This window comes from Deltaproteobacteria bacterium (genome assembly GCA_016208165.1).
Taxonomy (GTDB): domain Bacteria; phylum Desulfobacterota; class Desulfarculia; order JACQYL01; family JACQYL01; genus JACQYL01.
The window spans coordinates 1-57671 of sequence record JACQYL010000029.1 but is presented as its reverse complement, the minus strand read 5'-3'; the positions used below and the strand labels follow the sequence as shown (position 1 = coordinate 57671).

Genomic DNA, 57671 nt, shown 5'->3' with positions numbered 1-57671 from the left:
AAGCAATGGTTGCCACGTGCCGGCCCTGATAGCGGGCGGCGTCCAACTCATTCTCGCTCGGCATCCTCTCACCGGATCCCCCGGCAATGGTGGAAGCGCCGTACGGAGACCCTCCCGTAATTTCATCCATGCGCATCTGCCCCTGGAACGTATAGGGCAGCCCGACAATGATGAATCCCTGGTGCAGCAGGGTGATATGAAAGGATAGAATGGTGGATTCCTGACCTCCGTGCTGCGTATTGCTGCTGGTAAATACGCTTCCGACCTTTCCAACAAGCGCGCCTTTTGCCCAGAGCTGCCCCGTGGCGTCCAGGAATTGTCGCATCTGCCCGCACATATTGCCGAACCGGGTCGGCGTTCCGAATAGGATGGCGTCCGCTTCGGCCAGTTCCTGCACCGTGCAAATCGGCACGTGGGACATCGATTTCTGGGCCTCGACGGCTCCCATTTTTTCGAGCACTTCGGGCGGCAGCGTTTCGGGCGCCCGTTTCAGCACGACCTCGGCGCCCTCGACTTGCCGAGCGCCCTCTGCAATGGCTTGCGCCATTTTGTATACGTGTCCGTACATCGAATAGAAAACAATTAGCACCTTCATGATGGAATCCTCCTTTTACCTGCTTAACGTCGGTCTACACGTGTCGATTTACCCCTCATCGGCGTCTCTTCGTTGCCGGCATGTGCGAAAAGCGGCGCCTTTTGAAAACCGAAGGTTCCTCTCGAACAAACATCCGCGCCCCCGATGATGGGTCTGTCCTCAAAGATTCTACGGAGATACGCTTTACTCCGCCCGCCGCTCCGCGTGAAAACCGATCTTTTTCAGAAGCCGAACCAGCTCCGTTCGTTCTTCCGGCGTTAATATATCTGCGATCCTATCCAGATCTTCCCGGTGTTTCTCGTAAGCCTCATCGATCATTCCGCGACCCGCCGGGGTCAAGCCCACCACGTAGCGCCGGCCGTCCATGGGATCCTGCTTGCGCCGGACAAGTCCTTTACTTTCCAATCGATTGACAGCCGCGGTCATGGATCCGCTGCTGAGCAGCACCTTTTCCCCGATCCGGTTCACAGCCAAGGGCCCTTTATGCAGCAATGCTTCCATTATGGCGAAGTCCGACAAACCGAGCCCCGTCTCGGCGATGCTCTTCAAGTCCGCCTTTTCCATGGCCTTCGCCGCTTTCCAAAGCACCAATCGTATGCGAGGTCCTGTTTCCATGGTCTTAATCTAAAGCGTATTACCTTGATGTCAAGATAGTTGAGCATGGGAAAGTCTGCGGCGAAGAGGGGTGGTTGGCTGGGAGATCTTGGGGGACCGGTGGTCCCCCAGATCTCGCCTGCGGCGTTGGGCCGTCCCGCCGCGCGTTCCGGCCCATCGCGAGAGCGTTGAAGGAACTGATTCAGTGCATCCCGCCGGAAGGGCGATCGCGCAGGGAGTTTGGGAAGGGGTTCGGGGAAACCCCTCCTACGTCTGCTCATGAATAAAGGTATTGTGCCTGGTGCGCGGATGGTGGTAAGTGATACGGGCTTTTCCCCGGTTCAAAATGACCGGGAAACGTGTATTACGTCACAAGAGGAGTGGACACATGGACGGCGAGACGTTTAGAGACGCCCTCAAGGATTCTTTCCGGAAAAGAGGGCGGAAAAGGGCCATCGTTCGTTTGCGGGACGGCGAAATCGAGACGGTTCTCTCGTACGCTGAACTGCTCCGGGAGATGGAACAGATGGCCGGTGCGCTTCGGGAGTGGGGCGTTGGAAAAGGAGACCGGGTGGTTTTCTTTATGCCCAAATGTCTATTTTTCGTGGTGGCGCACCTGGCTCTCCAGGATTTGGGGGCCATTTCCGTGCCGTTGAATCCTGGATTCAAGAAGTCCGAGATGGCCTATCTGTTGGCCGATGCGGATCCAAAACTAGTGATAGTGGGGCCCGAACAGCAGGATCTGGTCCGGGAAATCGCTCCCCGCTTGAACAGGGTCGTAGTGGACACGGAGATTCCCTATACGGAGCTGGATTTTTTTCGGAGCCGGCGGGACAGCGTTTCTCCCATCGATCTCCGGCTCGCGGACCCGGCTCTGATCATCTACACGTCCGGAACCACGGGAAACCCCAAAGGCGCGGTCCTCACTCAAGGGAATCTCGTGCATGACGCCAGGAACATCGTCCAAGTATGGGAAATCGTGGAGTCGGACGTGTTGTGCCATGCCCTCCCTCTGTTCCACGTGCACGGCCTGTGTTTTGCCCTCCACACGGCGTTGATGGCTGGATCCACTGTCCTACTGATGGACCGGTTTGCACCGAAGACCGTCATCGGGACGTTGAAAAAGAGGGAAGGGCGCGAGGTGTGCACGGTGTACATGGCCGTGCCGGCCATGTACAGCGTACTGATGGATTTCGTACGGGACGATGCGCCTGACTTTAGTCATATCAGGCTGTGGGCGTCCGGATCCGCGCCGCTGCTGGTCAAGGATTTTGAAAGAATAAAGAAAACGCTGGGTCGGGAACCGGTGGAACGGGAAGGCATGTCCGAAACAGGGATGAATTTCTCGAATCCACTGCACGGCGCGCGGAAACCCGGCTCCATAGGACGGCCTTTGCCCGATCTCGAAGTCCGTATTGTGGATCCTAACAGTTTCAAAGACATGGGAACGGGCGAGACCGGGGAAATCTGGCTCAAAGGACCCTGTATCATTTCCGAATATTGGAGAAAGCCCGAAGAAACGTCCAAAACGTTCGAACAGGGTTGGTTCAGAACCGGCGACTTGGGTCACATGGACGAAGAGGGCTATTATTATCTGACGGACCGCATCAAGCACATCATTATTTCAGGCGGTGAGAACGTGTCTCCAAAAGAAGTCGAAACCGTCATCAACCGGGCGCCGGGGGTAATGGAGTCTTCCGTTGCCGGCGTGCCGGACGAAAAATGGGGGGAGAAGGTGGTGGCCGCCGTGGTGCTCAAACCCGGCTCGGACACGGACGAGAACACCATTTTCGAATACTGCAAGGAGCATCTACACAATTGGAAATGCCCCAAGGACATTCGATTCATCGATAAACTTCCCAAGAACACCATGGGAAAGGTGTTGAAGGATCAGGTCCGGCAACTCTTCGAGGCCTGAACGGATGTGATTTGGATCTGCTGAGGGGAACTTTTTAAAGTTTCCCACAGTAGGACAATACTATTCCATGCCTTGGAGCATACTTGCGTACGTCTCGGCCGACATGAGGTCTTCCAGGTCCTCCGGTTCTTCGATCTTGACTTTGATCATCCATCCCTCTTCGTAGGGGCTCGAGTTCACCAGCCGAGGATTTTCATCGAGGGCTTGGTTGATGGCCGTCACTTCACCTGACAGCGGGATAATCAGGTCTACGGCCGCCTTGCTCGACTCAACGGCTCCGTACTCTTCTCCCTTTTCGAAGCCTTCGCCCTCTTCGGGCAGGTCCACGAAGGTCAAGTCGCCAAGCTGCTTTTGTGCGTAGTCGGTTATGCCGATGACGGCGACGTCGCCCTTGATCCTTACCCAGGCATGGTCTTCGCTGTATCGAACGTCGTCCGGAAACGAAAGTTCACTCATATCTCCCATGATGCGCCTCCTCATATGATGAAAATGATCCGCCGGATGAACGATCGCGGCTTTCGCCGGTCGGCCGTGTGATCCGGGATGAAGCCACCATAAGGCACGCCGATGTTGATGTCAATCACGATAGTCTGCTTCAGTATACACAGAATATACTTGACAAATACCGGAGCGTTCATAGGTATACTCGGAGCTTAAACGGACAGGCCGATTCACGCGTGATGACAGGGTGAAGGAACCGCTGGGACTTCGAAGAGGCTGAGAAGGGGGTCGGACATGACAGCTCTTGCCGGAAAAGACGGAAGGCGAAGCGGAGGCCGGTCAGGGCATGAAGTAGAGCCTCTTTGTCCCCAGTTTGAGCGTGTCCATCATTCGATCCCGAGCGCGATGGACATGATGGCGGGAGCGTTCCACGAGTTTATTCAAGTCCCGGGCCCTCAGGGCATCGAGTATTTCGTGATGCTCTTTTGCGCCACTGATGCATGCATTGATGTCGTGGCAGGTCCAACTGACCACGGTCAGCTTTTCGTAACAATTGCGAAGTGCATAGGTGATGAAGGGATTGTTGGTGCACGTCTGGACGCAGTGGATATGGAAATCGAGGGCCTTGACCAGGGCGTCCGCGGGGCGGCCGTCTTCTATGATCGTTTCAACTTCTTGCAAAATGGCGGCCAGCTCCCCTATATGTCTGTCCGTCACGTTTTCGATAATGCGAGCCGCTGCCGCGACCTCGATCATCTCACGGAACTCGTACAGATCCTGAATGTCTTTCAGGCTGAATTGCTTTAAATAGAATCCTCTGGTGCCCTCGTACCGGGTTATGAGTCCGTCCTTTTCCAGCATGATCAAGGCTTCCCGGACCGGGGTCCGGCTGATATCCAGTTCCTTGGCCAGTTCGATTTCGCTCAGCTTCTGCCTCGGATCAAGTTCGTTTCGAATGATCTTGTCCTTGGTAAGCTGGTAGGCTCGGGAAGCGGTCGGACCTTCTGCTTTTCCCATTTACAATTTGCCTTTATCTTCCAGGTGAATGAGCGGACTAAAAAATATAGTATGGCCGACGCATCGGCATTCGATAAGTATACCGAGAATGCGCGAGATAAACCACTCGCTGTTCCAGCCACCGTGACTCAATCCAAGCAGTCCATCAAAAAGGGTTGGCGCTTGAAAAGAAACCAGGCAGCGGCCCGGCATTCCCGGACCGCTCGGTCCGGAGGCTCTCCGAGACCCGGTACCCGTTGCAGTATAGAAACGGATGAAGCGGGAGCTTCTTCGGGGATCTTCATGCAATTCGGGGAAGGGAACGGAAAGAGCCTCTGGGATTACACAGGAATTTTTGGTCGAAATGTCGAGTTCTTACATAATGGAGGAGACGAGTCTGGTTTTTTGACTTGACAGGATATTCGTTTTTCCCTATTTCAGTATACAATCTGTATACGAATTCCACGTTCAAATAAAACCCGTCGTTTTTCGTGTTCCTTTGCAGTGGTTTTGTAAGTTGGCGCACGTCCCACAACAATCTGGATAGCTCGAAAAGGTAATATCATCGAAAAGGTCTAACAGGAAAGGAGGTACACGACGTTTCAGGGCAGTTTATTCGCTTTAAGGGCCTTTTGAGTGTCAGGGCCTCGGTCCAGGCTACACCGTGCCGCCATCGGTCGGCACACCTGGAAATTCAGCTTCTTCCTTCGGCCTGTTGGAAGAAGCGAAAAGCAAACTTGCTGCTAACTTGACTAGAGAACGGAGGGCAACATGGCGACCATACACGATCCGATCAACATCGGGAAGTTAAAGCTTCCCAACCGCTTAGTACTGGCACCTACCGTAAAGAACCACGCCGGCGAAGATGGCTACATAAACGACCGGGTAATCAATGGGTTTGCAGAAGAGGCTCGAGGAGGTTGGGGACTTCTACAGTGCAGCGCCTCCTTTATCCACCCGGAAGGCTGCATCTTCCGAAACGAGATCGGAATCCATGACGACAGATGCATCAACGGCCTCGAGCGGCTGGCCTACGCCATCCACCGCGAAGGGACCCTCTGCTCGATCCAACTCATCCATGGCGGCGCCATCTGTAATTCAGCGATCACAGGCCTTCCCGTGGTGGGACCCAGTGAGAAGGGCGGCATATTCGGTCCTGTGAGAGGTCTTCCCACGGATGAAGTGGAGGAGAGGGCGCAATATTATGCGGACGCCGCGGTAAGGGCCAAAGAGGCGGGATTCGACGCGGTCAATATTCACAGTTGTCAGGGAACCCTCATTCAGCAGTTTATGTCTCCCTACACTAATCTGAGGGATGACAAATGGGGTAAGGACCCCGGTCTGTTCCCGGAAACCATTGCTAAGAAAGTGCGCGCGGCGGTGGGACCCGATTTTCCTGTCATATGGCGTCTGGCGGCCCACGAGTTTCTGGGCGACTGGCTCGGGGAGCCCGGCTATACCGAAGAGTGGGGCAAAACCATGGCCAAGCGTCTGGACCCGTACGTGGACTGCTTTGACGTCACCGGCGGACGCATCGGTTTTACCTCCATGTTTTCCTTCCCGCCGGTTTACGCCGAGCGGGGCACCCGCGTTCACCTGGCCACGGATATCAAGTCCGTTACCAAGAAACCCGTCATGGGCGTAGCCAAGATCATGGACGACAAACTGGCCAAGGAAATCGTGGCGAGCGGCCGCGCCGACCTGGTCCATGTCTGCCGTCCGGCCATAGCCGACCCGCACATGGCCAAGAAGATTCTCGAGGGGCGTCCCGAGGATATCCGCAAATGCATCTCGTGCAACTGGTGCCTCGAGACCCTGTTCAGACAATTGACCGTTCTCTGCGCCGTCAACCCCAATTACAGCCGTGAAAAGGAATACGAGCTCAAACCGGCGGTTAAGCCCAAGAAAGTCATGGTTATCGGCGGCGGCGTAGCCGGCATGGAATCGGCCATTACACTGGCTCAGCGCGGCCACAAGGTGGATCTGTATGAAGCGAGCGACGAACTGGGCGGACTGGTTCAGTTTGTGGCGTCTTCCCATCCGAGGTTGAACACGCGCGACCTTAGAAACATTGTGGACTATCACGTGGTGCAAGTGGAAAAGACGAAAGGGCTGACCGTGCACCTCGAGACCGAAGTGACGCAGGCTCTGGTGGACAAGGAGAAACCGGACGCCATTCTCGTAGCGGTGGGCTCGGAAGAATACATACCCGACATTCCCGGAATCAAATCCGCCAAGGTGGTGACCAACGAGGACTATCTCCGTAAGGAGGGATCCGTCCCCATGGGCTCGAAGGTGGTGGTCATCGGCGGAAACTACGGAGCGGAGACAGCCGTTTCCCTGGCCCGGGAGGGCAAGGACGTCACCATGGTGGAGGAGAGCGACAAGATCGTTCGACCCATCTACATACAGGATCTGTACTCCCGTACGTTCATGCTCGAGAGACTCTTGACTGATGCCAAGGTGAAGGTGTTGAAGAAAACCAAGGTCCTCGAGATTACCGATGCCGGGGTGGTTGTCGAGAATGGCGGCGGCAAACAGACGTTGCCGTGCGACAAGGTGCTTCTGGCCTACAACCGCAAGCCCAAATCGGCATTGTTTGAAAAACTGAAAGGCAAAGCCCCGGAAGTGTACGCTGCCGGTGATTGCGTCAAACCCTATGACATCTACCATGCCATCGACGACGGTGCGTATTACGGACGCAAGATTTAACTTTCGTTTCGGCCACAGCTCAAGAACGAATCCGTGGTAGTCACCGTTTCTTGCACCATTTTCACTGCCGTCTTAACTAGCTGCCACCCGGCCGAACCGGGCGGCAGCCAGGTCTAACAGGCCGAATGGAAAGCGCGCCGGCGCTTTTCATTCGGCTCTGCGGGGGGGTCCGTGCGTCGAGGGCGCCGAGTGATGTGGTGACGCAGGGGCGTTTGGGCGCTCGAAATGCACCGGCCGTCAGACCTTGAACACGAATGAGACGCCGAGAGCGCACTCAGGAGCTTCGAGCGTGCGCGAAGCCGTCGGTTTATCGATATGCCGTCAACCGTTCATCATGGAACCGATTGAATTATGACTCCGTCCGAGCCGAAGAAAGTCTTACGGATCGATCTGGATCGGGAGCGATCCGAAACCCTGGAGATCCCGACCGGGGTGTTGTTGGAATGTCCTTCCGGGGCCGCGCTGGCCACCCGTTTGTTAACCGATCACCTGCCCTCGGGGACCGATCCACTGGCGCCGGAAAGTGTTATCGTATTCGCTGCGGGGCTTCTGGCGGGCCTGCCGTATCCCGGATCGACCCGGTTCGCCGTTGCGGCCAAGTCCCCTCTGACGGGATGTTGGGCCGGGGGAACCATGGGCGGCGAGTTTGCCTGGTCCCTGTGCCGATCCGAATGGTCGGCCGTGGTGCTTCGGGGCCGCGCTCGAGACGGGTGCTATGTGTTGTTGGACGAGGGCCGTGTGTACTTCCGTCCGGCCAAGCCGTTTTTGGGCATGTCTCTGGTACGGACGAGGGAAGCGCTTCGGCGTACGTGGGGTGAGGACATCGCCGTCCTCGGTGTGGGACCGGCCGGCGAGGCGGGGGTACGGTTCGCCTCGGTGAGCGACGGCTCCCCGGAACGGGGAGTCCGGGGCGGCCTTGGAGCCGTATTCGGTTCGAAAAATTTGAAGGCTCTGGTGATCCGCCCGGACAGACCGGTAAGAATCGAGCAACCGGAAGCGTTTCTTAAGGCTGCGGCTCCCTTGATCCGTTCCCTGAGCGAGGCCGGCGATCATCCGGCCGTGAACATGGGGACTCCCTTGGCTTTGAGAAACCTGAACCAGGTCAACGCCTTACCGAGTCACAACTTCCGGAACGCCGGCTTCGAGGAGAGCTGGTTTGATGCCGTGGAGGGCCTTGCTGTCAAGAAGAGGGCCTGTATTGGATGCCCTCTGTCTTGTGGGAACCTGTTTTTTCCGGAAGAAGATTACGGGAAGTCCGGGGAAGCGGTCGATCTGCCGTTGTTCCCCGAACACCTGTGGGCCCTGGGTCCCCTGTTGGATATCAAGGAAACAGAGGAAACCCTCAAAACGCTCGGGATTTGCCGCGATATGGGGCTGGACCCCGTCTCCATGGGTATCGTGGCGGCCTGGGCGGCCGAGTGCCTGGAAAACGGGATCGATCTGGGAGTGGATCTTGGCGCCGAGGCGGGATTCGGCGGGGGTCCGTGGCTCGCGTCCCTGCCCGCGGAACTGATTTCCGGATCCGAGCTTGGTGACCTGCTGGGCATGGGGGTATTTAGTGCGGCCAAGAAACTGGGGCCCGAGGCGTTGAAGTTCGCCGTGCATTTTGGGGGCCAGGAGCTTTCGTACGCGGACCCCAGGAGGGCCTTCCGGCCTCTCTCCTATCTCGGCCCCGCCGTGGATCCGACTACGGTGGACGCCGGTCCCGAACGAACGTTAAAAGACGAGGAATGGGCGTCGGAGATGATCCGGCTGGAAGACCGCTGGGCCCTGCTCGAAACCGTGGGCGTTTGTCCCCGGGTGTTTGCCGCCCAGCCGGATCCTCTGGAAAAGCTGGCCGCCATGTGCCGACTCGTGATCGGCGACGCGGCGTCGGACGAGTGTTTGCCGGGTTGGGGCCGACGGTGCGTCGAAGGAATCAAGTCGTTTGATTGGAGGGAAGGATCGAGGCCCTCCGGGCTTACCTTGGCCGAGCGTTTTTTTTCGGAGGACCTGGCGGGAAACGGGGAGACCTATGCGGTTCTCGATCGAACGCATTGGAAGAACCGCATGGAAACCTATTTCACGGCGCGCGGATGGACTTCGGAGGGCATGCCGCCGGAAGGAAGACGATGAGCGGACGACCCTTTCCGGAGAGCGGCCGTATAGTATAAATTGGAGATGTCAAGGTAATGAAGGTGAGAGAACATGAGCCTGAATGATGGAAAAGGTCTCAGAATCGGTGTGTTTCTGTGTCATTGCGGCGCCAACATCGCGGGAGTGCTGGACATGACGGAACTGAGCGAGTACGCCTCGAGGCTGCCGGGAGTGGTGAAGGTGGCGGCCAACCTCTACACCTGTTCCGATCCGGGACAGCAGGAGATCGTGAACATCATCAGGGAAAACGAACTCGATCGCGTGGTGGTGGCCGGCTGTTCGCCCAAGCTTCATGAGGAGACGTTCCGGAGATGCGTGATCCAGGCGGGGCTGAATCCCTTTCTTATGGAAATGATCAATGTTCGCGAGCATGTGACCTGGGTTCATACCCACGAACCCGCCGCCGCCCAGGAGAAGGCCAAGGATATGCTGGCCACGGCCGTGGTGCGGGCCGGGCTGCTCGAGCCTCTCGAGTACATCCGGGTCCCGGTGACCAAGCGGGCCTTGGTGGTGGGAGGCTGCATTGCCGGCATCGAGGCGGCTCTGGATCTGGCGGAAGCAGGGGTGCAAACCATCCTGGTGGAACGGGAACCGAGCATCGGGGGCCGGATGGCCCAGCTCTGCAAGACGTTCCCGACCATGGACTGCCCCATTTGAATATTGGCCCCCAAGATGGTGGACGCGGCGCGTCACCCCAACATCGAGTTGATGACCTATTGCGAAGTCAAGAAGTGCGAAGGCTACGTGGGCAATTTCCGCGTGACCGTCGAACACAAGCCGAGGTACGTCCGGGAGACCTGCAACGCCTGCCGGGATTGTCTCGAGGTGTGCCCGATCAATGTACCCAACGAGTTCGATTTCGGCCTGAGCTATCGACACGCCATCTATCAGCCCTTTGCCCAGGCCGTTCCGAGCACCTTCGTCGTGGATCCAAAATCCTGCATTCACTGCTATAAGTGCGTGGATGTCTGCGATCGCCGGTCCGTAGATTTCTCCCAGGCGGTCCGGGAAGAAGTGATCGAGGCGGGCGCCGTCATTTTATCCACCGGCTTCGACGTGTTCGATCCGTCGGCCCTTTCGGAGTACGGTTACGGCCGCCACGACGATGTAATCACGGGTATGGATCTCGAGCGTTTGCTGGATCCGGGCGGCCCGACCAAGGGGAGTCTTATACGGCCTTCGGATTTCAAGAAACCGGACCGCGTCGGTTTCATTCAGTGCGCGGGCTCGAGAGACAAGAAGTACAACGCCTACTGCTCGGGTTACTGCTGCATGGCCAGCCTGAAGACGGCCATCCATATCCGGGAGAAGTATCCGGACGTGGAAGTGGCGATCTTCTACCTGGACATTCGGACTCCCTACAAAGGGTACGAGGAATTCTTCGCGCGGGCCCGGAGGGCGGGAGTGATCTTCATCCAGGGAAAACCGTCCGAAGTGGCGCCTCCGAGCCGGGGTAAACATCTTATAGTCTATGCAGAGGATCGGGACCAGGGCCGACCCGTGGAATGGGAGACCGACCTCGTGGTTCTGGCGACCGGAGCGGTGCCTTCCGCGGGCACGGACAAGCTGAGCTCCATCATGTCCGCAAGCCGTGACGAGACGGGATTTTTCCGGGAATATCATCCAAAACTGAGGCCCGTGGACGCTCCCACGGAAGGGGTGTTTTTCGCCGGGGCCTCGTGCGGGTCCAAGGATATTCCCTATAGCGTGGCCCAAGGCAGCGCCGCCGCGGCTCGCGCCTCCCGAGTGCTCATGAAGGAGAGCCTGGTGATCGAACCCATCGTGGCCCGGGCCGACGCAACCCTCTGCCGAAACGTGGCGAAGAAGTGCGGTGTTTGCGCGACGCGTTGCCCGTTCGGCGCCATCAGCGTGGAGGCCGGCGAAGCCGCCGTGGTCCACCCGGCCAAATGCATGGGGTGCGGGACCTGCGTGGCCGAATGCCCGACGGGAGCCATCACTCAGGCTCATTTCCATGATCTTCAGATCCACGCTCAGATCCAGTCTCATCTAAGGAAGAACCCCGAGGACAAGATCCTGTCGTTCATGTGCTGGTGGTGCAGTTATCCCGGGGCGGATAACGCGGGAGTCAATCACCTGCAGTACCCGGCTTCTTCCCGGGGCATCCGGGTGATGTGCGCCGGTAGGATCAAGCGGGATTTCGTGCTCGAGGCCTTTCGGCGGGGAGCGGGCATGGTGCTGGTGTCGGGGTGCCATCCCCAGGACTGCCACTATTTGACCGGCCAGCACTACGCCGAGAAACGGATGACCGCCGTGCCCGGCCGCCTGGAAAAACTGGGCATTTCCCCGGAGCGGTTCCGCGTGGAATGGATCTCCGCGGCCGAGGGGGAGAAGTACGCTCGGGTGATCACCGAGATGCACCGGACCCTAAAGGACCTGGGAAAAGACCGCATCCGGAAAGAAAACGAAGCGGCCTTGCCGGAACTCGATAAACGCCTGGCCCACGTTCCGGATCTGATCCTTTCGCATTTGGAATAGAGGACATTCGTGGAAAACCTGATAGAAGAGTTAAAGGCATTCGACTTGCCCGTGAGGGCGCGGGCCTGTTACCAGTGCGGCGCCTGCACGGGCGGCTGTCCGGTGGGCAGGTTCCGGTGGGACTTCAATCCACGGCGATTCATCGAGATGATCGTCCGGGGGCGCCTGGAGGAACTGGTGAAGAACCCCGGCCTATGGCTGTGTTCGCATTGCCTGACCTGCCTCGAGCGTTGTCCCCAGCAGATCGAGGTGTCCGAGATTATCATGCACGTGAAGAACGCCTCGGCGAGAAGGGGGTATGCGCCCGAGAACGATGTGAAAATGGCGGACCAGATCATGACTCGGGGCTGGAGCGAGGAACCGATCAAGCGGATGCTGAAGAAGCGAAGCAATCTGGGTCTCCCCGAGCCGGCTCCCGGCATCGGTGCGGAAGACCTCGCGGCCCTGGCTTCGATCCTTTGCTGGACGGCGAAGATGGAGACCTTCAAGAGAAGGGAAGAGGAGGTCCGGGAAGCGGACCCCGAAACCGAAGGAAACCCGGCGGAGTAGAGAACCTTGACCGAAAACAACGAATATCGTTTTTTCCCGGGATGCCTGATCCGGGCCCGGCTCCCGCATGTCGAGAAGTCGGCTCGGCTCGTCCTGAATAGACTGGGTGTGGGGCTCTCGGAAGTGGAAGGAGCCTCTTGCTGTCCGAATCCGGTCTATTTCCGGGATCTGGATCACGAAGCCTGGCTGATGCTGGCGGCGCGCAATCTCGCCATCGCCGGCAAACCGATGATGACGCTCTGCTCGGGCTGTTACAGCACGTTCCGTGAGGCCGAGCATGCGCTGGACGAGAGCCCCATGCTCCGGCGGAAGATTGGAGAGCACCTCGATCGTCTGGGACTGAAACTGCCCTCCGGGTCCCGGGCGGAGCATTTCGCCCGGTTCCTGTACGAGAAGGTCGGTCCGGCGAAGCTGGAAGAGCGGGTCGTCCGGTCCCTGAAGGGGCTGAAGGTCGTCTTTCACCCGGGCTGCCACCTTGTTCGCCCGTCACGGATTCACGAATTCGATGACCCGGACAACCCGACCAAACTCGAGGAATTGGTTTGGGCCCTGGGTGCGGAAGTCCTGGACTACCCCCGAAAGATGCTCTGTTGCGGCTTTACGGTCATGGGCGTGGATCGCGATCTGTCTCTGCGCATGGGATTCGAGAAACTGAAAATCATGAAAGAATCCGGGGCCCAGGCAGTGGTGCTGGTGTGTCCTTCGTGCATGGTGCAGCTCGACAGGAACCAGCGGCTGATCGAACAGGAATTCGACACGAAACTGTCTCTTCCCGTGTTCTATCTGACCGAACTCATCGGGCTGGCCTTTGGCGAATCGTCGGACAGCCTGGGGCTAGGTCTTCACCTGGTGGATGTAGAACCGCTGGTCCGGGAGTTGTTGGGACTGGAAGAGGATCGGGATGTGGATGTTTCCCCGTCCAGGGAGTGAGGTTCATGAGGCTAGGGAAAACCAAAAAGTCTAAAACCGTTGACGGGAACCTGCTTCTGCACCGCCGGATGATCGGCCTCGAGCAGGAGCTCTATCTGGATCGTCGGAAATGTTGCGGCTGCGGGGACTGTGAAAACCTCTGCCCCGCGGAGGCGGTGTCTTCGACGGAGCCGGTGGTGGACAACGGGACCGTCCGGAAGCGTGTGATCGTGGACGTGGATCCGGAGGAGTGCACGTTCTGCGGCGCATGCGCCGTCGTTTGCCCGGCTAAGGCGATTGCTTGGCGTGAAAACGAACGGACGGTTCCCAATGTTATTACTAAAGCCATCCTTCCGGCTTTGGACGAAGCCATCGAAGTCCGGGCGGAGGACTGCCGGATCGAGTGCGGGCTGGCTTGCGAGTCCTCGTGCCCGGTTGACGCCATCGAGGTCGAGACCGAGACCGGCGAGGACAAAGAGCGCATCGCCGAAGTGAGGATCGACCGGGAACAGTGCCTCTATTGCGGAAAATGCGAGCCCGCCTGTCCCTTCGATCTGATTGCGGTCCGGAGTGCGAGGTCCGGCGTGGTTTCGTTCAGGCCGGAACACTGTCTCCCGTCCTGCAGGGCCTGCACGGAGGTATGCCCCACCGGGGCCCTTTATGTGCAGGATGATCGGGTACGACTGGAAGAAGCACACTGCATCTACTGCCGGGCCTGCGCCGTCGTCTGTCCCGCAACCGAGGCCCTCGAGGTGAGGCGGGAACGGATTCGGGGTCTGCCGCTTTCTTCCGAATTGTGGGCGGACTACCAGGGCAAGCTCGTTTCCGCCGCCGCGAGGATTCGCTTGATCCGGGAAAACGCCGCCCGAAAGAGAGAACGGGCGTTTCGAACCCGCATCGATTGACCGTAAGGAGCCGTCATGCCTGAAAAAACGATGCTGCAATGCGACCGGAACCTGTGTAACGGCTGCCGCCTGTGCGAGATGGCCTGTTCGGCGGTAAAAGCGGGTGTCTTCGACCCGCGGGTATCGCGAATCAAGGTTCTCGAGGCGGGCAAAGGGATGGCCAAGGCCTACACCTGCGTGAGTTGCGAGGGGGATCCGGCGTGTGTGATGGCGTGCCCGCAGCGCGGGCTCTCCCGGGACCCCGCAACCCGGGCCATTCAGGTGCCGAAGGAACAGTGCAATCAGTGCGGCCGGTGCGTGGAAGCCTGCCCTTACGGGGCCATTGTGTTGATCTCGGAAGAGGAGCCGGCGGTGGTGTGCGACTTGTGCCCGGATCGGGATGAACCGGCCTGCGTGACGTTCTGTCCCACGGGGGCTCTCAAGGTTACCACCGCGCTCCCCATACCGAGAAAGGTCGCCAAACGGCAGATCAATATCAGCCTTGGATGCAACAACTGCGGACAATGCGTCACGACCTGCTCGTCCCAGATTCTAAAGGTGATCGACGGCTGGCTGGTTCCCACGGAACCGGCCAAGTGCCAGGTATGCGAGCATTGCGCCACCAATTGCCCCCTGCAGGCCATTCGCATCAATCGACGCAGCAAAGTCCTTTTTTGATGAGCGGCTCGGGTTATCTGCCGGCGGTAATACAGATTCTGAGGTGCTAACCGAGTTGAGCGGAAGGAGATTAGGATGGAGCCCTGGAAACCATGGGATGAGCTGTTGGCCGAACTCGAGGCCAAGGAGAACAAGGCGAAACTGGGCGGCGGCCCTGAAAAACAGGAGGCCCAGAAAGCCAAGGGAAAGCTTCTCTGCCGGGAACGGATCGACGCCCTGGTGGATCCCGGCACCTTCAGAGAGATCAATATGCTGGCCGAAACCCAGACCTTTGAATTCGACATGCAGGACAAGAAGATCCTGGGAGACGGTGTGGTTACGGGTATGGCGAAGATCAACGGCCGAAACGTCTTCGTATACTCCCAGGATGTAACGGTTTTCGGCGGCTCGGCCGGACGGGCCCATGGAGAAAAAATCAACCTGATGTTGCGTATGGCCCGCAGGGCGGGGGCGCCGGTCATCGGGCTGTACGAGTCGGCGGGGGGCCGTATCCAGGACGGCATGCAAAATGAGTCCGGCTATGGGCAGATGTTTTTCGAAAATACCCAATGCTCGGGCGTTGTGCCGCAGATTGCAGCCATCATGGGCGCCTGCACCGGTGGAGGGGTTTATTCACCCGCTATCATGGACTTTATCGTCCAGGTCAAGGGAACGGCGCAAATGTTTATTACCGGCCCGGCGGTCATCAAAGAAGTCACGGGCGAAGAAATTTCCTTCGAAGGTTTAGGCGGGTATGCGGTTCACACAGGTAAATCCGGAGTGGCTCACTTTGCAGCCGAAAACGACCTTGAATGTTGCGAGTTGATCCGGAGACTGCTGTCCTATCTGCCCCAGAACAACCGTGAGGTACCTCCCGCAAAAGAGTTGGAAGACGATCCGGAACGAACCAACGATATTCTGACGGAGATCGTTCCCGCCGAACCGCGGAAGACCTACGATATGGGTCGTGTGATTCGCGAACTCATGGACATGGACACTTTCTTGGAGGTCCACGCCTCTTTTGCGAAGAGCATGATCGTGGGATTCGGCCGGCTGAGCGGCAAGGTCGCAGGCGTGGTGGCCAATCAGCCCAAGTACCTGGGGGGCACCATCGACATCGATGCCGCGGACAAGGCGGCGCGGTTCATCCGGTTTTGTGACTGCTTTAATATCCCGCTGATCGTGCTGGCTGACGTGCCCGGCTACCTTCCGGGTTCCGATCAGGAGCGGCGGGGCATCATCAGACACGGGGCAAAGATGCTCTATTCGTTTTCCGAGGCCACCGTACCCAAAATCACCATTGTTTTGAGAAAATACTACGGCGGCGCCATACCGGCCATGTGCTGCCACGAGACGGGGGCGGACATCCTTCTGGCCTGGCCCACGGCCGAATTTGCCATGCTCGGTTCCCAAGCGGCCGTACCGATCCTTTACAGAAAAGAAATCGCGGAGGCCGACGACCAGGAGAAGGTCCGGCAAGAGAAAATCGTCGAGTATAAAGAGACCATATTGTCGCCTTATTACTCAGCATCCAAGCAATACATAGATGGGGTGATCCATCCCAAGGACACGAGACGATGGCTGATCTGGGCGTTGGGGGTCTTCAAGGACAAGAAACCGGAAGGCGCGATATGGCGAAAGCACGGTAATATACCGCTTTAGCCGGCTTTCGTGGAAAGTCCTACTCCGAATCGTTTGGAGAAAGTATTTCAAAACAGTGCTGACCGGAATCGAACAGCGATCCGGTTAACCGGAAGAATGCACGGCAGCGCACTAATCAGTTGAGGAGTTCGAAATGGCGGGACCGCTTACGGGCGTGAAAGTGTTGAGTTTTGGACGCGTCTTGGCAGGACCGTACGCGGCCATGTTAATGGCGGATCTTGGCGCCGAGGTCTTTAAGATCGAGGACCGGGAGAAGGGTGATATGGCCCGAAACAATGGTCCCTTCATCAAAGACGTCAGTTCCTATTTCCTCAGTGTCAACAGAGGCAAAAAGAGCGTTGGCTTGAACATGCGTCACGATAAGGCTCAGAAATTGCTCCTGAAGCTGATTGGTACAATCGATATCCTGGTGGAGAACTTTCGTCCGGGCGTCATGAAAAAGATGGGGCTTGACTATGATTCGCTCAAAGAGCTGAACCCCGGCTTGGTCTATGTTTCCATTTCAGGCTTTGGGCAGTACGGCCCCTATGCTCAGAAACCGGCCTTTGATATGATCGCCCAAGGCATGGGCGGCACGGTGAGTATCACGGGGGAAGCCGACAGGCCGCCCGTTCGCGTAGGCTATTCCATTGGAGATATCGGAGCGGCCCTCTATGCTGTGACCGCTGCCATGGCTGCCTTGTACGAGCGCGAAAAAACCGGACTGGGCCAACAGGTGGACGTGGCCATGCTAGACTGTCAGGTGGCTCTGTGCGAGAATGCCTGCGCGCGCTACTTCGCTACCGGGGAGGTCCCTCGTCCACTTGGGAGCCGGCATCCTATTGTTACACCTTTCCAAGTCTTTCCAACGAAGACCGATGACATGGTCGTCATCACGTTTCGGGATGAGGAGTGGAGAAATCTGTGTCGCGTGATCGGACGGGAAGAATGGATCGAAGACGAACGGTTTAACACGTCGGCGAATAGGACGGAGCATCACGCCGAGCTGGAACCTCTGCTCGTAGAGATCTTCAAGCAGAAGACCCGGGACGAATGGCTGAATCTGCTCGAGCAGCAAGGGATTGTGGTGAGTCCGGTGAACAATATTCAGCAGGCTGTCTCGGATCCGCACGTCCTTGAGAGGGAAATGATATTAGCCGTGGACCATAGCCGCCTCGGGAAAGTGAACGTGGTGGGTACGCCGATGAAATTCTCGCGTACTCCCTGTCGGATCGAAAAGGCGTCGCCGGACCTGGGCGAGCATACAGCCGAATTCCTCGAGGAATGGCTCGGTTTGTCACCGGAAGAGATTGATAGTCTGAGGGTGGAAAAGGTAATCTAAAAAAAGCCCTCCGTGGAAAAAAAGTTTTCGTCGTAACAGACGCTCGGACAACCTTAGGAAGAGCTGTAAAGCAGCCCCGAGGCATTAAAAGGAGACGCGAATATGGCTGTGGAAAAGATATTCATTCTTCCGAGCGGTTTTCTGGACATCGACCGATCCATTTTCCTCTCCAACACGGACATGGGCCGAGTGATCAAGGCCCCGGTGTATACCATTCTTCTCATGGATACTGAAGGGCCGATCCTCATTGACGCAGGTCTGAACACAGACGGTCTCACTGAGCCGGAAAAGACCTGGGGGCCGCGAGCCAAGATCATCAAACCGCACTTGACGCAGGAGGACGATGTTCGTCTCAGGTTGAAGGCGTTGGGTTTATCGGTCTCGGACATCAGGATGGTGATTCTGACGCACATGCACTGGGATCATACCGGCGCCTTGCGCTTTTTCAAGCACTGCCCCATTATTGTACAAAAGGAAGAGTATCGGTTTGCCTTCAACCCGGATCCGTTCATTTCGGCGCCGTACATGGCCAATCACTTCAAGCACCCTCTGGACTTTCAGCTTCTGGAGGGAGACGGGTTTGTAACATCCGATGTTTCGGTCATCAGGACTCCGGGACACACACCCGGACACCAGTCGGTTTTGGTGAAGACGGCGGATGGAAGATTCTGCATTTTTCCCGGTGACGCCATGCCCCTTGTGGAGAATCTGGAACGGAAGATACCGCTCAGCAATGCTTATAGCGCCAAGCAGTGTGTGGAAAGCCTCTATCGCCTGGAACATCTGGCTCGCTTGCTCGATGCCGACATCATTCCTTCCCACGATATGGCGGCTTACGAGGCGCTAAACAAGAGTCCCGAGGCTCTGTAGGGGGCGAAACCCGGCCGTAGCAGGCCCGCAAACGAACTAAGGAGGCTTATACCATGGCTTTGATGACGGCTGAACAATACGAAGAGAGCTTGCGAGCTCTGAACCTGAAGGTCTACATGTTCGGGAAAAAGCTTGAGAACGTGGTGGATGATCCCATCATCCGTCCTTCCATGAACGCAGTTGCCGTCACGTATGAGTTGGCTCATCAACCGGAATACGAAAACCTCATGACGGCTCGATCCCACCTCACGGGTGAAAAGATCAATCGTTTTACTCATATACACCAGAGCGTGGACGATCTTGTCAAGAAGAGCAAGATGGGGCGTTTGCTGGGCAGACTGACGGGTTGCTGCTTTCAGAGATGCGTGGGTATGGATGCCCTGAACGCCCTTTCCATTGTTACCTACAATACGGACCGGAAGCACGGGACCACGTACTACGATCGCTTTCTGGATTACCTCCGCCATGTTCAGGAAAGAGACCTGATCTGCGACGGGGCCATGACGGATCCAAAGGGGCACAGAGGGACCCCTCCTCACAAGCAGCCCGACCCGGATCATTTCGTTCACGTGGTGGAAGAGCAATCCGACGGCATCATCGTCCGGGGAGCCAAGGCGCATCAGACCGGAGCGGTCAACTCTCACGAAATCATCGTGATGCCGACCCTGGCCATGCGAGAGGAAGACAGGGACTATGCCGTGAGTTTCGCATTGCCCAGCGATACAAAAGGAATCACCTATATTGTGGGTCGCCAATCCTGTGATACCCGAAAACTGGAAGGCGGCTGCATGGACCGGGGAAATGTCCTTTACGGGGGACATGAAGCACTGGTTGTCTTCGAAGATGTGTTTGTCCCCTGGGACAGAGTGTTCATGTACAAAGAGCATGAGATGGCAGTGCAGCTGGTGGAGAGTTTTGCCGGCTACCATCGCCAGAGTTACGCATGCAAAGTCGGAGTCGGAGACGTTCTAATCGGCGCGGCCCAGTTGGTGGCCGAATATAATGGAGTGGCCGGGGCCAGCCATGTAAAGGACAAGCTCATCGAGATGAATCATCTCAATGAAACACTCTATTGCGGCTGCATCGCCTGCGCTTCGGAAGGATACCAGGAACCCAGCGGAACGTATTCGGTGGACACGCTGCTGGCCAATGTGCACAAACAGAACGTGACGAGGTTTCCCTACGAGATTTCAAGACTGGCGCAGGATCTCGCGGGCGGACTCATGGTCACCTGTCCATCGGAACAGGATTTGAACTCGCCGGAAGTGGGCCATCTGGTGACCAAATACCTGCAGGCCGATCCTAATGTTTCCATGAAGGACCGGATGCACGTGCTCCGGCTCATCGAAAATTTGACTCTAGGCGCCGCCGCTGTTGGATACCTGACCGAGTCCATGCATGGAGCAGGTTCTCCTCAGGCCCAGCGGGTCATGATCGCGAGACGAGTGGATATGCAGGAAAAGATCAAAGCGGCGAAAAGACTCTGCGGCATTACGGAATAGGACTCATTCGGGGAAAAACGGCTCAATGCCGGCGGCTCTCGTCGGACGACTCGTCCGTATCCGCTTCGGCCGCTTCTGAATAGGTAGGTTGCACGAACGAAACCGCCCCTGTCTCCGGGACAGGGGCGGTTTGCGGGTACGGGGAAAGGTGTTTTTCCACCTTCGGTTCGAGGGCCGGTAACACAGATACCTAAGCCAATTCTGCGCGTTATCAGCCGGGTACCCCGGCGCCGGCGGGCTTCACCAACCACGATTTGTTTTCAACGGTCAGAGTCAGCCCGAAAAGCTCCTTGCTCGCTTGTCGTATGAACCGGTCAAATTCGTCGGTCAAGTCCAGGTAATTGACAAATACGTATTTCAGGGCTTCGTCAGGCTCTTGAGCCTCGACTTCCCATGTGCCGTTCTTTGTCCAAATTCCTTTGGATGCATCCAATTTTCGCTGTTCTACTGTCCACTTAGCCATGTTACTCCTTTCGTTCAGACTGCTTTACCGTCGCCGCTCGGCCCGGTTGCCTGTCAGAAGGCTCCGCGGAACCCCATATCCCAGGGAATTCAGAAGACCTTCCACCTGCCCGTTCTCAGGACCGGCCGGGCTTCAGGGTTGATAGGTGATTTCAGTCTCTGCGATCGGCGCGGCGCCTTGGAAAACCATGATTCCAAACAACGGATGCATTATCCATTTTCAATGATGATATGTAAACCGTTACGTGTAATAGGAATTTCACTCAAGCCAAGAACTGAGTTGACGATACTAGCTTGAAGGTGGCAACGTAAAACGATCACTTGTTGTCGGCGAACGGAGAACACAGGAAGACGGATGATGCGCGTCCAAAACCCGAATCCCAAAATGTCTGAACCCGAGTACTTGCGGCGGCTTTACAAGTATCATTATCAAGGAGCCTGGCTCCGATCGGGCGCAAGTTTATTCATGTGGCTGTTCGCCTTGACGGCTTACGGGTTGCATCTTATCGGACCGAACAACTTCTTCGGTATCAGTGCTACCGTCGTTTACCTCATCCTGATCAATCCGCCCGTTTTGTGGTTGTTGAGGCGCATTTCGAATCGACGGCTTGCGGATGGTTTCTCTCTTTTCGTCAATCTATTGGATGTCATCGGGTACACGGCTGTCATCTACTTCCTGGGAGGCATCAGGGCCTTGTACTTGACACCCCTGTACGCTGTCCTCACAGCGTATTTGGGTGCAATCGGCCCTTGGAGATTACCGTTTATCGTAGCTTCGTTTTGTGGAATTGCCCTGGCCGGCTCGGTGGCATTGGAGCATTTCGGATTCCTTCCCAGTCAGGACCCCCTCCAAAGTATGCCCCTGCCCGGACTGAATCAGGCCGCCATAGTAATCACGGTGATCTGTTATCTTCAGGTGGCGGCTTTTGTCTCGGCGTATACCGGGCGTCTCTTGAAAAGAAGTGAGCGGGATCTACGCAAAAAGAATATCGAGCTTGAAGAGAAGACAAACCATTTGCAGTACGTTGAGAAAGAATTGCTCATCGCCCAGCAAGCGATGGAAAAGCGAGTTATAGAAAGAACCAGCGACCTTAGAAATGCGAATAAGCAGCTGAATGATGAAATATCTGTGCGCAGGCGCGCCGAAGAGGCGCTGCGGGAGAGCGAGGAGCGTTATAGGCAGCTTTCCGACGGAATCACGGATGTCTTTTTCGCATTGGATCGTGGGCTGAACTGCGTTTTCTGGAATAAGTCTTCCGAGAATCTTACCGGGATTCCTGCGGCCGAGGCTATCGGAACCTCTTTCTATGAACTGTTTGCAGGCATCAAGGGGTCAATGATTGAACAACTATGTATCAACGTTTTAAGTACCGGTGAGGCGAACAGTTCGGAGTCTGAAATCGAGATTAAGTCCACACGCTATTTTCTTGATGTAAATGTCTATCCAACCCCCAGTGGAATCGTTGTACTTGCAAAAGATATTACTTATCGGAAACTGGTGGAGGAGGAGAAGCAAACACTTCAATACAGACTCAATGCCGTCAAGAGAGTGGACGCCATTGCTACCTTGGCGGGTGGAATAGCTCACCAGTTCAACAATAAAATATCTGCCATAACCGGCTACTTGGATCTGGCAAGCATAAACTATGAGGATCGGGACAAAGTAGCGAGGTATTTTAAATCAATGAGGGAATCCGCCCGAAGCATGACCCAGCTTACCGAACAGCTTCTGGCTTACGCCCGGGGAGGAAAATATCGGGTCAAAGAGGTAGTAATGAGTGACTTCATTCGAGACACGCTGCCCGTACTTCTGGATTCGCTCAAGGATTCAATGGAGGTGGAGACAAAGCTGCCGCCCGATGTGCGGAGTGTCGAAGCAGACGTGACTCAGCTGCAAATGGTGCTGTCCGCCATATTGAACAACGCATCTGAAGCGCTTGAAGGGAAGGGTAGAATTCGGATCTCGTGCGCAAACGAAGCCATCAGCCAGGATCGGATAAACGGTTTTCAGGTGGTACCCGGACGTTACGTATGCGTGAGCATCGAGGATAACGGAAAAGGAATGGATGAAGTTACAAAGCAGCGGATCTTCGAACCTTTCTTCACAACCAAGTCCACCGGTCGAGGTCTGGGTATGGCGGCCGTATATGGCATTGTGAAGAACCACGGAGGTTGGATCACGGTTGCATCTGAAATGGGAAAAGGCACCATAGTCAGGCTTTACTTCCCCGCCCTTGAACCTCATGCGGTCGAGGAAGAAAACGAAAAGCCCGATACTCCGGAACTGGGTGGGACCATTCTGGTTATTGAAGACGAAGAAATGGTTATGAACGTAACCTCGGAAATGCTGGAGGCTATGGGCTATCGCGTGTTGAGAGCAAAGACAGGCAAAGAGGCTTTAGAAATCGCCAAAACGTTTGATAGAGAAATTGATCTTGCTATTCTGGATGTCGTATTGCCGGACATGGGGGGTAAGGCGCTGTATCTGCTGCTTGTCGAAGCGCGCCCAAATCTGAAAGTAATCGTTTGCAGCGGCTATTCGGTTGACGGGCCGGCGCGTGAGATCCTGAACGCAGGGGCTGAAGGTTTTCTGCAGAAGCCTTTGACAATTTCTCAACTGTCGAGGAAACTCAAAGAAATTCTTTCCGTCGTGCCCTTGAGATGAAGCCCACACGCTACATCAGAAGCGAGGAAAACCAATGAAGAGGACGAGCATTCTGAATTTGGCCGTTCTCCTTGCCGTTTTGTGGCTGACGGCCGCTTCGGCATGGAGCGATAAGGGCATTCGCGTTATCAAGGACAATACGGGACGGCAAGTGGGCAGTTATCATCAAAGTTACGCTCTGCTGATCGGAGTTTCCAATTATACGGCCGGGTGGCCAAATCTGGAAAACATACCTGATGAGTTGGAAGGAGTCGAATCCGCCCTTAAAGGACAGGGTTTCAACGTTGAGAAAGTCCTCAACCCGGGAGCCGACGAAATGAAACGGGCTTTCGAGGAATTCATCAATCGTTACGGTCTGTATGAGGATAATCGGTTACTCTTCTTCTTTTCGGGGCATGGGCATTCACGCAAAGAAGGAAAAGAAGGCTATATCGTCCCTGCCGACGCCCCTGATCCCAGATTCGACGACATTGGATTCGTTCAAAAGGCCATCAGCATGAGGCAAATCGTAACTTGGGCCCGGCGTATTGAATCCAGGCACGCCCTGTTTCTTTTCGACAGCTGTTTCTCTGGAACGGTTTTCAAAGTTCGCGCCCTACCGGAACAGCCTCCTCACATTTCGGATCTTACCGCGCGGCCCGTTCGTCAATTCATCACAGCCGGGAGCGCAGGGGAAACCGTACCCGCCAGGAGCGTGTTCGTGCCTTCCTTTGTCCGGGCCATTGACGGAGAAGCGGACTTTGACCGTGACGGCTACGTGACGGGCACGGAACTGGGCATGTTTCTTCATCGAAAGGTGCTTTCCTACGATGCGCGGCAGACGCCTCAATATGGAAAAATCAAGGATCCGGATCTGGATGAAGGAGATTTCGTATTCCACAAGACCATCGCAACGCTCACTCCGCTCGGGGGAAAGGGAGGGCTGACCGTGGACTCCAATGTGGACAACGCTCAGGTCTTTTTGGACGGCATCGAAGTAGGGGTCACGCCATTTTCAGATGTCCCGGTCTCTGTGGGCGAACACGAGGTTACGGTCCGAAAAGAAGGGTACAATCTCTTTTCCAGAAGAGTTTCTTTTCAAGCGGGCCGAACCGTTTCCCTTTACGTAGACCTTGAAAAAGAACGAGTCGACAACGCCCGGCTTAATGTGTCCACACAGCCCGATGGCGCCCGGGTGAAGCTCGTTAACATCAAGCCCGGGTTTGTTCAAGGAATGGAGCTCAAACCGGGTAGCTATCGTCTCGAGGTATCCGCCGAGGGATGGGAACCATATGATAGCTGGATAAATCTGTTGCCGGGCGAGGACAAAAACATCGAGGTCCGACTTTCCCCTGCCAAGGCCGAATGGCCGCACTTTACCACGGGTAATGTCTCACAAAGGGTAGGGGAGAAGGCGTGGAATTGGACGGTATTTATTCAGGGGGAGGATCGTGATTTGGCTGTGGTTCAATGTGTGGAGTACACGCTCCATCCGACCTTTCCTAACCCCGTCAGAAAGGTATGCGACAGGGGTCAAGGGCCGCACGCCTTCCCTTTGTCCACGTCAGGGTGGGGAACGTTTGAGATCAAAATCCGGGTTCAGCTCGTGGACGGGCGAAGTATGCAATTGACGCACCGGTTGAAGTTCTATTAGAACGATGTATCAAATCCCCACGGGCAACGCATTCTTGCGCTTCCGGGGGGCTTTGGACTTCCTCTTTTGGAATAGGGTTGAGCGCCGGGGTCTTGGCGAACGGGGCGAAACGTACCGGACGCCCTTTTAGAATTAGCCAACTGTTTCCCGGAATTCACGCGATAGGGTATTTACATTCCCAAACCCTCCGGGTTAGAGTACGGTCCGCTTAGATTAACCTTGTGCGAATCGGCGCATGAAAACGTCGCTGCCGTTTTCAACCACGATACATACCATGTGCGCACATTGAAACTAAACAAAGGAGGTTCCCCGTGGCCATAGTAACTATTTCACGCGGCTCTTATAGCAAAGGCAAGGAAATTGCCGAGAAGGTGGCCAAAGAGTTGGGCTATGAATGCGTGTCTCGTGATATTCTACTCGAGGCGTCCGAACAGTTCAACATTCCGGAAATAAAACTCGTGCGTGCGCTCCACGACGCTCCCTCCGTGCTAGGCCGGTTTACTTTTGGCAAAGAAAAATATGTGGCTTTTATAGAAGAGGCTTTCCTGCAACATATGCAAAAGGACAACATTGTCTACCACGGACTGGCCGGCCATTTTTTCCTGAAGAACGTAGGCCACGCGTTGAAAGTCCGTATTCTTGCCGATTTGGAAGACCGGATTCGGCTCGAAATGGAGCGAGAGAAGATCTCCGAAGACGAGGCACGGCATGTGCTCAAGAAAGATGATCACGAACGGCATAAATGGGCCATGGCTTTATATGGCGTTGATACGACGGATCCATTCCAATACGATCTGGTGCTTCATATCGGGAAAATGACGGTGTCCGACGCAGTGGACATCGTCTGCCACACCGCGAGGCTGCCTCATTTCCAGACCACGGACGAGTCCCGAAGGATTCTTGCCAACATCGTGCTGGCCTCTCGGGCAAAAGTGGAGATCGTGAAGGAATGGCCCCCAGTAAGCGTTTGCGCAGAGAACGGTGTCCTATTTGTGGACACCAAATGCAGGATGCAGCAGGAAGGAGAAGTCGTTGCAAGGATCGAGGAGGCGGCAAGACGTGTGCCCGGCGTGAAAGAGGTGCGCGTTTCGACCCACCCGATTGTTTAGCCTGTCCCGAGGCGAAGGAGTCGGAAGGGATCCTTTGAATTCTCTCGGTCTCAGGAGGCTTACTCAAACTCGATTTCCGGGGGAAGCGCACAGAGCGAAAAGTGCAATAAACAGAGGCCGGGGCATTCATCATCGCGAAGTACCCCGGCCTCTATGGATGGACTTACATTAAATCCTGAGGATCGCCCGGTCCGAATAACATCAGGCACGAATCAGCAGCCGATGAGCCGTGCCACTTCTTCCCTATGGTAGGCGGGGTCCCCCAAGGCCACCTCATTGGCCTTGGCCCGTTTGAGGTAGATGTGCATATCATGCTCCCATGTGAAGCCCGTTCCACCAAGCACCTGGATGGCCCCCGCCGAAACGTTCCTGAACGTTTCCGAGCAATACGTTTTCGCAACGGAAGCGGCGAGTTCAGCCTCCTCGGAGCTTCCATGGTCCTGGGCCCAAGCGGCCCAGTATAACACGGATCGCGAGCCCTCGACTTCGAGAAGCATCTGGGCGCACCGGTGCTTGATCGCCTGGTAGCTTCCTATGGGCTGGTCGAACTGGTGACGTATCTTCGCGTACTCGACGGCCATCTCCATGGCCCGCTGAGCGCCGCCCACACTTTCCGCACACAAACCTACCTGAGCCCTCTGCAACACCCTGCGTAAAGGCGCCCATCCCCGGTGAACCTCACCCAGCACGGCTTGTCGTGGCAGGCGGACCTTGTCAAAATGCACCTCGCAAAGCTTTCGACCTTGGTCCATGGTCTTCAGAAGATTCACCGAAACGCCCGGTGTCTCCCGATTCAAAAGGAAGAGAGAGATCCCTTCGGCAGGATCGTTGCCGGGCATGGTCCGGGCCGCGCAGATGATGAAATCGGCTCCGTGGGCATCCGGCACGAACCCCTTGACGCCATTCAGAATATACCCATCACCGTCGGCCCGGGCTTCCATTTGAACATATCCGGGTACCGCCCCTCCGGCCGGCTCGTGCAGGGCCAGGGTCCCCCGGATGTCACCCGAAGCTATTCGGGACAGAAATGCCTGCTTTTGGTGGTCGCTCCCGGTCTCCAACAGCGTCTCCGCAGCCAGGAGGACTGTCGAGAAGAAAGGTCCCGGCAACGCCGTACGGCCCATCTCTATGAGCACAACGCAGAGGTCCAGAAGATCCAGGCCCATGCCATCGTAGGATTCCGGGATCCTCAGCATCATCCATCCCATTTCCGCCATTTTGGACCATAACTCGTCCGTACATCCATGTTCATCCTCGAGGAGCAGCCTCACCTTGTCCATGGGGCACTCGTTGTCCAGGAACCGACGGGCTTGCCTTGCGATTTCAATCTGGTCTTCATTGAAGCTCAGGTCCATTCCTTTACCTCCCTTCACGCCGGACGGCTCTTGAGACATCTTTGGGCAGACCCAGTACGCGTTCTCCTATGATATTCCTCAGAATCTCCGAGGTGCCGGCCTCGATGGTGTTGCCCTTGCTTCTCAGAAACAGGTGCTGCCAGAATCCGTTGTCGATGGCCGACGGCGAATCCTTCATGATCTGATGATAAGGACCCTGTATCTGCATGGCCGTCTCGCCCATCTTTTGGTGCAGCTCGCTCCACAGGAGTTTACCGATGGAGCCCTCGGGGCCCGGAATCTCGTTCTTGATCAACTTGGATACGTTCCGATACCCGTTGTACTTGAGAACCATGAGTTCGATGTAGCACTGGGCCATCTGCTGCCGGTATATGGGGTTCTCCAGAACAGCCTGTCCGTTCCGCTTCACCTGCCCGGCCATGTTCAGCATCCTCCTAAGCTCATCGGAATACAGAGCCGCCATGCTGATATCTCCGATGACGCGTTCGAACATCAGGGTGGTGATGGCTATCTGCCACCCCTGTCCCTCAACCCCTACGCGCATTGCCTCGGGCACTCGCACGTCTTCCAGGAAAACCTCGTTGAACTCGGGCTCGCCCGTTATTTGTCGGATGGGCCGCACTTCAATTCCGGGGAGCTTCATGTCCATCAGAAAATAGCTCAACCCTTTGTGCTTGGCCGTGTTGGGATCGGTTCGGGCCAAGAGAATACAGTAGTCCGCGATGTGAGCAAAACTGGTCCAGGTCTTTTGTCCGTTGATGATATATTCGTTGCCACGCTTCTCGGCGCGGGTAGACACGTTCGCCACGTCCGATCCCGCGTTGGGCTCACTGAATCCCTGACACCAGATGTGACTGCCGTCCAGAATCCTGGGCAAAAAAGATCGCTTATGTTCCTCGGTTCCGCAGATGTGAATCGTGGGGCTGGCCATACCATGCCCGATAATCCCAACACTACCGAAATCCCTGTATATGGGAGCGAGCAGTTCCAGGACAATGATCTCCTCCATGAGGCTTCCGCCCCTTCCCCCATATTCTTTGGGATACCGTATCCCTGCATAGCCGCCCTGGAAAAGCGCCTTCTGAAAACGGCTGTATTCCTGAACGCGCTTTTCCCAGGTATCCGGCAGCCGATACTCACCGGAGCGGTAGCCTTCGGGCAGGTTTTGCTCCAGCCAGCAGAGCAGGTCACTCTTGAATGCTTCTTCCTTCGGGCTGAGTCTGAAATCCATCCGTTCCTCCTTTATGTGGACAGGTCCTGGGGAACACCCACGGTGCTTATCTGGGCAGCTTTTGGTTGAATATCGGTTCCTTCCTTTCGTGAAAAGACCGGCTTCCGGTTGAAATCCCCGGACGAGACCGAAAAAGCGAGTTGACCTGGAGATACTACCCTACCACCGTTGGATTTCCAAGACTCATCTGAGTTCGGGCACCGGTTATTGCCGGTGTTTCGGCCACAAGCCTCGAGCGCACCTGTCCGTGATGGAATGCCGCATAACTGAACTCCAAGCAGAAATCCGGCGTCATGGTTCGATCGTGTTCTTGACAAGCGGACCTTTTTCGCAAAGAACTATCTCTTGAAACTGACCTTTTTCTAAATGGATCGCACAAATATAGAAGTTCGTTTTTTCGAGGGAGGAACTAATGAAGCTGTTCGAGCCGATTCGTATCGGGTCGATGACCCTGAAAAACCGCGTCGCTTTCGGCCCCACCCACATGGGCTATTGCACGGACAAAGGAGAGGTAACGGATCAACTCCTCTGCCACTATAGCGCACGGGCCAGAGGCGGGGTCGGCCTGGTTATCGTGGAGGGCGCCGGATTCACGGGAAAGTACGCATTCAGTATGCGCCGCGGGCTGGCCTGCATGGGCGATCCGTACCGCAAAGGATTGAAGGAGCTTGCCGAAGTAATTCATTTTGCGGGCGCCAAAGCCGTGGTTCAAATTGTGCTTGGACAAGGGGCTCAGGCTCTCTTCAGGCATCCAAGGAGAGACCTCGTCGGCCCTTCGGCGGTTCCCGCGCGTATCGACCAACGGAATCTGCCCAAACCGTTGAAAATGATCGGAGAGGTTCAGGGCGAACCCCCGAGACCGTTGACCACGGACGAGATCGAGGAGCTGATCCGGGGCGCAATAACCGCGGCCAGGACACTGAAAGAGGCGGGTTTTGACGGGGTTGAACTCCACGGCGCCCACGGATACCTGGTGGCCGAATTCATTTCCCCTCTGTTCAATCAGCGGCAAGACGCCTATGGCGGGACTTTCGATAAACGTCTGGCCCTTCCGCTCCGCTTGATCGAAGGCGTACGCGAAACAGTGGGCGAGAAATTCGTCATCGGATTCCGAATAAGCGGGAGCGAGCATGTGGAGGGAGGCCTCGAAATCGAGGACTCCGTGCGGGCGGCGCGCCGGTTCGAGGAGGCGGGTCTGGACTATTTGCATGTGTCGTCCGGATGCTACCAGGCGCTCAGATGGACCTTTCCGGAAAGCGAAGGCCTCATGCTGGCGGAGGCCAAGGCGTTCAAACAGGGACTCGGCATTCCGGTCATCTGCCCCAACATCCACGATCCTCGAACGGCGGAGAAAGCCATCCGGCAAGGCGCAATGGACGTGGCTTCTCTTTGCAGAGCTCTCCTCGTGGATCCCGATTGGCCCATCAAGGCGCTGGAAGAACGTTTCGACGAAATTCGACGCTGCGTGTTCTGCTTCACGTGCGCCAAATCCATCATGATCGAAGGAACCGGCGTCCGATGTTCGCAAAATCCGGAACTTGGCTGGGAACGGTTTCTGCCGAAGACGTACCCAATCCCTCCACACAGGTCAGGCACGAAGGAGGGTTCCTCCGTTGGCTAGAGATGCCCCGGGTCGTCCGGGTATCCGGCACTGTTTCCGAGTGCGCATCGGATCATGGATGCGAGGGGAGGGGGCGGAAAAGGCATCAGGGGAGATACTGCGACCGGTTGCGACAGGCGTTCCGCCAAAGACGGCGTGTTCATGGCTGAAACGGAAAAAGCTGCTGAGGGATACTTTTTCAAGTTTCCTCAGTAAATCAAACAGGGGGCATTCTGACGGGCGTTGCCGACTAGATGACTTTCCTTTCCTTTTCACCCCAATAGGGGGCTCTCAACTCCCTTTTCAATATTTTCCCGTAGTTGTTTTTCGGCAGGGCGTCAACAAAATCCACGGACTTGGGCTTCTTGTAGCCGGCGATGTTTTGCTTGCAGAAGTCGATCAACTCCTTCTCCGTGGCTTGTCTTCCCGGAACCAGAGACACAATGGCTTTGATGGCTTCCCCCCATCTGGCGTCAGGAACGCCTATGACGGCAACTTCTCTCACAGCGGGATGTTGTATGAGCGCCTCTTCGATTTCTCTCGGGTAGATGTTTTCGCCTCCGCTGATGATCATGTCCTTGGAACGGTCCATGATGAATAGATAGCCCTGTTCGTCGAGGTACCCCATATCGCCGGTGTGCAGCCAGCCGCTTCTCAAAGTGTCGGCCGAGGCTTCCGGATTGCGCCAGTAACCTTTCATGACCAGATCGGAGCGGGTTACGATCTCACCCATCTTGCCGGGAGGCAGGGGACGGTCCTCTGAATCGAAGATGGCGACTTCCACATCCGTACGCGGGATACCGGCTGATGCAAGTCGGGCCTTCTGCTGCGGAGCGCCCTCCATGACGTGGTCCCAATGAGGCAGATAGGTGATGGTCATGGGAGATTCCGCCTGACCGTAAAGTTGAACCAGACAGGGTCCCAGCTTTCGCATGGCTTCCATCAGGTCTTCCACGAGCATGGGGGCGCCGCCGTAGTTCAGGGCCCTCATTGAACTGAGATCATACCGGCTTAGGGTCGGGTGATCCAGCAGGAGGCGAATCATGGTGGGAGCCGCGAACATGTTGGTCACCCCATGCTCCTGTATGGTCTTGAAAACGAGTTCGGGCTCGAAGGATTTGGAATCCAGTATGATGTTCGCCGCGGCTTTGCCGATATTGGGCAGGGAGTAACAGCCGCTTCCGTGGGAAAGGGGCGCTGCGTGAAGAATGACGTCCTTGGGACCAAATCCGGGGCAAATGTCCGCATAGAAGTTCATGGACATGGCCAAGAGGTTTCGATGCGTGAGCATAGCGCCTTTGGGCAACCCCGTGGTGCCGGATGTATAGAATATCCACGCTACGTGATCCGGTTCCACATTCACGTCTTCAAACGCATCGGATGCCTTCGAGAGCAGGGTCTCGTAGTCCATCAACTCCCCGCCGGCTTTCGACAACGTGATCAGGTGTCGGGCCTGGGGTATCTGATCGCGGATCTCCAGCAAGGGTTCGTCGAACTCGGGTGAGGTGAGCACGGCTTTGGCTTCCGAGTGATGGATAATAAAAGCGAACTCCTTGGGATGCAGCCTGAAATTGATGGGAACCGCACCGAGTCCGGCTTTGTAACAGGCGAACATGGACTCGAGCATTTCAGGGTAGTTGTACATGAGAATGGCCGCGTTGTCCCCCGGCTTCAGCCCTAAGCCTTGGAGGGCATTTGCGAGCCGGTTCACCCTCTGATTGAACGCTCTGTAGGTTAGTCTTTTTGAACCGCGGGCCACGGCCAAATTCTCAGGGAACGCCCGGGCGGATTTGGTCAACAGCGTACCAACGTTCATATAACACCTCGATCGTGGCTATATTCTTATTACGTCTACCCACAGGGTAGCCGAGAGTAAGCCTCTTGGAACAGGTTCCCGCTGGTTCTCTCCCCAAATGGTTGGAGTGCGTTTCGGTGTCCAGTGCCCAAAACAGTTGCGGTTCAACGCAGTTCACAAGCTTTCGGTATGTAGCGATTTAGGAAGCAAGCGTCTTATGACATCGAAAGGCTCTTGAAAGAGAGACGGATCTTTCCGCCCGTGACCGATGTGATCACACATATGCGGCAGTCCCGATGGCTCTTGGACCAACCACGAGACATCCTTTACCTAAGCTGCTTTTATCCTTTTAAGAGTTGCATGGTCTGAGGCAGCCAATAACTGAGAACGGGAAACAGGAACAAAATCGCCGTGCTGACCAGCTCGAATATTACGAACCAGAGACACCCCTTGAATATGTCGGTCAACGGCACGTCCCTCACCACACCGGCCAGGACATATACATTCAGTCCCACCGGGGGCGTAATCAGTCCGATTTCGCATAGTTTGGTCGAGAGTATACCGAACCAGAGAGGGCTGAATCCAAGCTGATCAACCACTACGGGAAACATGATGGGCAGAGTGACCAGCAGTAAGGAAAAAGAGTCCAGCAACATGCCCAGGGGGATATAGATCACCAGGAACATGGCTACGATGTACCAGGGAGATAGGGGCAAAGTGGCAACCCAGGCGGAGATCATCTGCGGCACCTGGGCCAGAGTCAGGAAAAAACTGTACAATCCGGCCCCCACGATAACGATGAATACCATACAGGTTGTGCGCAACGTGGAAATGAAACATTCAGATATATCAAATTTCAGGCCGCTTCCACTCCCTTTTCTTCTGAATATCATGCCTAAAAATGCCGCGAAAGAACCTACCGCCGCCGCCTCAGTCGGTGTGAACCAGCCGATGTATATTCCGCCTACTACGATCGAAAACAGCAGAAGCACTCCCCAGGCTTTGGTCAGGGAGGCGAATCGTTCTCCCCATGAGACACTGACGGGTTCCGGCGCCAAGGTGGGTTCGATCCGGCTCAGAAACATAAGCCCCAGCACGTAAACGACCACGGAAAGGATGCCCGGAATGACCCCGGCCACCAGCATGGATCCCACCGATGTGTCGGTCACCACTCCGTAGAAAACCAGGATAACGCTGGGTGGAATCATGATGCCGAGCACTCCGCCGGCGGCCACAATACCGCAGGCCAGTTTGGGATCGTAACCCTGCTTGCGCATTTCCGGTATGGCCACGGCGCCCATGGTGGCCGCGGTGGCTACGCTCGACCCCGAACAAGCCGCGAAGCCGGCGCTGCCGATGATCGTGGCTACGCCCAGCCCTGCTGGAAACCGGGAAAACCATTTTCGGCCGACCGTAAAAATATCCGATCCCAGACCCGCCTTGAACGCGAAGCCGCCCATGATGACGAAGAGAGGCACCACCACCATTAAGTAGCTGGCTGTCTGGACATACGGGTAAACCTTGAGTTGGCTAAGGGCCATGTCCCAGCTCGAAATGGCCACGCATCCCAAAAAACCGGTCAGTCCCAGTGAAACGTAAACAGGGATCCCGATGGCGAGCAGAATCAGCACCACAGGCACACTCAGAAATACAGCCGTTGTTGGGTCGAGCATGATGTAATCACATCCGATGTTGTCTCAAAGGTTTCGTATAACGCCCGGACCGCCTAGTCGACCGCCTCCATGGGCAGGCGCCCTCGTAGGCGTTCGATATCCTTCCATATATCGATGATCAATTGAATGTTCAGCATCCAGCAGCCGATGGGTACGAGAGATTTGGCCCACCAGATCGGCATCTGTACCGATCCCCAGCGGAATTCCCATAACCGGATGGACTCGATGGCCCCCAGGCAGCTCTGGTAGCCTACTAGAAAGACAAACAGAAAACTGACTGACCAGGCCACCATGTTCATATAGCAGCGAGCGCGGGCGGGTACCCGTCCCGCAAGAGCTGTTACCCGGATGTGTCCCCGCTCGATTTGCGTCCAGGCCAATCCCATATAGACACAAATCACAAGGATCACTTCATTGAGTTCGAAAATGCCTGCAAGGGGCGCGTTGAAAAAATACCGCGCCGAGGCGTCTACCGTTGTGCTCAGCATCATCACCGCAATGGTAAGTCCGGAGATAAACGCCATTACAACGCAGAACTTACGATAGGCTTCAGAGAGCGTGTCAACCAGAGGCGTGGGAGCAGAAGGCGTGGCCATCAGTCAACCATCCTATTTTCCGTCCATGGCGGAAAGAAAGCGGGTGTCGGGAAAGTACGAGGGCGAGCGGCTTCTGGCGGCTCACCCTCGCGGGGTTCCGAACTAGGATTTCATCGTTCCGTATTTGGCTTCGTACACCTGCCATGGATTTTTCAATTTGCCCGGTTCGTATTTGTTGATCAAAGCGGCTACCTTGTCCTGGAACGCCTGCCCGTCGAAATTCAGGGGTTTGGCGATCTTTTCAATCCACTCGTCGACTTGGGCGGGCTGCACCAAGTCGGTGGCTTTTTTGATTTCGGAATCGGGCCATTTCGAAAACTTGGCGCCTGCCTGGACCATCTTGTCGACGCTTTCTTCCGTCAGCGCGGTGTAGAGAGACAGGTATTTGGATTCGTACAGTTCTTTGGCCGTGTTGTCGATGATTTCCTTGATATCGTCCGGCAGGGAAAGATACAGGCTTCGGGTCATAACCACCGTCGTGGGTGCGTGGGCGCCTGCACCGGTTTCCACAACATAAGGGGCCTGCTCGTGAAGCTTCATTTTCTCGGCAGTGATGAACGCGAAGGCGAAAACGCCGTCCAGAATGCCCCGCTCGAGTGAAGTGTAGACTTCGCCCGCCACGATGGGCATTCCTCGTCCGCCCAGGCGATTAACCGCGTCCGCCCCAATGCCGTAGCCTCGTACCTTCTTGCCTTCCATCCCGGCCACGTCTTCCATCGGCTTTTTCATCATGAATGGGCAATAGCTCCAGTTCGTGAAGTAGAGCACCTGGGCATTGTTCTTCTCTTCCCATTCCTTCTTCAGTTCGGGTGACTCGTTGTAGATATCGCGGCACACGTACAAGAGAGCGTCCGCATGGTCGCATCCTCTGTAGTACCATTCCAGCCCCCGGCTCAAAGGCACGTCCGATGGGTAGTATCCGTAGCTGATCAGAGAAATCTCCGAAAGACCGTCGCGAACAGCCGGTAAATGCTGACCCACCTTGTGCAGAGACCCGGACCAGAACTTCTTGATTTCAATCCGTCCATCGGAGCGTTTTGCGATTTCGTCGAGGAACCAGCTGTCCAATTGCGCCGTCTCGGCGGTCGGGCCGATGTAGCAATCGTACTTCATGGTCCACTTTCCCTCTTGGGCGGCTCGGGCCATATTCAAGCCCGGGGCCAAGGTCAACGAAGCACCGATCGCCGCGCCACTCAATACCGTCGTTCTCAGAAATTCGCGCCGAGAGACGCCTCGTACCTTTGAATCACCGGCCATGTGAATCCTCCTCCGTCTGGGTGTTGTTTTCAGCCTAAAATGACTGTCAAACCGCATGGCGCTCTCATGCGCCCCTTTTCATCTCATACCGAATTCAACGATGGGTTATCATACCCGACACGGAGGAGGCGTCAAGATAAATCCTTCCCCGATCCAACGAAGTCATTGCTGCGGTTTCCCCGATGATACGAAGATATCTGGAAGCGTTGATCGGACCAAGGAAAAAGGGAAAGTCTCAGTCTCGGCGGAAAACCGGCTTTGACTTTCACCACATCCTGTACCGAAGTCTATTGATCGGCTCCACGATAAAGGGCGGCAGAAAGACCTTATAATGAAATGGCCGGGAAGGCTTTTAGGCGGCTGCATTGCGACCTGTCAAACGTTTTATTATGCGAGAAAAAGCCAATGAGCCCCGCAGCAGAATTTCGCTCCGGCCGTCTCGGCGTCCGCCGTGTCGAAAATGAGCGTCAGGTACTTGTAGGGGAACAGATGCCCTTCGCCTTCGAGGGTATGGAGCGTGTATCCCCTTTGTATAACGCCGATCCATCAAGCCCCCGTTCCATCCCTACTTCTTATACAGGCTCGATATGCGAGCCGCAACACTTCAGCGCTGCTATTCAAAGAAAAAGCAGCATTGTCGTACTCACGACGCGAAAGGTGAAATCTCCTTAAAACATTTTGACAATAAAAGATAACGTACGTAGTCTGGCTAACGATTGGCCAATGTCCATCTTTTTACGGATAAGCTTTCGACTTGCCGCTGTTCATTTACCGAGAGATAGAAAATGGACTTTTCTGTCCGCCGGCCAAGAACCAATCATCTCCACGAACGGCTTTTCATGCTCCAAAGCATTCTTATAGCGACGCCAAGTACGTTGCTCTAAGGGCAAAAAGCCCATTCAAAGGGCAGGGTTTCCGGTACTGCAAAATTCAAAAAGGAGGTGCGGGCATGTGGAAAGAATTCAAAGAGTTCGCCATGAGAGGAAACGTGGTTGACATGGCCGTGGGCATCATCATCGGCGCCGCCTTTGGAACCATTGTCCAATCTTTGGTCGCGGACATTATCATGCCGCCCATCGGTCTGCTGCTCGGCAACGTGGATTTTACCGACTTCTTCCTGGTCCTCAAGAAGGGCGCCGTCCCAGGGCCATACGTCACGCTGGCCGAGGCCCAGAAGGCTGGGGCCGTCAGTATCAATTATGGTCTTTTCATTACCAAGATCATCAGCTTTCTCATCGTTTCCTTCGCCGTTTTCCTGCTGATCCGAGGCATCAACATCCTTAGGCGAAAAGAGGAGGCGCCGGCCGCCGAGTCCGCCACCAAGGCCTGCCCGCACTGCCTTTCCACCATACCCATCAGGGCAACGCGATGCGCCTTTTGTACCTCGGAGCTGACGGCTTAAAAGACAAAGGCAAAAGAGTGGGGTAAGCGGGGGGTTTCCGTAGCGGCGGAGGCCATCCGCTTACCAGGAATAGAAAAAAAGGATAAGGTCGACCCATGAATAGCGACGTGTACAGCAGACTTAGAGAACGATTGGATGAATACTCCATCGGCTTTAAATCCACCGGCACCGGCGTCGAAATCCGACTACTGAAGGCCTTGTTTACCGAGGAAGAAGCCGAAATGTATTTGAATTTGACCCGCAGCCTGCAAACAGCGGCCGATATCGCCGGGAGTACGGGCCAATCTGTGGAAAGAACGGAAGAAATCCTTCAGAACATGACGGAGAAGGGACTGACGATTCCCCGGTTTCCGAAGAACGATGAACCGTTTTACTACTCGGCCGCCCCTTATCTTCACGGGCTTTTGGAACATCAAATCAAGCGCATCGATAAAGATACGGCCGGCCTGATGCTCGAACTGAATCGCGTCGGTTACTTCAGCCGTGGACCGGCGCCGCTCAGGACGATTCCTATCCATACCGTCGTGGATAGCGATGCCCAAGTTGCACCCTACGAGGACGTCACGAAGGTTATAGACCGGAAGCGACGGTTTTGTGTGGCGGACTGCGCCTGCTCGGTGGTTCGCCAAGCGGCGGAACATCCGTGTGAACGGCCTCGTGAGGTATGCTTCTTGTTCGATTTCTACGCGGATTACTACATCGAGCGTGGATTGGGAAGGGAAGTCGACAAAAGGGAACTTCTGGAAATATTAAAAGAATGCGACAAGAGCGGACTGGTTCCCCAATTCGGCAACAGCGTCAATCCGGATGCGCTCTGCAATTGCTGTCCGGATTGCTGCGAGAGCCTGTTGGCCATCAAGCGAACCCCCAAACCGGCAAAGTATGCGAACTCCAACTACTATTCCACTGTGGCGGCGGAGGATTGCATCGGTTGCGAGACTTGCATAGGCCGATGTCCCATGGGCGCCGTCACCTTATCCGATCAAGGCGTAGCGCACATCCACCCGGACCGCTGCATTGGATGCGGACTGTGTGTCAGCACGTGTTCGGAGGGGGCCATACAACTGGTTCGGAAGTCGGAAGAAAAGATCAGAGTGCCTCCGGACAAACACGACTTCATGAGATCGTCCGCGGAATATGAAGCTGATCTTCGGCGGCGCTCGAAAGGGACGCTTTGATGCTCGCGTGTCGAGGCGGACATCTGTGACCTGACCACGCGCGTTATGACGTAGTGTTTAGGCCAGAGCGTTGTTAGAGTCCGCCGGAGCCTCCTCCCTCTCCATGTTCGTATAATCCCGGCGGACTTCCGCCACACGGATCCTGTAAGAGCCGAAAAGAGAATCCTTGCCTTTCTTCTGTGCCGGCCGGTGTTCCAGAAGATTCCGCCATGTTTGAACAGAAGCTTCGGCTTGCCGGAAACACGGACTGAGAGCCTTTCTCACTTTAGTAAGGCTTTGAAACCGTTCAACCGATATGAATCCGACGGGATGTCGAGGAGCGGACGAAGATCCGCCGCTAGTTTGAGATATCCATCTTTTCCGGATGCCGTTGGCGTTACTTCAAAGATAACAGCTGCCATATGGATTCCCTTGTTAGGTTGATTTGTCGTGACCATTGACACTTTGATTGGGTCTCCCCCGCCACCTCGCTGACTAGGATAACAGGAACCTTTTCCAGTTGCAGGAGTCGATATCAACCATGAAAGCATCGCAATCGAAAACCGTTATCTGCAATATTTGCGGCAAGACCAAAGCCAGGTCCATGATGATGCCCGCAGCGCTTGTTCGAGACGCCATAGCGGAACAGGTAAAACGATTTCATCCCGAATGGAAACCCGAGGGCTACGTCTGTCTCGATGATCTGAATCAGTTCCGCATGAACTATATCAAGGACCTGCTCCAATCTGAAAAGGGAGAACTGACCACGCTGGACCATGATGTCCTGGAGAGTCTTCAACGACACGAAATTCTGTCAAGTCATGTCGAAACCGAGTTTGAAAAAGATCTCAGTGTCGGTGAAAAAATGGCAGACAAGCTGGCATCATTTGGAGGCAGCTGGACCTTTCTCGCCATCTTTGGGATGCTGCTTTTGGCGTGGATAGCCTTAAATACGTTCGTTCTCCTCACGAAGCCATTTGATCCCTATCCTTTTATCTTACTCAACCTGGTCCTGTCCTGTGTGGCGGCCATTCAAGCCCCTGTTATCATGATGAGCCAGAACCGAGTGGAAGCCAAAGACCGTTTGCGATCCCAGTATGATTACCGTGTGAATTTGAAGGCGGAACTTGAAATCCGGCAGCTGCACGACAAAATCGACCACCTGCTGTCGCACCAATGGGAGCGGCTGGTTGAAATCCAGCAAATTCAGATCGATTTGCTTTCCGAGCTGGCACGACTGCGGGGTAAAGGCAAGGATGTTTAGTCGTGGACGCACGCCCGCGCCTTGGAGGTTGGAAGAATCCACAGCGTTCTTATCTCTCCGATTCGGAAGTCGTCCGCCATCCCCCGCCAAGTGCCTTATATAAAGCAATGAGGTTGGTGGCCAATGTGCCGTTGCTCTGGGTCAAGGCGTCCTCCGTAGCAAACAATGACCTCTGGGCCTCGAGCACGCTCAGGAAGTCGGTCTGGCCTTCCACATACAGTTGCCTGGCCAACTCCACCGCCTTTCGGTTGGCGACGACGGAATCCTTGAGCGCCTCGCGATGCTCCTGTTCCTTTGTAGACACGACCAGGGCATTTTCGACTTCCTGCAAGGCCGTCAGCACGGTCTGCCGATAAGCGATGACGGATTGCTCTTCCAGGGCTTTCTGCAGTTCAATATTGGAGAGCGTTTTCCCGGTATCGAAGATGCGCCAGGTGGCGGAGGGACCGAACGACCAGAAGTGGCTGATCCAATCAAACAACGAACTGGACGTGGAGGACTGGAATCCCATGGACCCGGTCAGGCTGAACTTAGGGAAGAGATCCGCCGTGGCCACGCCGATCCTGGCGGTGGCGCCATGAATCTCGGCCTCGGCTCTTCGGATGTCCGGGCGGCGTCGGAGGAGATCCGAAGGGATGCCCACGGGCGCCAGGGGTGGAGCGGCGGGAATATCCTCCGCCGGTGACAGCTCCTGCAACAAGGCCGCGGGTTCATGTCCCAAAAGGACTCCGAGTATGTAGATGGACTGTTGAGCCGACGCTTCCAGCAGAGGAATCTGCGAGGCCGTGGTCGCCACCTGGGCATCGGCATTGGCGACGTCCAGACCGCTGGCGAATCCGGCTTCGAACCTCAATCGGGTCAGTCTGGCGCTGTCCTGTTGGGCTCTGAGGTTCCTTCGGGCGATGTCGATTCTCTGCTGAAACGCTCGCAGCTCGACGTAGTTGCGGGCCACCTCGGCCGTCAGGGTTACAAGGACGTCGCGGCGGGTTTCCACAGCGGCCAGGAGGTCGGCTTCAGCGGCCTCCACACTGCGACGTAATCCCCCGAAAATATCCAACTCCCAGCCCGCGTCAAAGCCGGTCTGATACAAATTGGTGGTGGAAGCATCGCCGCGGATGACTCCTTCTCTGCCGGCAAATCCGGGTGAGCGGCTTCGCTGGAAGGAGCCGCCGGCATCGATGCTCGGACCCAGCCCCGAGGCGGCGATGCCTCGTGAGGCCCGGGCCTGCCGGACGCCGGATTCGGCTTGCTTCAGGTCCAGATTGGAGACCACGGCCCGTTCCACCAGAGAGGTGAGTATCGGATCGTCAAAAACGCTCCACCACCTGGCCAGATCCGTTTCAGCAGGAGTCAACGGTCTGGTCCCGGCGAGAACTCCCGCCCAAGCGGCGGGAACCAGGGGTTCCGGAGATCTGAAATCCGGGCCCACCGTGCAGCCGGTGACCGACAGGACCAGACAAAAACCGGCCAACAGGGCCAAATTGCATGCCCTCATCCGGCGTAGTGAATCTCCGTTGTCACCACGGAGCATATACGGACTCCTCTGTGGCCGCTCGCCGGCCCTATGATCGTTATTCGTAACGTAATGCCTCGATGGGGTCCAGGCGCGACGCCTTCCACGCCGGGTAGAACCCGAAAAGAATCCCCACGGTGGACGCCGCGAGCACGGCTGCGGCGATGGCGCCCGGAGAAGTGGCTACAGGCCAGTGCAGCAGCAATCGTACCAACTGAGAGCCTCCGTGACCCAGCAGGATGCCTGTTGCGGCGCCCACCAGGCACAGCACCACGGCTTCCACCAGGAACTGACGGAGAATATCCCGGGAGCGGGCGCCGACAGCCATACGAAGCCCGATCTCTCGCGTCCGCTCGCTGACGGACACCAGCATGATATTCATGATTCCCACGCCTCCGACCACGAGCGAGATCATGGCCACGCACAGCAATAGATTGGTCATCAGTGTAGTGGTGGAGGAAAGAGTCTTGGTCATCTCGGTCATGTCGCGGATGGTAAAATCGTCCGGTTCGCCGGGACGGATTCGATGACGTTCGCGGAGGACGTCCGTGATCTCCTGGATGGCGGTAGGAATCTCATCCGAGCTGTTGGCGGCCGCCATAATGCGATCGATGCTGGCGAAGCGGACCGGCATGGGATTGTCGGCGGCCTGGATTTCCGACCGCTCGGGATAGAGGCCGGAGCTGCCGGGATAGAGGTTGCTCAGCGTGTTTACCGAGCTGCCGGACCCGGCGCCGGCGCTCTGGTTCGCCGTTTCCAGGGTCGAACCCGTCACCCGGTACTTTATGGTGGTCCAGGGCGCCAGCAGAATGTCGTCCTGGTCCATGCCCATCATATTGGCTCCTTTTTTCCCCAAGACGCCTACAACCCGGAACGTAACGTTCTTGACCCGCATCTCCTTACCAACGGGTGATTCACCTTGAAACAGCTCGCGTACCAGGGTCTGCCCCACGAGACACACCCTGTTGGCGTTGAGCACGTCGCGATCCGTGAACGGCTCTCCCTCGGCGATAGTCCAATCCCGCACCTTCAGGAAGGCCGCCGTGGTTCCGTCCATCGAGGATGGAACCCAGTTGCGATTGCCGTACACGACCTGCGTACGGGCGCGAACCATCGGGGCGGCAGCGCGGACGGACGGGCATTCCCGGAGGATGGCGTCACAATCCTCCGGCCTCAGGGTTGTAACGCTGCCCATACCGAAGCTCACGCCCCCGCTGGCGGCCGTACCGGGCATGACCATCAGGACGTTGGCCCCCATGCTCGATATGGCCGCTTGAATGGCCGCCGAGGAACCGGAGCCGATCTCCATCATGGCGATGACCGCCGCCACGCCGATGACAATGCCCAGCGTGGTCAGCATGGCGCGCATCGGGTTGCGCCTCAGCGCTTTTAACGCGGTTCGGATGGTATGGGAGCCGCTCATCTCGCGTCTCCTCCCGGCGTCGAATCGGGCGAAGCTCCTGCCCGCGCATCGGTTCGATCCTTAACCGCGGCGAGAGCGCCATCGACAATGACTCCGTCGCGGATGCGGATCACCCGGCCCGTTTGCTGAGCCACTTCCGGGTCATGGGTGACCAGGAAGATCGTGATGCCGTCCTCTTCGTTCAGCTGATGGAACATCCGGAGGATCTCCCCACTCGTGCGAGAGTCGAGATTCCCCGTGGGTTCGTCGGCAAAGAGCAGCGGGGGATGGTTGATCAGGGCCCGGGCGATCGCCACCCGCTGTTGTTCCCCTCCCGAAAGTCGGGAAGGCTCATGCTCCATCCGGTCCCTCAAACCGACCCGATGGAGCATTTCTTCGGCTCGCTTCCCGGCCTCCCGATCGGTGAGGCGGCCGGGGGCGTAGGAAAGAGGCATCATCACGTTTTCCAAGGCGCTGGTGCGAGGCAGCAGGTTGAAGCTTTGAAAGACAAAGCCGATTTTCGTGTTTCGCAACAGGGCGCGTTCATCCGGGGAGAGCCTCGCCACTTCCCGGCCTTCGAACCAGTACTCCCCCGAGGTGGGTCGATCCAGGCATCCCAATACGTTCATCAGGGTGCTCTTGCCTGAACCTGAAGTACCCATCAGCGCGACAAGCTCGCCCCGGGCAACGATGAGAGAAACGCCCTTGAGCACCGGGACGGTAATGTCGCCCATGTGGTATGTTTTGTAAATATTGCGCAGTTCTATGAGATCCATGAATCTTCTTGCTCCACAGGAAGAGGCTGACACATCTACCTTGAGCTGCCGGCTTTCGATCGAGGAAATTTGGGCGTGAACGGGCTGCCCGTGTCACTCTGGGCGGTATTCTCAGACTGCAAACCGGTGACGACGATCACCCCCTCTTTCAGCTCCTCACCCTGAACCTCCGTCATGAAACCGTCCGTCAAGCCCGTCCGCACACGGAGAGGCCGCACCTGTTGCCCATCGATCACCCATAGGACGCCTGCATGTGTGGTTTCGGACGCCGACTTTGGGGACCCTGACGTACTCCGTCGGTCCTCTTCAGCCGGTTGCTCTGCTTCCGGATTCTCGAAGGCGTCCCGGAACTTTGGAGCAATTTGATCCACTGTCGGTTCCCAACGGAGGGCGCCGTTTGGCGCCAACAACACATTGTTTCTGCGATGCAACTCGAACTGAACATTGGCTGTGAGATAAGGAAGCAGACGCCCGTTGGAATTGTCCGTCGTGATCTCTACCGTGTACGTCACGACATTCTGGGTCATGGAAGCGTTTAGTCGAACCTTGCCCACTTCCCCCGAAAAGGTTTCGCCCGAAAAGGCGTCCAAGGTGAAGGTCACGGGCTGGCCGGGATGAATTTTGCTGATATCGGCCTCGTTGACCGCCACCCACACTTGCATGCGCGTGAGGTCCTTGGCGATCAGGAACAGGCTGGGAGCGTTCAGACTGGCGACTACGGTCTGTCCGATGTTGACGCGGCGATCGATGATAACGCCTCTGACCGGCGAAGTGATCGTGCAGTATCCCAGGTTTCGCTGCGTTCGCCTCAGGGAGGCTTGGGCCTGGGCGACGGCGGCCTCGGCCTGCAGGATGGCTGCCTCACCCACGGTGACATTCGCCTTGGCTGTCTCGTAGGCGGACTTGTAGGCGTCGTAGCTCGCCTGCGACAATGCGTCGGAGGGACCCAATTTCTGGGCCCGCAGCCAATCGCGTTCGGCCTGGTGGAGTTTGGCTTTCAATTGTTCTAAGTCGGCCTTGGCCACCTCGACGCCGGCCTTGGCGGACTGTAGCAATGCCTCGGCCTGGGCCTCGTCGGCCGCGTACAGCGAATCGTCGATGCGGGCCAGCACGGTTCCTTCACTGACCACGGAGCCGTAGTCCACGGTCTTGCCGTCCGCGTCTTGTCCGAAGGACAGAATCCGCCCGGCCACCTGGGCCCCGACGTCGACCACCTCCACGGGCTCGACGGTGCCGGTGGCGCTGATCGAGACCAGCAAATCACCGCGTTCCACCGCCGCCGTGCGAAAGGAGGCGGCTTGTCCGTTGTCGCGTTGGAAATACCAGGCGCCCGCCGCCCCGAAGAGTCCCAGAACGATCAGCGCCAGGACTCTTCTTTTGTTGAACAGTCTCATGGTTACTCCCGATTTACACGTACGTGAACCCGTCTATTGCCGCTCACGGAGCTCTCCGTTTTCGATCCGCCGTCGCAGCTCGCGGATGCCCGCCATGCTGAAAAGGGTAATATGATCCGTTATCGCCTCGATGCCTGCCTCCAGGGGAGGAGGTCCGAAATTCACCTCCGCTTTAGCGAACAACTTGCGCCACTGCTCGCGAGACAAAAGATCGAAACACTGCCCTCGAATGCTCATGTGGCAGAGTTGGACCTGACGTTGCGAAGCGCCGTCGCCCAGCAATTCACGAACGATGCCCTCCAGGGCGTGACGCAACGGTTCGAGGGATTCCAGGATCACCTTGACGAGGAGGCCGGTGGGGTTGGCCAGTTCTTTATGGACAATGGCGAATTCGAGACTCTCCGGATCGACGATTCTACGTACAAGGGAGAGAATCCGGCCGCGAAGGCGTTCTTCCGCCGGCGCTTTTTCGTCCACTCCGCCGTCCGGCGGATGGACCGCCAGGGATCTCTGGAAGGCCAGGCGCCAGGCTTCCGCGTACAGCGTTTCCTTGTCCCGGAAATGGTAATTTACGGCGGCAATGTTTGCACCAGCCTCTTCGCAGATCTCCGCCACCGTGGCGTCCCGAAACCCTTTTGCCGCAAAGACGTTGCATGCGGCTTCCAGCAGCCGCTCTTTGGTGCTTGCCGAATCTCTTGCCATGAGCGTCTCTCCGTCGCCAAAAAAATTAAAATGTATATTTAATACGGGAATTTGATTTTGTCAAATCGATGAGGCGCCTCGCAACAAAAACAGCAACGGTCTGCCCCTATTCGCTGCTTCGAAGAAACACATGGTTGGACATTTCGTCCGGCAGTTGATATTCTATATACATTATTCATTCCTCTGTTTACCCCTCTGTTGACACCACCGGATCTTTCCGGGGAGAGCGATGGAAGGATGGCCGGAGAGTATACCTGTCCACGAGCCTTCGAAGGATTCTTGCATCCCTTCGGAGGCATTTGTTTTTGGGGCCCCATCAAACCTCCGCGTGTTGTAGCGCATGCCACTCGTGCGGGGGCATTTCGCAAAGGAGCGATCCATGAGAAAGCCGTATGCCCGATGCCGCCGATGGGGTTCGCTACTCCTGCCTTGCCTTCTCCTTTTCGATGTAATCGGCTGCGCCGCCGGGCACTATTCGCGTGGGCAAGCCCCGCTGTACGGGATTCCAAAGCAAACGGCGGAACTTCCAAGCCTGGGCGTCTCCTGTGGAATCAGCGCCTTCGATAGCGAACACCTCGATAGAGTGGATGTAGCCGCTAACTTCGATGCCGTGTATGACTGCAGGTCATTCGGTGCGGCGCTCCGTGACGAGCTTGCCAAAGAGCTTCAAAAAACGGGGCGTTTCACGCAAGTGTCTATATCCGAGGCCACCGGAGACATCTACGTAAGAGGACGTGTCGACTCCATAACGGCTACAAAAACGCTTACAAGCAACATGGGGCTAATCGGATTGAGGCCGTCGGCCACGGGAACCGTGACCTATGAAGTAGGCGTCCGGGATTCGGGAAAGGATCCAGTGATCCGGGACAGCGTGCATGCGGAGGTCATACATCCGCAATGGGGCGCCGACTTTCGCCTGGCAATCGACGCGCTTCGAGTGCAACTGGCCGATGACCTGGCGAAGCGGATCGCAGAGGCGCCGGAACTTCCCAAGATGGCCGCCCTGGCCCGTGCAAAGAAGGGGATGGTCAATGAAGTCGCCCCGGCCCCCCCAACGAACATCTCTGTGGGTCCGGAGCCGGCCGTTCCCCGCGAGTCCGTCGTCCCCGGTCCTGTCGATACGGGATACAATCGATGGGCGGTGGTGGTTGGTGTCTCAAAGTATGCCTTTGCCGGTCAGGGGGGACTCGACGCTCTCCCGTTCGCGGCCGATGATGCGCGCATGTTCGCACGATGGCTGACCGGAGCGGGATGGTCATCCGATCACGTCCGGGTTCTGATCGATGAGGACGCAGCGGAGCGCAATATTCGAGTCGCACTCGAATCGTGGCTTACAAAAGCCGGATCAAAAGATCTCGTTGTGCTCTATTGGGCGGGGCATGGCTTTACCGACCCCGAGGACCCGGAGAGAGTCTACTTTGCCTGCTACGATACCGATATCCGCGTCCCACCGACGGGATTCCGCATGGACCGGGTCATCGGCTCGCTGAAGGAACGACAGGCTAAGAACGTGGTGGTCCTGGCCGATACCTGCCATGCGGGGAAACTGATCACCCGCGGCGAACGGGGGCTTTCCGTGGTCCCGGCGGTTAGACGCATGCACGATCAAGGTCGGGTGCCGAAAGGGTGGGTTTTCATGGTGAGCGCGGACACGGACCGGCAAGCCGTCGAACACAGTTCGTGGCGCAACGGGGCGTTTACGCACTGCGTTCTCCAGGGCCTTGAAGGTGCGGCGGATGGCTTTCAGAGCGCCGGAGCGAAAGACGGCACGATCACATTGGGTGAACTCCGGGCCTACCTTGAAAGGGCCATGCCCGATGAAACGCAGAAGGTGCTCGGCGTAGCCAAGCACCCCCTCATCACCACGAGCAGCGGAGACCCAACAATCTGGAATCTGACGCTTCAAGTGAAGTGAGGCGGAGGGTCGAGTGCCGGATAAGGGGCGAAGTAATCGGCAGTAGCTCTTCTTCCTTCTCGGCATAGAAGCCTCGTCCGGGCGGTTTAATAGCTGCACGAAAAAGACCCGGACACCTCCGAAACGATATGGACGTAAGTGTCGGTCAATAGCTCGACCCCTTTGCCTGAAAAGGAACCGCTGACGGAGTCCGACGTGCTCGACGCAATATCGATGGTGAGGTAATAGTCGTAATAGAGATTGGGCGTAAAATCCAGCCACTCTCCATCTCTCATGAGAATCCATACTGCACTGTTCGGAGCACCCTGGCTGCCGTCGCAGGAGTAGGCGCCGCTTCCTCGAAGGTCGGAGATGGTAAGATATACGTATTCGCCGGCTCCCGATTCGGCCCGGAAAGTCCACCCGCCCAGGTCATCAAAGCTCGATGTCGCTGATGAAACATCAAAGGGTACCGGGTCGTACCCTTCCACAGCAACGTTCACGAAGGCCGTGCATTTCATTTCAACGCCGAGGCCCTTGATTTCCACTTCGAACCACCGGAAATCCACATACTTCCCGGCTTCGTCCGTGATATGGAATCCGATCCGCTGTTTCCCTTTATCCAGTCCGCGAATGATCCCGCTTTCCGAAACAGCGATCTCAAATCCCTTCGCGTCGTACACCATGAAATGGGCATCGAAGGAATTGGCTTGTATGAGGACCGTCAGATAATCACTCGTACGAGTGAATCCGTCTTCGAGTTCCACGTATTCATCGTCATCATTCAGCGCCTTCAGGGTGTAACTCGGGAACTGCTCGTCGCCGATGGTTCCGTTCTCCATCTGCGACCAGTAGCCCGCAATGGAAGACCAGTCCAGAAAGGCGCCGACAGCCATGTACCGGATCTTGCTAAAGAGCGTCCCAAGGTCTGATGCGCTTGACCCCGACGCATACGGATAGAATTCCGTGAAGATGAGGCTGATTTCACGGTCCGCTGCACCGGAATAGTTGGGATCGGCCACGTAGAGCTTCTTTCCCTCTTTTCGATATACGATCATGGCATGGCCTTGTTGCTCGCCGTTCTTCTCTCCCCACATAAACACGAGCTGGGGGTTTCCGGTTACTCGGAGCGCATAGGAAAACGCCGCCATGGTTTCCTGATCGCCGGCGTAGGACAGGTTTTGAAAACGGTCGATCAGGCGACCGCTCAGGGATCCGTAGCTACTCTCTTTCTGCAAAACGGAACAGAGTCGATACGCGTTGGAATCGTCCTGCCAAAAACCGGCAGGTCTCGGTTCATTCCCGTTGTTGTCGTAGAGGCCGTACAGGTGCGGGGCCCCACTGCGCGGCTTTTCCGCATAATACCACATCGCCGCCACGCTCTGTCCCGAGCAGTGGCCTCTGGGCGCGATGTGCGACCCCAGGTTCCTGAATTGCCAGTCGTCCTGTCCGGGACGAAACCCGGAATCCGCGTCCTTTTCCAGCTCGTTCCTGAAAATCTTTGACACCAGGATGTACAGGGAACGGGTTTCGAGCGGGTCGTCCTGTTTTGTGAAAGATGGAGGGAGACCGGATGAAGTCCCGGACAAATGTAAGCTAAGTACGGAAAGCGATTGGCTGGTCATCGTGACCAGGGGCAAACCTTCGAGTTCTCCGGTCGACTCGTTGTACGCGAACGCCATGGCGAACTCGTCATCATGGATCGAAAGCGGGATCGTGATGAGAATGGGTTGACTCGCGGTCCCGCCGCCGTCATCGATGCGTATCAGGGGCAGCACCGGGACGATGAGGCTCCCGAACGCATGGCTCTCGATGGGGGCGTAGGAGATGGCAACGGACTTCGTCTCGTCGTAGGCCCCGTCCGGAATCTCGATCTCGAAACCCGCAATCGGACTTCCCGGCGGAACGGTAATCGCGCCCCCTGCCGTAGGGATCTCCGTATTCGAAACGGACACCGAGGGACCCACGACGATCTTGGCCCCGCCTGTTTCGGCTCCCCCGTCAGAGGAGTCGTTTCCTCCGCCGCAGCCCACGGCTCCGAGCAGGACTGCGAGCAGCAGCATCAGGGAGTACGAGCTGATTCGCGGCATGACGGCGCCTCCACAGTGTTCTGAACGGTTATTAAGTCATCGTAATCATAACTCCGCTTCTCTCCCCTTGGCTCATCGATTTGAAGAGCTTTTCAAGCTCTTTCAGAGCACAATCGGGGGAAATCCTCACTTGACATTCTTTGGACACATTATACCGTAGTTTTTTTGCGGTCAAAAGATTTTTGGCTTCAAGGGGCGTTTTGAAGAAATTGAGTTCGACTCAAATACTTTCCGAAAAGAGTTCAAGTAGTTCTTGAGGTCATCCCAGGGCCCTATAGAGGGATGGTCCCGTGCTTTTTCCACGGGCGGGCGGCTGTAGATTTGGACTCGAGCATCAGCAGAGCTCCTACAATGGCGGCGCGGGCCTCGGCAGGCTCGATGACCGCGTCCACCAACTGCCTCGATGCGCTGTGGTACGGCGTACAAAAGGCGTTTCTGTACTCCGCGATTTTCGTTTTCCGGAAGGATTCGGGATCCTCGGCCGAGGCGATCTCCCGGCGGAACAAGATATCCACCGCGGGTTCCGCTCCCACAACGGCGATTTCCGCCGTGGGCAGTACGAACATCTGATCCGTTCCCATCTCCTTGGGGCACATGGCGGAAATGCCGCCCCCGTATGCCTTGCGGAGCACCAGGGATATCTTGGGTACGGTGGATTCGGAGTAGGCGTACAGCATTTTGGCCCCGTGCCGGATGATGCCGCCATACTCCTGGGCAGTTCCCGGAAGATAGCCGGGATTGTCCACCAACGTCACCAGGGGGAAGTTGAAGGCATCGCAGAACCGGATGAATCGGGCGGCCTTGTCCGACGCGTCGATGTCGATGGCGCCGGCCAGAACCTTGGGTTGATTGGCGACGATGCCCACGGGCCGCCCGGCCAGCCTCGCGAATCCGATAACCATGTTTCTGGCGAACAGCTCGTGCACTTCAAGGAAGTCCCCCCTATCCGCCAGTTTACGAATCACGTCCCTCACGTCATAGCTCTTCTTCATGTCGGTGGGAATGATCTTCTCGATGGCGGGGACGGGCCTCTTCGGGTCATCCCCGGTGTCCAACCCGGGCGGGTGTTCACGGTTATTTTGAGGCAGGAAGGTCAGCAACGTCCGGATCTGTTCCAGACACTGGGTGTCGTTTTTGCAAAAGAAGTGGGAAACACCCGATCGTCGGGTATGGATCCGCGCCCCTCCAAGATCCTCGAAAGAAATCACTTCCCCTGTTACTTGCCGGATTACCTCGGGACCCGTCAGAAACATGCGGCTCGTCTGATCCACCTGGAATACGAAATCCGTGAGGGCAGGGGAGTAGGAAGCGCCTCCCGAGCAGTTCCCCATGATGGCGGACAACTGGGGCACCACTCCGGCGGACTGAACGTGTTCATAAAAGATGCGGGCATACCCTCGTACATTGTCCATGCCTTCCTGGATCCGTGCTCCGGCCGAATCGATCAAGCCTATGAGCGGCGCGCCCACGTCTCGGGACAAGGCTATGGTATCCACGATTTTCTTGCCGCTCACGGCTCCGACGGACCCACCGAATACCGTCGCGTCATGGGCGTAGACAAAGACCCGGCGCCCTCCGATCAGACCATGTCCCGTGACAACCCCGTCGCCGGGGATGTGCTTCCGGTCCATGCCGAAGTCATGGCACTGGTGCTCCGCGAACATGTACAGTTCGGTAAAGGTGTCCTTGTCCAGGAGCCGGTGGATGCGCTCGCGGGCAAACAGTTTACCCTTTTGGATCTGCTCGAGAATCCTTTCTTCTCCGCCGCCCTTGAGGGCCTGGTCCCGGCGCGATCTCAGTTCGTCGATCTTGTCCTGCATGTCACGACTCTTTTTCCGCCCGCCCCAGCGGGCCACTCTCCTCTATAGGTATGCCGCGCGTGCCGGGCAGGCACGGGGGCCCGCCCCTACGGCCTACTCCCCCCTGTACGCATGCCGAACATACGAGGACTTGTGCACGCTGCGCTCGAGCCGGCCCGGAGCCACCAGTTGAATGTCCGCCTTGAACAGCAGCTTGTCCCTCATCTCCCGTTCCAACTGGGATTTCAGGTTTCGCAGGGCCTCGGGTCCCAGGTTCACGCCGTGCTCGACCTCGATGGTGAGGGGCGGATTCACGGCGGATCCTACGGGTTCCCGCGTCAGTACGATGCGAAGCTCACCCGTCACATCCGGGACGTGGGTCGTAACCACGTCCTTGATGGCGGAAGGAAATACATTGATGCCGCTCACGATCAGGCATTCCCGGTCCAAAGCCGTGTACACCAGTTCGCCCTCCACTCCGTCCCGGAACGGAATGGGTTTCAGCGTATCCGGATCCACCAACTCGGGCAGGCAGTACTCCTGGGCCACGAAGTGCATACCACTTTTCTCCTCGCAGTCCGCCCACATGCCGGCGATCATCTCCGCGCCGCCGCATCCCGAGTCCCGCACATCGGTATGGTAGACCTCTTCGAGATGGTGTCGGATGGAGGGCACGCTTCCGCCGGGCTCGCCCCCCACCGCCATTTTCTTCCAACCGAGGTCTTTGGGAGCGCAGTGAACCGAATCCTGCACGCGGTCGATGAGATACAGGGCAAAGGAGGGCGTGCCTACAAGCGCGTTGGCGCCCAGGTCCCTGGAAAGGGAGAGGAATCGGTCCGTGCCTTCCCGCGGGCCTATTGGAATCACGGTGCAGCCGATGTTCTGGAGCGCCTCTATAATAGGGATACCGCCCACGAACATGCTCAGTCCGTATCCGAACAGCACGCGATCCGCGGGCCTGAATCCGGCGCACCAGTATATACGGGAATGCACCTCCATCCATGCCTGGATGTCGCTCTTGGTAAGTCCGATGTAGGTGGGCCTCCCCGTAGTGCCCGAGGTGGAATGAATGCGGATGACCTTCTCGAGGTCCGCGGCCGTGTGGGTTCCCAGGGGCGGGGCTTCCACCTGAGAATCCCGGAGTTCCTGCTTCACGGTGAACGGAATCCGATCCAGGTCGTCCAAGGTTTTGAAATCACCGGGTTCGAACCCGTGCTCCCGGAACTTGCGCCTGTAGAATTCGGAATGGCCGCAGACATAGGCGAGCTGTTTTTTCAGCTTTGCCTCTTGAATCTCCCGCACCGAATCCCAGGGCATGGTTTCCATTGGGACATTCCAAATAGGATGGTACGTCATGAAAAGCCTCCATCGGTCGCGCCATGGATGTCCGCTATCTTTCCTCGGCGGATACGGCTTCTATGGCTTTGGTTGGGCAGGTGACTTCGCAGTTCCTGCACTCGATGCAATTGGTGTCCTCGATGACGAATTCCGCCGTTCCCTCGAAGTACCCGGGGTCCAACAGCTGCATCGGGCATTCGTCTATGCAGAGCGAACAGTGGGATGTGATGCGCAGGCAGCTTTCCACCTGTATGCGAATGATGGCCATTCGGCTGACCTCCTAACGGATGATTTCCTTGCCGTATTTTTGGGGAACCCTTTTGAAAAAAGGGTTCCCCAAACCCCTCCCCAAACCTCTTGGAAGGGGGTCATTCCGGCTTGCGCCGGAAAAACCCCGCCATGCCGGCGCTATCTCCACGGTGTGTTCGGAGAATCCCTCTCTCACGGCCACTCTCATTATTTGGTCTCAGGAGACCTCCACAAGCTCCGTGAGCACTCCCTCGAGCACCTCGGAAGGGAGGAAGCACACCAGGCCGTCCGCCCCCTTCATGGGCTCCTCGCTGTCGAAACACACACCGCGCGAGCGGATGGTCCGCATCGAGCCTCGGATGTCCGACACTTCGTAGGCGATGTGGTGCACCCCCGGCCCTCGATACTTGAAGAACGCGCTGAACCGGGTCTCCTCGCCGGTGGGAGAGATGAACTCGAGCCACAGATCCCCAACCCGTATGAACCCGACCTCGACATGGTATTCGGGCATACGGATCACTCGTTCGAACTCGAGACCGAGTGTTTCCCGGTACGTTTTTTCGGCCTTCGCCAAGTCCCGGACGGCGATGGCTATGTGATGCACCTTTCGTATCATGAAGGGCCCTCGAGGGGGGCCGAAGCCCCCGAATGTGTTTTTTGACCGTGAATCCTCCGGCTCAGTTGATGCTCCGGGCTACGGCATTGGCCTCGTGGATCGCTTCCATGATGCGCCGAGGTTGTTTGACGTCGCCGATCTGGAACACGTTGGGAGTCTGTTTGCTCGCCAAAGTGTCCGCCAGGGCTCGGTTCGAGGTCCTGCCCAAAGCCATGAGAAACGTGTCCGCTTCCAGGGCCTGATCCCGTCCTTCGCCGTCGGTGATGAGAAGCTTCCCGTTCGAGAATTCCTTTACCTTGACGTTGGTCATGACGGTGATGTTCTTCAGGGATCCGATCATCTGTTGGAGCGTGATTTGCCTGAGGATGTAGATATAGGGCGCATCTCCATAATTTCCGGTGGTCGAGAGCAGAGTGACCTGCTTTCCTTCCTTGGCCAGCGAATAGGCGGCCTCCGCTCCCTCCTGGCCCCCGACAACCACCACCTTCGGTCCCATCGGGGCCTTTGTCAGATAGTAGTCGTCCAGGTACACGGCCTTCACGTGGTTCATGCCCGGAATGTCCGCTTTGGCGAGGGAAGCGCCCACGGCAAGGATCACCGCGTCCCAGCCTCCCCCCTCGATGGCCTCGACCGTGGCTTCCTTGTTGAACTCGAACGCCACGCCCAGCGCGTTGCATTGCCTTTCGAGCCAGGGAATAATGTGCCAGAGGTCCCGCGTCAGTATCGACGGCGCGGACGACGCCAGCTTCACCATGCCTCCGACCTTGTCCGATTTCTCCCATACCGTGACTTTATGCCCCCGTTCCGCGCACACTTTGGCCGCCTCGAGACCGCCGGGGCCGGCGCCTACCACCAGCACGTTCTTCGCATTGCGCGCCTTTGGCGCCCCGTAATACTCGCGGTACTCCATGCCGAAGTCATAGTTGATGGCGCAGCGAATTCGCACCTGGTTGAACAGGCGCTGCGAACACCCTATGTCGCAGGCTATGCATCGCCGCACGTCCTCGTACCGGCCTTCGAGCATCTTCCGGGGAGTGAGGGGGTCGGCTATGATCTGGCGCGCCATGCCGATGAGGTCCACCTGGCCGCCTTCGACGAGTTTCATGGCCAGCCGCGGATCGTTCACCCGGCCCCTGCCTATGACCGGGACCGTCGAAATTTTCGTGATGGGAGCGAAGTCCGAGTAGATCCGGCCCGCCGGAGTGAAGTAGATGGGCTCGACATTGTAGTTCACGGTTTCGAAGTTGCTGTTCGACAGGTCGAAGCAGTCCACCCCCGCTTCGATGAGCTTGGGTACGAACTCCTTGGCCAGGTCCAGGGTGATGCCCTTTTCCTGCATCCCGATTTCCTGGAGCTTCTCGTCCACGGTGAGCCGGAACACGATGGGATAATCGGCGCCGCAGGCTTTCTTGCAGCGGCGGGTCAACTCGGTGGGAAACGCCAGCAACTCGCCGAATTCGTCGTCCCGCTTGTTGGTGAACGGACTCAAGAACTGGCTGATCAGAAATCCGTGGGTGCCGTGCAGTTCGACGCAGTCAAACCCGGCCTCCTTGGCCAAGGCCACCGATTCCACATACTGGTCGAGCATTTGGTGAACTTCCGCCGTGGTCATGGCTCGAGCTTCACCGTCGCGGCCGGGCGCAAAAGGATTGGCATGGGCGGAAGGCGCCACCAGCGGCAGCTTGGTGATGCGGGGATTGGACTGGCGGCCGCCGTGCACGATCTGAATGCAGGCTTTGCCGCCCATCTCGTGAATGGCCTCTACGATGTCGTTGAGGCCCGGAAGCATGCGATCGGAATAAATCCCCTGCATGCCGAAGAACATGTTCCCGTCCGGGCGCATGTAGGTGGCTTCCACGATGATCAATCCCGCGCCGCCCTCGGCTCTCTTCCTGTACGTGTCGATCAACTGCGGCGTGGCGTACCCCTGTCGATCCGCGAAGCTCGTAACGGTTGGAAGCGATACTATCCGGTTTTTCAGCTCCATACTCCCCACTCGGATCGGTTCAAAGATCTTTGCCATGCTGATCCTCCTTTTTTGGGTGTTGATGGAAAACGTGAAATCATATCCGCCGGCTGTGCACTTACCTTTGGTCGCGGAGAATTTGCATGCTCGAAGCCGGGGCGCCGTCACGCACCGGACGTTTCTTATATACAAGTGTGGTTCTATGGTACGCGGGAAATCCGCACGCCCTGCCTGTGAACCTTTGTTCAAGACCGCGTTGCTTCGTGTGGAATGAGCCCGAACGAGGGCGGTTGAGGTGTTTTAACGAGTCCACAAATAAAAAACGGACGTTCGTCATTCTATTTGGCTACATATAGCCTACACTCTTTGTATTCCACGGTCAAAGCCTTTGTGAGGCGTGCAGGATGCAATCAGGGATGGCGAAGGGGATGGGGTAGGGACAGGAAAGCAGAAACAAGGTGTACGTTAAGGACCTGTGCGGCCGGTTGACCCGATCGACCCGCGCGTATTCGAGGGCTGGAAATCGCGTTGAATGGCATCTTCAGAAGGCGCGTGGCCCGGAGCGGGAAGGCCGTGTCAATGATCACCTTAATCGAGCCACCCATGATCGCCGTAATGAAGCCAGTAAAAAGCGTCAAAAAAGGGGTCTCGGACAGCCATTCAAATCAGTCTTTTTCACCTCCTTTCCGAGGTGTGATTTTCTCCGTTCTTTGACAGTTTGTTTTGGATGATCCGGTCGTCGTCCGAGGGGCCCGGAAGCTCTTTCCCTCCAGAACAACCTTGTAGGCGCCGTGGCGAAGCCGGTCGATGGTGGCGGCGCCCAGGATCCGGTTGGGGAACGCGTCCGGCCACTCGGGGATATCCAGGTTGGAAGTGACGATGGTGCTTTTGCGTTCGTAACGTTCGGCGATGACCTCGTGGAAGTCTTCGTCCTGGGACGCCTTCAGCGGTTTGAGCCCGAAGTCGTCGATAATCAGAAGATCGACGCCGGCCAGCTTGGCGAAGTGGCGGTCATAGCCGTTGATGGCCTGGGCGGCATTGAGCTGGCCGAGCATCTTGGAGACGGTGGTAAACAGCACATCGTAGCCGGCTCGGATGGCGCAGTGTCCGAGGGCCTGGGCGATGTGGCTTTTGCCGGTTCCGCAGGGGCCGACCACGAACACACAGACCTTTTCCTCGATGAACCGGCAGGAGGCAAGGTCGGCGATCAGTCCGCGGTTGATCCCCGGATTGAAGGTGAAGTCGAACTCCTCCAGGGTCTTTTGGTTGCGGAAGTTGGCTCGGCGAAAGGCCAAAGCCAGCTTCTTCTGGGTCCTTCGTTCGATCTCGTCGGTGACGATCATGGCCAGAAAGTCCATGTAGGAAAGCTTCTTTTCAATGGCCTGCCGGTTGCGGGACTCGATGGAGTCCAGGATCCCCGACAGGCGAAGCTGTTTCAGCATCGGGATCAGCTCGGGCATCGGATTCATGGCAGCCTCCCTTCCGCCGCAACCTGCAGCTCTTCTCCGGTTCGAAGAAAGCGCCCGGCGCCGGTGTAGGCGGCGGCAAGATCGATCACGTTGTCGACCTGGTTTACGGGAGTCTGGTCCAGTCCCTGGTGAAGGATGCTTTTCACCGTCCTGTATCTCGGATTGTCGAAGAACAGCGCTCGCTTGCAGGCCGCCTCCAGGCGGACGGCCCCGTAAGGTTTCACGAGTCCGACCACGCCTTGAGCGGCGCGCAGATTGTCCAGCACCCGGTCGGCAAACAGGCGCCGGATAAGCCGGTGGCAATCGGGGCCGACGACTTCGGCCTGCTTCAGGCACCACTCTGGATCGCGCATCTTGTAGGCCAGCGCTTCGGGCGGCAAGTGGTCGTCCATGGTGGACCGGGCGCCGGGCTCGGTGAGACGGGGATGAACCGCCACCAGCTTCAGGTCCCGATACAGCTTGACGGTGTTGTCGGTGGCCTTGAGCCAAAGCCGTTGTCCGACCAGTCTAAACGGCGCCGAGTAGCGGACCTTTTCATGGCGGACATGGCAGTCGTTGTGCAGCTTGACCCGGGTCCAGACCGCGATTTGAATCGGCACGTCCGGCAACGGCCGGAGCATCGGCTTTTCCGCTTCGGCGAACAGGGTCAGCGGTTTTTGATGGGTGGTGCCGTGAACCCGGTTGCCGGCGGTTTGAGTCAACCACCGCCGCAGCTGCTCGTTTGCGTCGGCAAGAGAGCGGAACTGCCGGAGGGGGACAAAGTTCTTCTTGATGTACTTGACCCCGGATTCGACCCGGCCCTTTTTCTGCGGCTGCGCCGGAGGACATGGAGAGATCAGAAAGCCGTAGCCTTCGGCAAGCTCGCCGTAGGAGCGTTGGACTTCCGGATCCCGGAAGCAGGCCCGGGTGATGGCGCACTTGGCATTGTCGATGATCAGCTTTGCCGGCAGACCGCCGAACCACTCAAAGGTTCTGCGGTGGCAGGCAAGCCAGGTTTCGACTTTCTGATCGGTGACGACCTC

44 protein-coding genes and 1 pseudogene (1 of these 45 running past the window's edge) are annotated in these 57671 nt (G+C 56.9%); 20 read left to right on the top strand and 25 right to left on the bottom strand.

The window, feature by feature from the left end; all coding sequences use genetic code 11:
* Positions 1-595, bottom strand: partial view of an NAD(P)H:quinone oxidoreductase gene (gene wrbA / locus HY788_06465; GenBank protein MBI4773812.1) — the 5' portion only. 17 nt of this gene lie to the left of the window's left edge; 595 of the gene's 612 nt are visible here — the first part of the coding sequence; its start codon is at positions 593-595; the stop codon falls past the left edge of the window.
* Positions 596-778: 183 nt separating this feature from the next.
* A complete protein-coding gene (locus tag HY788_06460) occupies positions 779-1210 on the bottom strand; it encodes a MarR family transcriptional regulator (GenBank protein ID MBI4773811.1) in 432 nt (143 codons plus the stop codon).
* 367 nt (positions 1211-1577) lie between these two features.
* On the opposite strand from HY788_06460, the gene HY788_06455 reads away from it, so the two are divergent.
* Positions 1578-3107 carry an AMP-binding protein gene (locus HY788_06455; GenBank protein ID MBI4773810.1) on the top strand — a complete coding sequence of 510 codons (1530 nt, stop codon included), beginning with the start codon at positions 1578-1580 and terminating at the stop codon, positions 3105-3107.
* A 60-nt stretch (positions 3108-3167) separates the two neighbouring features.
* Here HY788_06455 and gcvH read toward each other — a convergent pair whose 3' ends face one another.
* The 3 genes from gcvH to HY788_06440 form a co-directional block, all read right to left on the bottom strand.
* A complete protein-coding gene (gcvH, locus tag HY788_06450; GenBank protein ID MBI4773809.1) occupies positions 3168-3563 on the bottom strand; it encodes a glycine cleavage system protein GcvH in 396 nt (131 codons plus the stop codon).
* A gap of 20 nt (positions 3564-3583) precedes the next feature.
* Positions 3584-3745 (bottom strand): hypothetical protein, encoded by a 162-nt coding sequence (locus HY788_06445; GenBank protein MBI4773808.1) that lies wholly within the window; start codon positions 3743-3745, stop codon positions 3584-3586.
* Between the two features lie 142 nt (positions 3746-3887).
* Entirely contained in the window at positions 3888-4565 is a 678-nt protein-coding gene (locus tag HY788_06440; GenBank protein ID MBI4773807.1) for a GntR family transcriptional regulator, read from the bottom strand.
* A 750-nt stretch (positions 4566-5315) separates the two neighbouring features.
* Here HY788_06440 and HY788_06435 point away from each other — a divergent pair.
* The 11 genes and pseudogenes from HY788_06435 to HY788_06385 all read left to right on the top strand — a co-directional run bounded on the left by HY788_06435 (position 5316) and on the right by HY788_06385 (position 20242).
* Positions 5316-7256 (top strand): FAD-dependent oxidoreductase, encoded by a 1941-nt coding sequence (locus HY788_06435; protein ID MBI4773806.1) that lies wholly within the window; start codon positions 5316-5318, stop codon positions 7254-7256.
* A gap of 351 nt (positions 7257-7607) precedes the next feature.
* The gene (locus HY788_06430) at positions 7608-9371 is read left to right on the top strand and encodes a hypothetical protein (GenBank protein MBI4773805.1); all 1764 of its coding nucleotides are present in this window, start codon (positions 7608-7610) and stop codon (positions 9369-9371) included.
* Positions 9372-9443: 72 nt separating this feature from the next.
* Positions 9444-11393, top strand: a pseudogene (locus tag HY788_06425) (CoB--CoM heterodisulfide reductase iron-sulfur subunit A family protein).
* A 504-nt stretch (positions 11394-11897) separates the two neighbouring features.
* Complete coding sequence (locus tag HY788_06420) at positions 11898-12437, top strand: 4Fe-4S dicluster domain-containing protein (protein MBI4773804.1); 540 nt, start codon at positions 11898-11900, stop codon at positions 12435-12437.
* Positions 12438-12443: 6 nt separating this feature from the next.
* Positions 12444-13367 (top strand): CoB--CoM heterodisulfide reductase iron-sulfur subunit B family protein, encoded by a 924-nt coding sequence (locus HY788_06415; GenBank protein MBI4773803.1) that lies wholly within the window; start codon positions 12444-12446, stop codon positions 13365-13367.
* A gap of 5 nt (positions 13368-13372) precedes the next feature.
* On the top strand, positions 13373-14251 hold the full coding sequence (locus HY788_06410) for a 4Fe-4S binding protein (protein ID MBI4773802.1): 879 nt from the start codon (positions 13373-13375) through the stop codon (positions 14249-14251).
* Between the two features lie 15 nt (positions 14252-14266).
* Positions 14267-14908, top strand: a complete 642-nt coding sequence (locus tag HY788_06405) for a 4Fe-4S binding protein (GenBank protein ID MBI4773801.1) — start codon at positions 14267-14269, stop codon at positions 14906-14908.
* A 75-nt stretch (positions 14909-14983) separates the two neighbouring features.
* On the top strand, positions 14984-16549 hold the full coding sequence (locus HY788_06400; GenBank protein ID MBI4773800.1) for an acyl-CoA carboxylase subunit beta: 1566 nt from the start codon (positions 14984-14986) through the stop codon (positions 16547-16549).
* A 133-nt stretch (positions 16550-16682) separates the two neighbouring features.
* Positions 16683-17870, top strand: a complete 1188-nt coding sequence (locus HY788_06395) for a CoA transferase (protein MBI4773799.1) — start codon at positions 16683-16685, stop codon at positions 17868-17870.
* A gap of 102 nt (positions 17871-17972) precedes the next feature.
* Positions 17973-18740: an N-acyl homoserine lactonase family protein gene (locus HY788_06390; GenBank protein MBI4773798.1), complete on the top strand. Its 768-nt coding sequence runs from the start codon at positions 17973-17975 to the stop codon at positions 18738-18740.
* 53 nt (positions 18741-18793) lie between these two features.
* A complete protein-coding gene (locus tag HY788_06385) occupies positions 18794-20242 on the top strand; it encodes a 4-hydroxyphenylacetate 3-hydroxylase family protein (GenBank protein MBI4773797.1) in 1449 nt (482 codons plus the stop codon).
* Positions 20243-20453: 211 nt separating this feature from the next.
* On the opposite strand, the gene HY788_06380 is transcribed toward HY788_06385, so the two are convergent.
* A complete protein-coding gene (locus HY788_06380; GenBank protein MBI4773796.1) occupies positions 20454-20705 on the bottom strand; it encodes a hypothetical protein in 252 nt (83 codons plus the stop codon).
* A gap of 354 nt (positions 20706-21059) precedes the next feature.
* On the opposite strand from HY788_06380, the gene HY788_06375 reads away from it, so the two are divergent.
* The 3 genes from HY788_06375 to HY788_06365 all read left to right on the top strand — a co-directional run bounded on the left by HY788_06375 (position 21060) and on the right by HY788_06365 (position 26111).
* Positions 21060-23369 carry a response regulator gene (locus tag HY788_06375; GenBank protein MBI4773795.1) on the top strand — a complete coding sequence of 770 codons (2310 nt, stop codon included), beginning with the start codon at positions 21060-21062 and terminating at the stop codon, positions 23367-23369.
* A 34-nt stretch (positions 23370-23403) separates the two neighbouring features.
* Positions 23404-25002 carry a PEGA domain-containing protein gene (locus HY788_06370; GenBank protein MBI4773794.1) on the top strand — a complete coding sequence of 533 codons (1599 nt, stop codon included), beginning with the start codon at positions 23404-23406 and terminating at the stop codon, positions 25000-25002.
* 311 nt (positions 25003-25313) lie between these two features.
* Complete coding sequence (locus HY788_06365) at positions 25314-26111, top strand: cytidylate kinase-like family protein (protein MBI4773793.1); 798 nt, start codon at positions 25314-25316, stop codon at positions 26109-26111.
* Positions 26112-26323: 212 nt separating this feature from the next.
* On the opposite strand, the gene HY788_06360 is transcribed toward HY788_06365, so the two are convergent.
* On the bottom strand, positions 26324-27466 hold the full coding sequence (locus HY788_06360; protein ID MBI4773792.1) for an acyl-CoA/acyl-ACP dehydrogenase: 1143 nt from the start codon (positions 27464-27466) through the stop codon (positions 26324-26326).
* A gap of 4 nt (positions 27467-27470) precedes the next feature.
* Positions 27471-28697, bottom strand: a complete 1227-nt coding sequence (locus HY788_06355; GenBank protein MBI4773791.1) for an acyl-CoA dehydrogenase family protein — start codon at positions 28695-28697, stop codon at positions 27471-27473.
* Positions 28698-29109: 412 nt separating this feature from the next.
* On the opposite strand from HY788_06355, the gene HY788_06350 reads away from it, so the two are divergent.
* Entirely contained in the window at positions 29110-30318 is a 1209-nt protein-coding gene (locus HY788_06350; GenBank protein ID MBI4773790.1) for an NADH:flavin oxidoreductase, read from the top strand.
* 229 nt (positions 30319-30547) lie between these two features.
* Here HY788_06350 and HY788_06345 read toward each other — a convergent pair whose 3' ends face one another.
* From HY788_06345 to dctP, 4 genes are all read right to left on the bottom strand, one after another.
* The gene (locus HY788_06345; protein ID MBI4773789.1) at positions 30548-32113 is read right to left on the bottom strand and encodes a long-chain-fatty-acid--CoA ligase; all 1566 of its coding nucleotides are present in this window, start codon (positions 32111-32113) and stop codon (positions 30548-30550) included.
* A 320-nt stretch (positions 32114-32433) separates the two neighbouring features.
* Positions 32434-33765, bottom strand: coding sequence for a TRAP transporter large permease (locus HY788_06340; GenBank protein ID MBI4773788.1), 1332 nt, complete (start codon positions 33763-33765; stop codon positions 32434-32436).
* A 53-nt stretch (positions 33766-33818) separates the two neighbouring features.
* Positions 33819-34361, bottom strand: a complete 543-nt coding sequence (locus HY788_06335; protein MBI4773787.1) for a TRAP transporter small permease — start codon at positions 34359-34361, stop codon at positions 33819-33821.
* Between the two features lie 102 nt (positions 34362-34463).
* Positions 34464-35618: a TRAP transporter substrate-binding protein DctP gene (gene dctP, locus HY788_06330; GenBank protein MBI4773786.1), complete on the bottom strand. Its 1155-nt coding sequence runs from the start codon at positions 35616-35618 to the stop codon at positions 34464-34466.
* Positions 35619-36567: 949 nt separating this feature from the next.
* Between dctP and mscL the strand changes: the two genes are divergently transcribed.
* The 3 genes from mscL to HY788_06315 all read left to right on the top strand — a co-directional run bounded on the left by mscL (position 36568) and on the right by HY788_06315 (position 39441).
* Positions 36568-37020: a large-conductance mechanosensitive channel protein MscL gene (gene mscL / locus HY788_06325; GenBank protein ID MBI4773785.1), complete on the top strand. Its 453-nt coding sequence runs from the start codon at positions 36568-36570 to the stop codon at positions 37018-37020.
* A 95-nt stretch (positions 37021-37115) separates the two neighbouring features.
* Complete coding sequence (locus tag HY788_06320; protein MBI4773784.1) at positions 37116-38198, top strand: 4Fe-4S binding protein; 1083 nt, start codon at positions 37116-37118, stop codon at positions 38196-38198.
* A 520-nt stretch (positions 38199-38718) separates the two neighbouring features.
* Complete coding sequence (locus HY788_06315; protein ID MBI4773783.1) at positions 38719-39441, top strand: DUF1003 domain-containing protein; 723 nt, start codon at positions 38719-38721, stop codon at positions 39439-39441.
* Between the two features lie 49 nt (positions 39442-39490).
* Here the strand turns inward: HY788_06315 and HY788_06310 are convergent, their stop codons facing one another.
* From HY788_06310 to HY788_06290, 5 genes are all read right to left on the bottom strand, one after another.
* Positions 39491-40936 carry an efflux transporter outer membrane subunit gene (locus HY788_06310; GenBank protein MBI4773782.1) on the bottom strand — a complete coding sequence of 482 codons (1446 nt, stop codon included), beginning with the start codon at positions 40934-40936 and terminating at the stop codon, positions 39491-39493.
* A 76-nt stretch (positions 40937-41012) separates the two neighbouring features.
* Positions 41013-42377, bottom strand: a complete 1365-nt coding sequence (locus HY788_06305) for an ABC transporter permease (protein ID MBI4773781.1) — start codon at positions 42375-42377, stop codon at positions 41013-41015.
* A complete protein-coding gene (locus HY788_06300) occupies positions 42374-43132 on the bottom strand; it encodes an ABC transporter ATP-binding protein (protein ID MBI4773780.1) in 759 nt (252 codons plus the stop codon). The genes HY788_06305 and HY788_06300 overlap by 4 nt, the downstream gene beginning before the upstream one ends.
* Positions 43133-43167: 35 nt before the next feature.
* Entirely contained in the window at positions 43168-44526 is a 1359-nt protein-coding gene (locus tag HY788_06295) for an efflux RND transporter periplasmic adaptor subunit (GenBank protein ID MBI4773779.1), read from the bottom strand.
* A 33-nt stretch (positions 44527-44559) separates the two neighbouring features.
* On the bottom strand, positions 44560-45228 hold the full coding sequence (locus HY788_06290; protein ID MBI4773778.1) for a CerR family C-terminal domain-containing protein: 669 nt from the start codon (positions 45226-45228) through the stop codon (positions 44560-44562).
* A 379-nt stretch (positions 45229-45607) separates the two neighbouring features.
* Here HY788_06290 and HY788_06285 point away from each other — a divergent pair, with 379 nt between their 5' ends.
* On the top strand, positions 45608-47143 hold the full coding sequence (locus HY788_06285) for a caspase family protein (protein MBI4773777.1): 1536 nt from the start codon (positions 45608-45610) through the stop codon (positions 47141-47143).
* An 86-nt stretch (positions 47144-47229) separates the two neighbouring features.
* Here HY788_06285 and HY788_06280 read toward each other — a convergent pair whose 3' ends face one another.
* The 8 genes from HY788_06280 to HY788_06245 all read right to left on the bottom strand — a co-directional run.
* Positions 47230-49212 carry a hypothetical protein gene (locus HY788_06280; protein ID MBI4773776.1) on the bottom strand — a complete coding sequence of 661 codons (1983 nt, stop codon included), beginning with the start codon at positions 49210-49212 and terminating at the stop codon, positions 47230-47232.
* 272 nt (positions 49213-49484) lie between these two features.
* Entirely contained in the window at positions 49485-51032 is a 1548-nt protein-coding gene (locus HY788_06275) for an acyl-CoA carboxylase subunit beta (GenBank protein ID MBI4773775.1), read from the bottom strand.
* 93 nt (positions 51033-51125) lie between these two features.
* Entirely contained in the window at positions 51126-52367 is a 1242-nt protein-coding gene (locus HY788_06270) for an AMP-binding protein (GenBank protein ID MBI4773774.1), read from the bottom strand.
* Positions 52368-52401: 34 nt separating this feature from the next.
* Positions 52402-52617, bottom strand: a complete 216-nt coding sequence (locus HY788_06265; GenBank protein MBI4773773.1) for a 4Fe-4S binding protein — start codon at positions 52615-52617, stop codon at positions 52402-52404.
* Positions 52618-52815: 198 nt separating this feature from the next.
* A complete protein-coding gene (locus tag HY788_06260) occupies positions 52816-53214 on the bottom strand; it encodes a VOC family protein (protein ID MBI4773772.1) in 399 nt (132 codons plus the stop codon).
* 61 nt (positions 53215-53275) lie between these two features.
* Positions 53276-55237 (bottom strand): FAD-dependent oxidoreductase, encoded by a 1962-nt coding sequence (locus HY788_06255; GenBank protein ID MBI4773771.1) that lies wholly within the window; start codon positions 55235-55237, stop codon positions 53276-53278.
* A 608-nt stretch (positions 55238-55845) separates the two neighbouring features.
* Complete coding sequence (locus HY788_06250) at positions 55846-56649, bottom strand: ATP-binding protein (protein MBI4773770.1); 804 nt, start codon at positions 56647-56649, stop codon at positions 55846-55848.
* A partial coding sequence (locus HY788_06245; GenBank protein ID MBI4773769.1) for a transposase occupies positions 56646-57671 on the bottom strand: 1026 nt, incomplete at its 5' end. The genes HY788_06245 and HY788_06250, both read right to left, overlap by 4 nt.

What these genes read in the sequence shown, in the direction of transcription:
- HY788_06460 (MBI4773811.1), bottom strand. Translation starts at nt 1,210, where the DNA reads ATGGAAACAGGACCTCGCATACGATTGGTGCTTTGGAAAGCGGCGAAG.
- HY788_06455 (MBI4773810.1), top strand. Translation starts at nt 1,578, where the DNA reads ATGGACGGCGAGACGTTTAGAGACGCCCTCAAGGATTCTTTCCGGAAA.
- gcvH (MBI4773809.1), bottom strand. Translation starts at nt 3,563, where the DNA reads ATGAGTGAACTTTCGTTTCCGGACGACGTTCGATACAGCGAAGACCAT.
- HY788_06445 (MBI4773808.1), bottom strand. Translation starts at nt 3,745, where the DNA reads ATGAACGCTCCGGTATTTGTCAAGTATATTCTGTGTATACTGAAGCAG.
- HY788_06440 (MBI4773807.1), bottom strand. Translation starts at nt 4,565, where the DNA reads ATGGGAAAAGCAGAAGGTCCGACCGCTTCCCGAGCCTACCAGCTTACC.
- HY788_06435 (MBI4773806.1), top strand. Translation starts at nt 5,316, where the DNA reads ATGGCGACCATACACGATCCGATCAACATCGGGAAGTTAAAGCTTCCC.
- HY788_06430 (MBI4773805.1), top strand. Translation starts at nt 7,608, where the DNA reads ATGACTCCGTCCGAGCCGAAGAAAGTCTTACGGATCGATCTGGATCGG.
- HY788_06410 (MBI4773802.1), top strand. Translation starts at nt 13,373, where the DNA reads ATGAGGCTAGGGAAAACCAAAAAGTCTAAAACCGTTGACGGGAACCTG.
- HY788_06405 (MBI4773801.1), top strand. Translation starts at nt 14,267, where the DNA reads ATGCCTGAAAAAACGATGCTGCAATGCGACCGGAACCTGTGTAACGGC.
- HY788_06400 (MBI4773800.1), top strand. Translation starts at nt 14,984, where the DNA reads ATGGAGCCCTGGAAACCATGGGATGAGCTGTTGGCCGAACTCGAGGCC.
- HY788_06395 (MBI4773799.1), top strand. Translation starts at nt 16,683, where the DNA reads ATGGCGGGACCGCTTACGGGCGTGAAAGTGTTGAGTTTTGGACGCGTC.
- HY788_06390 (MBI4773798.1), top strand. Translation starts at nt 17,973, where the DNA reads ATGGCTGTGGAAAAGATATTCATTCTTCCGAGCGGTTTTCTGGACATC.
- HY788_06385 (MBI4773797.1), top strand. Translation starts at nt 18,794, where the DNA reads ATGGCTTTGATGACGGCTGAACAATACGAAGAGAGCTTGCGAGCTCTG.
- HY788_06380 (MBI4773796.1), bottom strand. Translation starts at nt 20,705, where the DNA reads ATGGCTAAGTGGACAGTAGAACAGCGAAAATTGGATGCATCCAAAGGA.
- HY788_06375 (MBI4773795.1), top strand. Translation starts at nt 21,060, where the DNA reads ATGATGCGCGTCCAAAACCCGAATCCCAAAATGTCTGAACCCGAGTAC.
- HY788_06370 (MBI4773794.1), top strand. Translation starts at nt 23,404, where the DNA reads ATGAAGAGGACGAGCATTCTGAATTTGGCCGTTCTCCTTGCCGTTTTG.
- HY788_06360 (MBI4773792.1), bottom strand. Translation starts at nt 27,466, where the DNA reads ATGGACCTGAGCTTCAATGAAGACCAGATTGAAATCGCAAGGCAAGCC.
- HY788_06355 (MBI4773791.1), bottom strand. Translation starts at nt 28,697, where the DNA reads ATGGATTTCAGACTCAGCCCGAAGGAAGAAGCATTCAAGAGTGACCTG.
- HY788_06350 (MBI4773790.1), top strand. Translation starts at nt 29,110, where the DNA reads ATGAAGCTGTTCGAGCCGATTCGTATCGGGTCGATGACCCTGAAAAAC.
- HY788_06345 (MBI4773789.1), bottom strand. Translation starts at nt 32,113, where the DNA reads ATGAACGTTGGTACGCTGTTGACCAAATCCGCCCGGGCGTTCCCTGAG.
- HY788_06340 (MBI4773788.1), bottom strand. Translation starts at nt 33,765, where the DNA reads ATGCTCGACCCAACAACGGCTGTATTTCTGAGTGTGCCTGTGGTGCTG.
- HY788_06335 (MBI4773787.1), bottom strand. Translation starts at nt 34,361, where the DNA reads ATGGCCACGCCTTCTGCTCCCACGCCTCTGGTTGACACGCTCTCTGAA.
- dctP (MBI4773786.1), bottom strand. Translation starts at nt 35,618, where the DNA reads ATGGCCGGTGATTCAAAGGTACGAGGCGTCTCTCGGCGCGAATTTCTG.
- mscL (MBI4773785.1), top strand. Translation starts at nt 36,568, where the DNA reads ATGTGGAAAGAATTCAAAGAGTTCGCCATGAGAGGAAACGTGGTTGAC.
- HY788_06320 (MBI4773784.1), top strand. Translation starts at nt 37,116, where the DNA reads ATGAATAGCGACGTGTACAGCAGACTTAGAGAACGATTGGATGAATAC.
- HY788_06315 (MBI4773783.1), top strand. Translation starts at nt 38,719, where the DNA reads ATGAAAGCATCGCAATCGAAAACCGTTATCTGCAATATTTGCGGCAAG.
- HY788_06310 (MBI4773782.1), bottom strand. Translation starts at nt 40,936, where the DNA reads ATGAGGGCATGCAATTTGGCCCTGTTGGCCGGTTTTTGTCTGGTCCTG.
- HY788_06305 (MBI4773781.1), bottom strand. Translation starts at nt 42,377, where the DNA reads ATGAGCGGCTCCCATACCATCCGAACCGCGTTAAAAGCGCTGAGGCGC.
- HY788_06300 (MBI4773780.1), bottom strand. Translation starts at nt 43,132, where the DNA reads ATGGATCTCATAGAACTGCGCAATATTTACAAAACATACCACATGGGC.
- HY788_06295 (MBI4773779.1), bottom strand. Translation starts at nt 44,526, where the DNA reads ATGAGACTGTTCAACAAAAGAAGAGTCCTGGCGCTGATCGTTCTGGGA.
- HY788_06290 (MBI4773778.1), bottom strand. Translation starts at nt 45,228, where the DNA reads ATGGCAAGAGATTCGGCAAGCACCAAAGAGCGGCTGCTGGAAGCCGCA.
- HY788_06285 (MBI4773777.1), top strand. Translation starts at nt 45,608, where the DNA reads ATGAGAAAGCCGTATGCCCGATGCCGCCGATGGGGTTCGCTACTCCTG.
- HY788_06280 (MBI4773776.1), bottom strand. Translation starts at nt 49,212, where the DNA reads ATGCCGCGAATCAGCTCGTACTCCCTGATGCTGCTGCTCGCAGTCCTG.
- HY788_06275 (MBI4773775.1), bottom strand. Translation starts at nt 51,032, where the DNA reads ATGCAGGACAAGATCGACGAACTGAGATCGCGCCGGGACCAGGCCCTC.
- HY788_06270 (MBI4773774.1), bottom strand. Translation starts at nt 52,367, where the DNA reads ATGACGTACCATCCTATTTGGAATGTCCCAATGGAAACCATGCCCTGG.
- HY788_06265 (MBI4773773.1), bottom strand. Translation starts at nt 52,617, where the DNA reads ATGGCCATCATTCGCATACAGGTGGAAAGCTGCCTGCGCATCACATCC.
- HY788_06260 (MBI4773772.1), bottom strand. Translation starts at nt 53,214, where the DNA reads ATGATACGAAAGGTGCATCACATAGCCATCGCCGTCCGGGACTTGGCG.
- HY788_06255 (MBI4773771.1), bottom strand. Translation starts at nt 55,237, where the DNA reads ATGGCAAAGATCTTTGAACCGATCCGAGTGGGGAGTATGGAGCTGAAA.
- HY788_06250 (MBI4773770.1), bottom strand. Translation starts at nt 56,649, where the DNA reads ATGAATCCGATGCCCGAGCTGATCCCGATGCTGAAACAGCTTCGCCTG.